Here is a 56724-nt window from a genome sequence, read left to right as displayed (position 1 = left end):
CATTCCTGGCTATCGTCCGACTGCCCTGTAAATGACTTCCATCGAATGGCTAATGAAAGAGACGTTTGTTATGAAAATGAGAAAGCCCCTGCTAGGCCGTATGAAACAGCTATCGGCTGGTAGCCTGCTCGCTTTGTGTGTAGGCGCAGGCCTTGCATTGGCCCCGCTAGCCCTTCAGGCGCAGAACTTCCAGTCCACCCAGCGCCAAGTGCTGGACAGCGTCGTGGCCGTGGTCAATAACGATGTGATTATGCGCAGCGAGTTAGATGATCGCATGACGCAAATCGAGCAGCAGGCGCAGGCCCAGGGTGGTAATCTCCCTCCGCGCTCCCAATTGGAGCGTCAGGTGCTTGAGCGCATGGTAATGGAAGAGATTCAACTGCAGATGGCGAAAGATGCCAACTTGAGCGTCGATGATACCGAGCTCAATGGGCAAGTGCGCTCGATTGCCGAATCCAATGGCATGACGCTTGACCAGTTTGCCGATGCCGTGGAAGCTGATGGTATGACGCTGGCCAGCGTGCGCGAAGATATTCGCCGCGAAATGCTGATGCGCCAGGTGCAGCAGCGCCAAATTAGCAACCGCGTATCGGTCAGCGATCGCGACGTTGAGCGCTTTCTAAACCAGCAGCCCGGCCAGTCCGGCGAGCAGAACTTTATTGAAGAGACCCGTGCCCGCCACGTGCTGATTGCACTGACCCCTAATCGCGATGAAAACCAGGCCCGCGCGCGAGCAGAAGAGGTACGTCAGCGCCTTTCACAAGGCGAGGATTTTGCTTCGGTGGCGCGTGAGATGAGCGACGACAGTGGCACTGCCCTCAACGGCGGCGAGCTGGGCTGGGTTCGCCCAGGGCAAACCGTACCCGCCTTTGAAGAGGCGATGCGCGACCTGGATGTTAACCAGATATCTCAGCCGGTTCGCTCTCAGTTTGGCTACCACGTGATTGAGGTGGAAGAGCGCCGTCGTCAAAACGTTACCCAAGAGAGCCAGCGTGAGCAGGTGCGCCAGGCGATCTTCCAGCGTCGCGCGAACGAAGAGTTAGAGACATGGCAACAAGAGATTCGCTCCCAGGCCTTTGTTGATATTCGACTCTAATGGTAGTGGGAATGGTAGCGGGCACTTTATCTTCCGATAGCGAGCTGCCGGTAGTAGTGACCACCGGCGAGCCGGCGGGCATTGGCCCCGAGCTAATGCTGTTGCTAGCGGCCCAGGGCATCCTCCCCGCGGGTACAGTAGCGATTGGCGACCCGGATATGCTGCGCCAGCGTGCAGCAGCGCTGGGACTAGGTGTCACGGTGATTGAGTGTTCGCCTGGCGAGTACCCAAGTAGCCCCCATGGTTTGCCGGTCTGGCCGGTTGCGCTGAACCAACCGGCCACGCCGGGCGTTCTCAATCCGGCCAACGCTGACTATGTGCTGGCTACCTTGGCGCTGGCGGTGGATGCCTGCCAAAAAGGTCAGGCGGCCGCTATGGTTACGGCGCCACTTCATAAAGGCGTCATCATCGAAGGTGGTCACCCAGCCTTTACCGGCCACACTGAGTGGTTGCGCGATGCCTGCGGCGTCGATGAGGTGGTAATGATGCTCGCCACCGATACGGCGCTGCATGCTGCGTCACCAAGCTGGCAGGGTGGCGGCGATCTGCGTGTGGCGCTGGTGACCACCCATTTGCCGCTGCGCAATGTTGCCGACGCCATCACCTTTGAGCGGGTAACCCGTATTAGCCGACTGCTTGCGGCTGATTTACAGCGCCAGTTTGGGATTGCCCAGCCACGTATTGCGGTATGTGGCTTGAATCCCCACGCCGGTGAAGATGGTCACCTGGGGCGCGAGGAGCTGGATGTTATTATTCCCGCCCTTGATGCACTGCGCGCTGAGGGAATGGATATACTTGGCCCCTTGCCCGCCGACACACTGTTTACCCCCAGGCATTTGGCTGGTGTCGATGCGGTGCTGGCGATGTACCACGACCAGGGTTTAGCGGTGTTAAAATACGCAGGCTTTGGTCAGGCCGCTAACATTACTCTGGGCTTGCCATTGGTACGCACTTCGGTCGACCATGGCACCGCGCTGGATCTGGCAGGCAAAGGCGTGGCAGATCCCGGCAGCCTAAACGTCGCTATCGCCCTTGCGCGCCGTCTAGCTGCAAGGCGGTTGTCTGCTGAGATATAACCTGCTCTGGCACCGATTCGTGCAAACGACCAGTTGCAACAGTGCTGGCTACTACATACTCCCGATTGAATCCGCACCCCAAGGAACACCGTTTGATGTCTACTGTGCCCCAACACCGCGCTCGTAAACGCTTTGGTCAGAATTTTTTACGCGACCTTGGCATTATCTCGCGGATCGTTCGCGCCGTTGGCCCGCGCTCGACGGATCGCCTCGTCGAAATTGGCCCAGGCCAGGGGGCGCTGACCGAGCCGTTGCTGGAAGCCGCGGGGCACTTGGAGGTGATCGAACTCGACCGCGATCTGATTCCCGGTTTGCGGGTACAGTTTTTCAACTATCCCGATTTTGTGATTCATGAAGGCGACGCACTGAAGTTCGATTTTGCTGCGCTGAAAGGCGATGGGCCCGCGCTACGCGTGGTAGGCAACCTACCCTACAACATCTCCACACCACTGATAATACATCTGCTGGCTGCAGGAAGTGCCATACAAGATATGCACTTTATGCTGCAAAAAGAGGTGGTTGAACGCTTAGCCGCAGAACCCGGCGGTGCTGATTGGGGGCGTCTGTCGGTTATGGCTCAGTACTACTGCCAGGTCGAACAGCTGTTTATCGTGCCGCCGGAAGCCTTTGTGCCACGACCCAAAGTCGACTCCGCCATTGTGCGCTTAACCCCCCATGAAACGCTGCCCCATACGGCGGATGACCCAGCGATGCTGTTTGAGCTGGTGAAGCTCGCCTTTGGTCAGCGGCGCAAAACGCTGCGCAATAACTTCAAAGGGCGGGTGAGTGCCGACACCCTGGAAGATCTGGGCATTGACCCCATCCGCCGTCCGCAAACGTTGACCGTGGCGGAGTATGTGGCGATTGCCAACCGTGTCGCCGCCGATGAGCAGGCAAGCGGTGAGCGGGGCAGCCAAACGTGAGTGGCCTAGCAATCAAAGTGAGCGTCGTCCCTAGCTATCGCGCTGATGAGTCTAACGATGGAGAGTCGCGCTATGTGTTTAGCTACACCGTGACTGTCCACAATCAGAGCCCCCATAGCGTTCAGCTGATGGCGCGCTACTGGAAAATCACCCAGGGCAGCGGCGACTGCCAGGAAGTCCGCGGCAAAGGCGTCGTCGGCCAACAGCCGCTAATTGGCCCCGGCCAGAGTTTTCGTTACACCAGTCGCGCCATTCTGCAAACCCCGGTGGGGGTGATGGAGGGTGCCTATACGCTGTTGGATACCTCTACTCAGCGTGTTTTTGAGGTAGCCATTACTCCTTTTAGGTTAGCCGTACCGCTTCAGCTCCATTAGACAGTTTGGGTTAGCCTGCTCTCCAGGTGATCGCAAAGCCGCAGGGCCAGCTGTACTAGCGTTAACGTCGGGTTGGCGTGCCCGGCGCTGGCAAAAACGCTGGAACCCGCCACATAGAAGTTATCCTGGGCAAACAGTCGGCAGTCGGGGTTAACAATGCCTTCCTCGGCATTAAGACTCATACGCGTGCCGCCCATATGGTGACGGCCAGCCAACTCGCCCTCGGTAGGCAGTTGTACCGGCGTATCGGCCAGCCAGTCAGCCATTTGCAGCCTTCCCACCTCGTGGTCGCGCAGATACTCCCCTAACAGCAGCATGCTCTCGCGGATCGTATGGCGATCCAGCTCGGACTGCTGCCACACCAATCGGCTGCGGGGTACGTCCAGATCATCCAGCTCTTCGCTTAACTCTATGCGATTGTCAAAGCGCGGCTCTTGCTCCCAGGCGGCTCTGAGTACCGCGCCGTGTATCACCCGTCCCTGGGCCTGCCAGACACGCAGTCGTCCCGCCAGCGTGGGGGCCTGATCCGCGAGCTCGTCAATCAGTTCCTGGGTGGCTTCAGCGTTCATGCGGTGCAAGCGCAGCCCACAATTCAGTATTTGGCGTGAGCTGATGGATTGAGCGGTGGGGGAGAGGAACACGTTGTAATCCTCGTCCAGCCCCAGTGCCGCTGGCTCAAAAATTAGCGCCTGACCCACCGTGGCGTGGGGGTGCTCCATCCAGTAATGCCCTAGGGTGTCGGCTTGAGGTATAAGCTGGCCATTTAACTGTTGGTTGCACCACAGCAGCAAGCGCGAGTTTTCGATGCCGCCACAGGCCAGCACAAAGTAGCGCGCCTGAACCTTTCGGTAATCGCCTTGGTAGTTTTTGAAGATAGCGCCGGTGACTTTGCCATTCTGGCTTTCCAGCGCCACCAAGTTGGCCGTTAGGCAGCACTCCAACGTGTTCGATTCGCTTAGCGTGGTGGCATATTTCTCCTTCAGACGCGTCGGGTGGCCCAGTGAGAAATAGATGCGCTTGAGCCCAGAATCCGTGATCGGCTGATCAGCAGGCGTAGGCGCCAAGTCGAGCACGCTGGCCGCGGCGCGGTAGTAGGGCGATAACGCATCCCGGCCAATAGGCCAGGCCGTCTCACTGGCAGCACTTTTGGCGGTAAAGTCATAGCGATCGAGTGGTCGGCAGATGCCACCCCAGTGGTTGGTCGACCCGCCCAAATAGCGCAGGCGAGCGCCATAAAGGGGAATATAAGGGTCGCCGACGACTTCGCCCCGGTAGCACTCCTGGGAGCGTTCGCTGTAGTCCGCATCGCCACCTTCGCAGAGCAGTACGCGGTGGCCCCGCTCCGCCAGGGTAACGGCCATGGAAATGCCCGCCGCACCCGCGCCGATAATGCAGACATCCACTGCATGGCTGTGTTCGCTAATGTCCTCAAAAGCGATATACATCAGCGGTCACTGCTGCGCAGGAGCCAACCATTAACCGTCACCGCAGCGGGCGGTGGGTCAAGCTTGGGAGTGGTGGCTCGTGCGGCTGGAAGAAGCGTTGTGCCGGGGAGTATAAGTGCGCCAAGACCTGCCAGCGTTGCCGCTCGCAATAGCCCGCGTCGAGAGTAATCCATTGTCATAAGCGTACCGTTTTCCTTAACAGTTGTTGCGAGGTGGCTACTCGATTGAGTGGTTAAGCTAGCGAGAAGCTCAAGAGCGCCAAAGCGTACTTTTTATAGTGATCCAGGTTTGTACTTTTCACCAGTGCTAATCATCAACATAAGCCACCAGCGACAGGCATAGGATGTCGGTGAAGTGGTAGTATTTAGCCTACTCATTTTATTAAAAAGGCCTCGTGCATGAGCACCTATGCGATCGGCGATCTGCACGGCTGTCACGCCGAATTTGTAGCCCTTCTTGAAAAGCTTAGCTTCAACCCCGCGCGGGATACGCTATGGCTGGTGGGCGATTTGATTAATCGTGGGCCTGGTTCATTGGAGTGTCTGCGAGAAGTGCGCGCACTGGGTAGCTCGGCACGCAGCGTATTGGGCAACCACGATTTTCATTTGCTGGTCGTAGCGCGCGGGGGCGGCAAGCTGAAAAAAAACGATACCTTGAGCGATATTCTTGGCGCGCCTGATCGCGAAGCGCTGCTGGATTGGCTGCAGAGCCAACCGCTTAGCGTGTTTGAAAACAGTACGTTAATGACCCACGCGGGGCTGCTTCCCCAATGGAGCGTAGCCCAGACCGAATCTTTAGGGCGCGAAGTGCAGATGGCGCTAGGCAGTGAGGCATCCGGTGAGTTTTTAACCCAACTGTTTGGTAACCAGCCGGATAGCTGGCACGATGATTTAGACGGCATGGATCGGCTGCGCCTGACTGTCAATGTGCTGACTCGGATGCGCTTTATTGATGCCCAGGGCCGTTTGGACTTTGCGGCCAAAGAGGGATTGGACAGTGCCCCAGAGGGCTTTCTGCCCTGGTTTCAATACCCGCGTGACGATGACACCCGCCTACTCTTCGGCCACTGGGCGGCGCTGGAGGGGAATACGCCCCAGGCGCGGGTACCCGTTGAGGCGTTGGATACGGGCTGCGTGTGGGGCGGACGTCTAACCGCGCTCAATCTGGACAGCGGCGAGCGAACCAGTGTAGCTAGCCTTCAGCAGGAAAAACGACAGTGAAAGAAACAAACAGTGATCCCCGCTTAGCAGGCTTGAACGTGTATCGGGTAGGCGGCGCCGTGCGCGATGAGTTACTCGGCTGGCCGGTATATGACAATGACTGGGTCGTGGTGGGCACTACGCCAGATGCCATGCGCAAGCGCGGATTTAAGCCCGTGGGGCGCGACTTTCCAGTTTTTCTGCATCCCGAAACCGCTGAGGAATACGCCCTGGCCCGCACCGAACGCAAGTCTGGCCACGGCTATGGCGGGTTTGAAGTGCATGCCAGCCCCGATGTCAGCCTGGAAGAGGATCTATTGCGGCGTGATTTAACCATTAATGCCATTGCCCAGAGTACTGAGGGCGAATTAACCGACCCGTTTAATGGTCAAGGCGATATCGAACGGCGCGTGTTGCGGCATATCTCCGCGGCGTTTAGCGAAGACCCGCTGCGAGTGCTGCGTACCGCACGTTTTCTGGCCCGCTATGCGTCACTGGGCTTCACCATTGCCCCTGAAACCCAGGCACTAATGCGTAAGGTGAGCCACAGCGGCGAACTTGAGCACCTGGCCGCCGAGCGGGTGTGGGTCGAAACGGAAAAAGCGCTGGGTGAGCCAAGCCCAGAGGTCTATTTCACCACCCTTGAACGTTGCGACGCGCTCAACGTCTGGTGGCCAGAATTGGCGGGCGAAGCGTTAGTGAAGGGCTTGGCAGCGATGGCTGAGGTACCTGATAGCGATATGTTCCCATTGGCTCATTGGCGCCATGCGCAGTTGGTATCGCCGCTAAGCGCTGAGCAGCGCGATGCCTTGTCGGAACGACTCAAACTGCCCAATGCCGTTGCCCAATTGGCTCGCCATACCGCGCTTACCTATTCTTTAATAAACCATTCGCTAAAAAACCATGCGCTGCCTTCCGACGCATTAGAGGGCCCCAGCGTGCTACGTTGGCTGGAACGTTTGGATGGTTGGCGTAAGCCTGAGCAGGTCGAGGGACAGCTGGCGTTAGTCAAAGTGTTGGCGCCTGAGCAGGTTGGCCCGCTCGAAAACGCCTGGAAAGCTGCTCGGGCGGTAAGCCCCCAGGCACTGATAGCTGAGGGATATCAAGGCGCAGCGCTGGGCGAGGCCTTGCGAGCGCGCCGCGGGCAGGCCGTGGAGGCGGCGCTAACCAAGTAATTTACCGGCGTGCCGCCGCCAGCAGGGGCTGTTCATCCGCTTGGGAGATCCAGCGGCCGCGCCAGCTGAAATCCACCGCCCAAAGGCGCTGGCTGCCTAGCTCGAAGGCGCTCCATAGCGCGGCATAGGACGTGCCGCAGCGGGGGTGGCACTGATTGGGGAGCAGCTCAGCAAGCGGCTGTAGCACGAACGCATTATGGGTAATTTCGCTACGCGGTAAGGCGATTTCGTCAACCGTGCCGCAAAGGCTGCCCACCGTGAGCAAGTCGATATCCAGCGCGCGGGGACTAAATTTGGCAAGACCAGGCAGGCGGCCATGCTCTATTTCCAGTTGCTTCCCCCATGCCTGAAGTTCGCCGGGTGTCCAAGCACTGTGAAACGCCACCACCAGGTTGTAGAAATTGCGGCTGTCGGCGAAACCGACCGGCTCGCTTTCAAACACACGGGAGATCTGCAGGGGGCCGAAGGTATCAGCAAGCGCATCCAGGCAGCAGCGAATATGCCGAGTAGGGTGAATATTGCTGCCTAAGCTGACGGTCACCAGGTTCATGCGCTGATCTCCTGGGTTGCCTCCGGCAGGTTGCCGCGGGTGATTTCCAGGCCGACGCTAACGGCATTGGCAACCGCGCCCGGTTTACGTACCGTCAAGCGCAGCCAAGTGATGGGGAAGTCTGTACGCAGGCATTCAGCGAGCCTTTCGGCAAAGGTCTCTACCAGGGCGAACTGATGGGCATCGGCAAACTGCTGAATGCGCTGGCAGATAGCCGCGTAGTCCAGGGTAAGGCGTAAATCGTCGGTGGCTGCCGCCGAGCGAATGTCGGTCGCCAACACCAAGTCTAAGCTTAGCGACTGTTGAATCGAGCGCTCCCAGTCGTAGACACCAATCACAGTATCGACGCTTAACGCTTCAATCAAAATGCGATCCATCCAGCTTCCCCCTACGGTAACAAGCGGGCGATTGTACGTTAGGATGGGGCTAAACGACAGTATATCGGGCCACAAAGCGAGCATGGCGCCATGGTATGGATAGTGGTGGGTTATTTAAGTGGCAGTTGGCTGGCAGCGCTGAGCGTTTGCCGCCTGGCGGGTGTGGGCGACCCCCGCCAACACGGCTCATTTAATCCCGGCTTTTCCAACGTGCTGCGCCTATATGGCCCCCGCTTAGCGGCAGCTACTCTGCTGTTAGATGCTTTAAAAGCCATGCCTGCTGTTTTGGGTGCAAAGCTGATGGGCTGCCCGGTCTGGCTGCAGGGAGTCGTGGGGTTGGCAGTATTGCTAGGCCACAGCTTCCCACTGTGGCATGGCTTTCGTGGCGGTAAAGCGGTCGCCAGTGCCTTCGGTGTGTTGTTGGTATTAGTGCCTCAGGTGGCGTTACTGAGTGCATCGATATGGGCGCTGCTAGCGTGGCGATTAAAAACAGCTGCGCTGGCGTCGCTAGTGAGTGCTCTCGTGGCGCCGCTGGCCTGCGGCTGGCTGGCGCCGGAGTACGTCATGGTGGTGGGTGGATTCAGCCTGCTGGTGCTGGCACGTCACGGGCTTAATATTCGCCGACTGCGACGCGGTGAGGAGCCACCGTTTCGTGGTTCTTAGGGTGAGACAGGCGGTATCAACTGATCGAGAGGCCAGCGGGGCGTCGCCTGCATCATGCCAGAAGTGTCGCACTCTCCCGCTGCCAGGCGTTGAGCACCCACATAGGCAATCATGGCGCCATTGTCGGTACAGAATCGCCCGCGCGGGTAGTAGGCGCGGGCTTGGCGTTTTTCGCACTCAGTCTGCAGTCGTTCGCGCAGGCGATGGTTGGCGCTGACTCCGCCCGCCACCACTAAGCGCTTCAAGCCGGTTTGATCCAGCGCTCGACGGCACTTAATCACCAGCGTATCGACAACGGCCTCTTCAAAGGCGCGGGCAACGTCGGCGCGGGCCTGGGCGTCGAATTCGTCGGCTGTTTCCAACTGGCGAATGGCCGTCATGGTGTGGGTTTTTAGGCCCGAAAAACTGAAGTCTAGCCCTGGCCGGTCGGTCATGGGGCGCGGGAAGCGAAAGCGCTTGGGGTCACCCTGTTCCGCCAGCTTGGCGACCTGAGGGCCGCCTGGGTAGGCCAGTCCGAGCATCTTGGCAGCTTTATCAAACGCTTCACCAGCCGCGTCATCCACCGATTCGCCGAGCAGTTGATAGCGACCCAGCCCCTGAACTTCGACGAGCTGGGTATGGCCGCCGGAGACCAGCAGCGCCACGAAAGGGAACTCGGGTGGCTCGTCTTCCAGCATCGGTGCCAGTAAATGGCCTTCCATATGGTGTACGCCGAGCACGGGGATGTTCAAGGCCCGAGCCATGCCATGGGCGGTACTGGCACCCACCATTAATGCGCCGACTAAGCCGGGGCCTGCGGTGTAAGTGATGCCATCCAGGTCGCGGCGCGTTAGCTTGGCGTCGCCGAGCACTTGCTCGATCAGCGGCAGCAGTTTGCGGGTGTGATCGCGAGAGGCGAGTTCGGGCACTACGCCGCCAAATTCTGCATGCATGGCGATTTGGCTATACAGCGCATCGGCAAGCAGCCCCTGGCCGCCGGTTAACGAGGTGTCGTAAAGCGCGACACCCGTTTCGTCGCAGGATGTTTCAATGCCCAGAACTCGCATAAAAAGGGACTCTCAAAGGCTATTCAAAAGATGTAAAGGTGAAAACAGAAGGGCGCTAGTCTAGCATTATCGCCGTGGATCAGCGTAAGCATTTGCAAAGATGGTCAACGGCGACTAAACTACTGTGCGCTGTAAAACTGGGTCGTACACCGTGTTCTAAAATGTAATATCGCAGTGTACGTACTATCCGAACTCAAGACTCCTTAAGGTAGGTGAGTGCTTAATGCCTTCTGTAAAAGTACGTGATAACGAGCCGTTTGACGTCGCCCTGCGTCGCTTCAAGCGTTCTTGCGAAAAAGCCGGTGTTCTTTCTGAAGTACGCCGCCGCGAGCACTATGAGAAGCCGACTGCTGAGCGTAAACGCAAAGCGGCAGCTGCCGTAAAACGCCACGCTAAGAAAGTTCAGCGTGAGCAAAAGCGTTTCGAACGGCTCTATTGATCCGTACCCGAGGGGGCCGGAGCAGTTAGCTGGTCGTCTCAAGAGGGATGCCAAGCGGCCGCCACTAGGTGGCCGTTTGTTTTTGACTGTTGTTCTTCAAAGCTGTCGTTGCTAAAGGCCGTCGCTGTTTATGATGATCTGATCTGGCAATGGGTCTGATGACCTTAGGCAGTGTTTTAAAAAACTGGTTTTGAAAACTGGTTTTAAAAAACAGGGCTTTTAAAAAACAGGGCTTTTAAAAACAGTCTCGAAAGTTAGCGCTTTGCGCGAGGATGCCCGTAGTTCATGGCAGGCCAAATTCCACAGCGTTTCATTGATGATCTGTTAGGCCGCGTTGACGTGGTCGAGGTGGTTGGTGAGCGCGTGCAGCTTAAAAAGGCTGGTCGTAACTACTCTGGGCTGTGTCCCTTCCATCAAGAGAAAACCCCATCGTTTACCGTCAGTGCTGATAAGCAGTTTTATCACTGCTTTGGCTGCGGAGCTAATGGTAATGCACTACGCTTCTTGATGGAGTACGACAAACTACCGTTTCCTGAGGCGGTAGAGCAGTTGGCCGGTCGCCTGGGTATTGAAGTGCCGCGTGAAGGCGCTGATGACCCGCGTGCCCAGCAGCGTGAAAAGAAGCGCAAAGAGGGTGTTAACCTGCTCGAACTCGCCGCCAGTTTTTATCGCGAGCGATTAAAGATGCAGGAGGGCCAGCCTGCCCAACGCTATTTGTCGGGTCGTGGGCTCTCGGACGAGGTGATCAAGACCTACGGCATTGGCTATGCCCCGGCGGGTTGGGAGGCGCTAAAACAGCACCTCAGCGAGCGCGGTATTGGTGAGCCAGTGCAGGTGGAGTACGGCCTGCTGATTCACCGTGAGGATACCGGGCGTACCTACGACCGTTTTCGTGATCGGGTAATGTTCCCCATTCGCGATTTGCGCGGTCGTACGATTGCCTTTGGTGGTCGAGTGATGGGCGATGACCAGCCCAAATATCTCAACTCTCCGGAAACACCCGTATTCCATAAAGGTCGTGAGCTTTACGGCTTGTATGAGGCGCGCCAAGCCTCGAACAAGCTTGAGCAGTTGATCATGGTCGAAGGCTATATGGATGTGGTGGCACTGGCGCAATACGGTATTCATAATGCTGTGGCGACGCTGGGTACCGCCACCACAGAAGACCATTTGACCCGCCTGTTTCGACTGGTGAGTCGCGTAGTGTTCTGTTTCGACGGTGATCGTGCCGGGAGGCAGGCGGCTAGCCGGGCGTTGGAAACCGCACTGCCGCAAATGATAGATGGCCGTGAAGCGCGCTTTCTGTTTCTGCCCGAAGGTGATGACCCGGACACCCTGGTGCGCCGTGAAGGCACCCAGGCATTTCAGGATCGCGTGACCTGCGCCATGCCGCTGTCGGAGTTTCTATTCGAACAGGCAGCCCAAGGGCGCGACTTGAATACCGTGGAAGGGTGCGAGCGGTTTGCCAGTCAGGTGCTCGAAGCATTGAACAAAGTGCCTGAAGGCATGCTCAAATCGCTACTGCTGGAGTCATTGGCAAAGCGTAGTGGGCTGGCGCAAGAGCAGTTGAAAGTGCTGCTCGAAAAGCGTTCCCAGGCGTCGCAGCGATCCGTCACCCAAGGTGATGTTTCGCAGGAGCCGGCAGAGCAGTTGGAGTCCGAATCGGCCTCATCCGCCATGAACGGCGCTGTTTTGGCAGCGCCAGCCCGCTCATCGCGCTCACGCTCTCAGGCGCTCTCCCCGGTTGGGCGTATCGTGCAGCTGTTATTGCATGAGCCCAATCTGGTGGTCACGCTCCCTGATCATTTGGAGTGGTTGCCGGAAGATGACGATGCGCCGCTATGCCGCGAGCTGATTGAGCTGCTCAAGGCAGGGCGCTACCGCAGCCCGCAAGTGGTGTTGGCGCATTTTCAAGGCAGCCAGCAGGGGCATGCCTTGGCGGCTTTCGCCAAGCGCGAGCTGTTGATTCCCAAGGCAGATCGGGAAGCAGAGCTGAAGGGATTGGTGGAACACTTGCAGTACGTTCAGCGCCAGCGTTCTCCTCAAGAGGAGTACACGGCGTTGCTGGCGCAGGAGCGCGCCGGGCAAAAGTTGGATAAGGAGCAGCGCCAGCGTTTGGCAAGCTTGGTAATGGAGCTTGCTCAGCGCCAATGAGGCGGTGTCTTGGGCGATGGGGGTTGAATTCCTAGCGTTTCAGCACCAGATATAGGGTCAGCCACCGAGCGTTGGCCTAACCGAACAAACTAACACACCTGAATTACCGCGCAAATACGTCGAGCTGGAAAATTTCTTGCTTTTTACGCTATACTGTACGGCTTGTTGAGTTTAATCGATTCAGCGCTCCAGGTGTTTCATTCTTCTTCGTCGAGATAGGGTTTCTATGGCTGGAAATGCGCAGCAGCAGTCGCGTCTGAAGGAGTTGATCGCTCGAGGCAAGGAACAGGGTTACCTGACCTATGCCGAGGTCAACGACCATCTACCTGAGGATATCGCCGACCCGGATCAAGTGGAAGACATCATTGGCATGATCAACGACATGGGTATAAGTGTCGCTGAAGAAGCGCCAGATGAAGACACTTTGATGATGTCGGATCAATCCACGGACGAGTCCGCTGCGGAAGAGGCCGTAGCGGCCCTTGCCGCCGTGGAAAGCGATGTAGGCCGCACCACTGACCCCGTACGCATGTATATGCGTGAAATGGGCACGGTTGAGCTTTTGACCCGTGAAGGCGAAATCGAAATCGCCAAACGGATCGAAGAGGGTACCCGTGAAGTGATGTCGTCTCTGGCCTATTTGCCGGGTGCCGTCGCGTCTATTTTGGACGCCTATGACGCTACCCAGGATGAAGAAGCGCCGGGGCGTCTTTCGGATCTGTTTTCTGGTTTCATCGATCCCGATGAGGGTATCCCCGGCGTTGCCGAAGCAGAGGTGCCCGAACCGGAGCCTGAAGCCGAGATTGACGACGACGTTGAGAGCGACGGCGACGATGAGGACGAGGATTCTACGGCCAGCGAGGGCGGCCCAGATCCCGAAGAGGCGCGTGCACGTTTCGAGCAGATTCGCGAGCAGAACGCCTTGGTGGAAGAGGCGTTTGCCAAGCATGGCCGCGGCAGTGCTGAGTTAAAGGCCGAGCAAGCCCGCTTGGCGGTGCTTTTCTCGCCTATCAAGCTGGTGCCTAAGCACTTCGAGCGCTTGGTCGGTCAGGTGCGTATCAGTGTTGAGCAAGTGCGTGCCCAAGAGAAAGCGGTCATGCAGCTGTGCGTGAAAAAAGCCAAGGTGCCGCGTAAGACGTTTATCAAGTCGTTTCCTGGTAATGAGTCGAGCAAAACATGGCTGGATGAATTCCAGGCAGCGCAGAGCAAGTACGCAGACCGCCTTGAGCCGTTGCGCGCCGATATTGCTCGTGCTCAGCGCAAGATCGCCTTCGAAGAGGATATGGTGCAGCTCTCGGTTGCCGACCTTAAAGAGGTGAATCGCAAGCTCTCGATTGGTGAGGCGAAAGCTCGCCGTGCCAAGAAAGAGATGGTTGAGGCTAACCTGCGCTTGGTGATTTCGATCGCCAAGAAGTACACCAACCGTGGTTTGCAGTTCTTGGATCTCATCCAGGAAGGCAACATCGGCTTGATGAAAGCGGTCGATAAGTTCGAATACCGCCGTGGTTATAAGTTCTCGACTTACGCCACCTGGTGGATTCGTCAGGCAATTACCCGCTCGATTGCCGACCAGGCACGCACCATCCGTATCCCGGTACATATGATTGAGACGATCAACAAGCTCAATCGCGTCTCGCGCCAGATGTTGCAGGAAATGGGCCGTGAGCCAACGCCGGAAGAACTCGGCGAGCGTTTGGAAATGCCGGAAGATAAAGTACGCAAAGTGCTCAAAATCGCCAAAGAGCCGATCTCCATGGAGACGCCGATTGGTGACGATGATGATTCACACCTGGGTGACTTTATCGAAGACGGTACCATGCTGCTGCCCATTGATATGGCTACCGGTGAAGGTCTTATCGAAGCAACGCGCAACGTGTTAGGTGGCTTGACCGCCCGCGAAGCGAAGGTACTACGCATGCGTTTCGGTATCGATATGAACACCGACCATACGCTGGAAGAGGTGGGCAAACAGTTTGACGTAACCCGTGAGCGAATTCGTCAGATTGAAGCCAAAGCGCTGCGTAAGCTGCGTCACCCCAGCCGCTCTGAGCCGCTGCGTTCGTTCCTCGACGAGTGAATGTCGTAAGTTGTGAGTGGTAAATAGAAAGTAGTAAGTGGTGAATAGAAAGTAGTCGCCGCTAAGACCAAAAAGCCCGCCGTTCTCTGAACGGCGGGCTTTTTTATGGGGACTATTGTTGAAGACGATGTGTGCCGCGCTTAATTGGGTATCTGCCGGGCTTTATAAATGCGGCGAGCCAGTAGTAGCAATTCCAGGGTGGCGATCAGAATTAGGCTATAACCGAGTAGTTCGACGACTTCTTCAGCAACACTCTTAAAGGTTCCTGAATAGCTGTCTTCAAGAACGGCTTGCCAGAACTCTTGTCGCCCATACAGGCGCGAGAATATATAAGTGGTCAGCACGCCTGCCGTAAACAAACCAAAGGCGAAGGTGTTGCTGTAATGAGCGAACTCCGCAAGAAAGCGTTGGCGCTGCTTCACCACCCAAAAAAGCGATGGGAGAATAATCAGTGCAACGAGTACCTTCCAGGTGTTATGAGCCACATAGTTATCTAAAAAGTGATCCTGTTCGCGTACCAAGGAGGCGGCCACAAATGCCAGCAGCAACAGTGTAACGGTGGGCCACACTTTAAGTACATGACGAATGTAAATCAGCATTGCACAGCAGGTGGCCAGCACCAGTGTTTGGGTAAATTCGGTAAAACCCAGCTCAGAAAAGCGTACTGAGGGGAGATAAAGCGCTTCTAAATAGGCGCCTTGGGCAATCGCGCCAATAAAAAATACGTACAGCACCGCACGCACTAAGATGGTTTGAAACCCGATGGGCCAGACAGGGGGGAAAGACATACCAACATCCTCTGTGGGTAAGCAGTTTTGCTGTTCGCATTTTAAAACATGCATGGGTGAATGTTCATTATATCGTCACACTTATGTGTTCGCACGTCGATATTGCAGTTAATCTCTCGATGTTTAGTCGTCGGCGCTACGAAGTGACTAAAGGATCAGCTCTACAACGAAGCAACGCAGACTTAGCTGGAACATCGTTGGCTGATATCCAATTCGTCCTGGTAAATCATTGTTGATACATTCAGTAATCCCAGTACGCTGTGGAATAAGTTGTCATGCGATGCGGGGGTTTCAGCAGTTTCGTTTAGACATTCAATATCTATATTTTCACGTTGAGAAAAATCGTGTGAAAGCCACCACAACATAGGGATATGAGTTTGTTCATCCGGTGCAATGGCATAAGGAATGCCATGTAGATAAAGCCCTTTCTCACCAAGCGATTCTCCGTGATCAGATAGATAGATCATTGAGGCATCATAGTTTGATTGATTGGCTAGCATTTCAATGATCTGACTCAAAATATGATCTGTATAAAGAATAGCGTTATCGTAACTATTAGTAATTTCTTCTTGAGAGCACTGTGATAAATCGGCAGTTTTACAGGTTGGAATGAACCGTTCGAAATTGCTGGGATAGCGCTGAAAATAACTTGGGCCATGATTGCCGAGTTGGTGCAGAATAATAACCGTGTCACGTGGGTCTGGCTGCCTTATCTGGCTACTAAGCTCGTGCACAAGTGCTTCATCTAAGCAGCGTCCTTCTTGACAAAGTTGGGGATACTCTTCAGCCGTTATCTTCACGGTTTCCACTCGGTCACAGACGCCTTTACAGCCTGACTGGTTTTCTACCCAAATGACATTCAGACCAGCACGTTTCAATACGTCAAGTAAAGATTCATGCTGCTGGGCATAGGTTTTATCGTAGTCTCGACGGCCAGGCAGCGAAAACATGCAAGGTAAGGAAACTGCTGTACTCGTACCGCAAGATGTTACCTGTTTAAAATTAATGACAGACGACAGATTGGCCAGTTCAGGTGTTGTCTGGCGTTGATAATCATTAAGCCCCCAGTTTGCGGCACGTACAGTTTCGCCCACAATGATGACGAGAAGTTTGGGTTTTGCTCCCTCATCTGGTTCTATAAAGGCATCCTCTCCAACGGACAAACGTGGTGTATTAGCAGAAGGGGCTTCGCTAGCAAGCACTTTTACCATGGAGACCAAGTAGTTACCTGGTGTTATAAGGTGGCGAAGCTCCTTGTTGTTGCGCATTAGTGATGACATATCTTGATAAGACAGAATTGTCGAGACAAGGAGTACAGCCACTCCGCTCAGCCAATAGGTAAGGCGACGTATCGCTGCTTTAGACCAGGATGTTTTCTTGAGCTTGACTCGCCATAATGCAATCGAAGGCACAATAAAATAGAGCAATAAGTGGAGAAGCAGACCGAATGTCAAAAGTTCCCGAGCCTCACTGGTATCTGTCTGCAAAACATTGTCCAGCATGGTCGTATCAAAATAGACCCCGTAAGAGCCAGTAAAGTAACTTACAACAGAAGCTAAGAGGAGTAAGATTGTCAGTAAAATCTTGGCAGACCAGTAAAAAGAAAATAATAAAAATACAACAAAATGAAGGCTGGTGATAATTAAAAGCATAAGTGTTACTATGCCTGCTGACCGGGGTTCACTTATGTCATACCCAAATAAAGCTTCATGCCAGAAGGCATTGTTATACATAATGGTAAATAGTATTGTGACCAGCAATGTAAGTAGTTCAGAACTTATGCGTGGACGATAAATTATAGCTTTAGAGGTTAGCTTGTAATAAAAAAATATATATCTATTCATGATGGCTGCTACCAATTTTTAATGAAAAAATAGGGGGATTTGTTTTCGGTGTAGTGTGTTATTAAATAACTGGTATCGGCTATGGTTTTATAGCCTTAACCTACTAGCACGAAAAGCCAAACTCCTATCATCAAAGTTATACTTAATAAAACTGCAGCAGAGCCGATATCTTTTGCACGGCCACTAAGAGGGTGGTGCTCAAAACTTATTCGATCTACAGTTGACTCGATTGCAGAATTAATTAATTCAACTATAAGAACTAATGTCAGCGACAGAAATAGGACTGCCTTTTCAACTGGCGTTGTGTCTAAGATAAAGATAAGAGGGTAAAGAAAAAGGCTAGCGACAACTTCCTGTCTAAACGCTGCTTCACTTTTCCAGCAAGCATAGAGTCCATCAATAGCGTTCACGGAAGCACGATATATGCGCTTTATTCCTTTTCCATTAGTTTTAGCTTGGGGAGGGAGATACATGGTAGTGCTCTCATCAGTCCGTTAGGCTATTCACAATAGAACACTAAACTTACCAGCCACTTACCCGAAACTTACCTGAAACTTACTTATGGATAGTACCTATACCTAATTTTATTTGTCTTAGGTGCCTGGTTTTATCAATAGAAGTGATCTACAACAGATTGTTCTATGCCAGGTAAATCTCTGACATCAGCGATAATACGGCCATCATCAACTGCATAGGTTTCAGTGCTACCATGGGTAAAGCCAATGTCTACGAGGCCGATCACCATAACCAAAAAGAAAGATTGGCCTCGAATTTTTCTGGAGCGGAAGGGCAAGCAATTCCATTGGGAGCAATTGGAGAAAAATGACGTGATGCTGCGCGAAGGCAGCATCGTCGATGCCACAATCATTTCTGCGTCCAACTTCACCAAAATCGAGTGCGATATGGAGATGCACCTGACTAAAAAACTGGCTTTTGGCACATTGGCATAAAAATGCACATGAGTGGCGACGACAAGCCTGGCTTAAATGAGGAGTTTTTTTTCAGTAAGTTTCATGTAAGTCAGATGATGAATACTGCCTTTTGGGGAACAGAGAAAAATGCAAAGAGGCTCCTTATGCAGTCATCATTCACAGCAGCGCGTTGTCTCGATACAGCAGCTATCCGTCGTGCAGCTTCTACGCTAACTATTATTGGCCTAGCCCTACCTCTGACGGCGCTCGCTACTGGCAAACAGGCAGATGACGATTCATTCTGGGAGATCGGATTGGGAGTCGTCAGTAGCCAAGAGGCTTATACTGGTATGGATAGTGATATTATGCCATTGCCGATAGTGGCATTTGAAAATAGGTATATTCAGCTTTCAGGGCCTGAACTTGCGCTTAAGCTGCCCAGTTATGAGTTTAGTGATTCAAATGAGTTTAATTTCAGTATTTTCGGAAGGTATGATTTCCTTGGTTACGAAGAAGGAGATGCACACATTCTGGATGGTATGGAAGGTCGTGATGGTGGCTTCTGGGCAGGCTTTAAAACAGAGTGGCAAAATAGCTTTGCTGATATTAGCGCTGAATTTGCCACTGAAGCCGCTGGTGATAGTAAAGGCAGCAGCTTTAATTTAGCTATAGAAAAAACGTGGCTTTTTAAAGAAAATTTTATGTTGACACCTCGTCTAACTGCTAATTGGCTAGATAGTCATTATATCGACTACTACTATGGCGTGCGTAAAAATGAAGTGACAGTTGGTCGTGGCTACTACAATGGTAAAACCGGTTTCAATGTCGAAGTAGGCGTACTTGGAGGCTATGTGTTCGAGCAAAAACATTTTGTGCTTCTTGATGTTGGCATAACAAGCCTAGCCTCAGAAATTAAAGACAGCCCTTTGGTTGATAGTTCAACCGAGAGTTCTATAGCGCTTGGTTATCTCTACCGTTTCTGATGAACCGTATACTTCTGCTTGAAGATCATGAGCGCTTGGCGCGGTTGATATGTAAAGGGCTAGCAATGGCCGGTATCGTCGCTGATGTATTCAGCCGCATTGATCACGCGATTGCTGCTTTACAGCAAGTTCCTTATCAAGCATTGGTGATCGATCGAGGCGTCCCAGACGGTGATGGCTTATCGTTGTTGCAGCATTTGCGCGCGGCAGGCAATGCCATTCCCTGCTTGGTGCTGACAGCACGCACAGAATTACATGACCGAGTGGAGGGCCTAGACGCCGGAGCGGATGATTACCTTGCCAAACCATTTGCAATGGAAGAGCTGGTCGCAAGGGTGCGAGCGCTGCTGCGCCGCCCTGTAGAAACCCGCACACTGGAGCCTCAGTGCGGCGATTTAACGTTACGACCGGCTGATAGCCTTATTTGTTGTGGAGATAAATGCGAAATTTTGGCCCAGGCTGAAATGCAAATAATGTTACTGCTGGTGCATAGGTATAAAGAGTCGGTACGCCACAGTGCACTGGAAGCTGCTGGCTGGGGGTTAAGCGAAGCCGTTACACCCAATGCGCTGGATGTTACTTTGCACCGGATTCGGCGTAAATTGCTAGCCATTGGTTCACAGCAATGGATAGTGAATAGAAGAGGCATCGGCTATGCGCTTCAGGATAGAAAAAAAACTAAATAGTATCAGTTTTAAAACTTTGCTGGCTTTTTTTGTTAGCATGATACTGAGCATTAGTCTCATTGTTTTCGTGCTGGATGCTGTATATTTTTTCAAGAATAGTATCTTTTCAGAAACTGATGTAAATGATTTTGCTAAGAATTTTGCTCAAGAGATCCTATACAATAAAGAGGGTATTCCAGAAAGAATGGGACTTGAGCTGGAATATCCTTGGCTGTTTGAAAGTTTAGTGCAGGAAGCAGCTTACAGAGTCATTGATCAATCTGGAAAAGTGGTATTATATTCTGCTGCAGGAGCTTCATTTTGGTCTTCCGTTGATATTGCCCATCCAATAACTACTGGACCTTTTAAGTTTGAACATGAAGGTGTGTTAATGGATGCTGCCACAGCAAAGGCAGAAAATGGCGGGAAAAGCTGGTTTGTTCAGCTTGCTGTAAGTAGACGGTTTATGTTTTTTTCTCACGATACATTTGGTTTTCGCTTTGTAAGGAGTGGGGTGGTAATATTTTCTTTAGTACTACTTTTAGTCTTTTTTTTCTGTGCCCATTTTATTGTTCGGCATACACTTAAACCGTTACGTGAACTATCCGAATCGGCTGCGTTAATTTCTCCACGATCTTTGCAGGCTCGGCTTGAAAATAACAATTTGCCGACAGAAATTGCTCCTTTAGTAATCAGTTTTAACCATACGCTTGAAAGGCTTGAACATGGCTATCGCACACAACAAGAATTTCTTTCCACAGCAGCTCATGAATTAAAGACACCGCTGGCGCTAATTCGCACACAGCTGGAGTTAATGGAAGAAACAGAAGAGCGTAACTGGTTGCTAAATGACGCTAATTACATGTCTCGCCAGGTTCAGCAATTGCTTTTATTGGCTGAAACGAGTGAGTTTAATAACTATAACTTTATTGTTGTCGATATTGAATATGTAGTCAATGAGGTAGTATGTTATTTGCAGCGGATGGCTGAAGCTGTGAAAGTTAACTTTGTTGTAAAGGATTATAGTAACGGAAGCCAATGGCGCGCCGACAGGGGGGCACTATTTACCTTGTTGAAAAATTTATTAGAAAACTCTATACAACATGCTCCTGCTGGTACGTCTATTCTGATAGCAATTTATTCTAATAAAATTCAGGTGAGAGATTGGGGGAGTGGCATTGATGAAAGCCAGCTACCACTCTTATTTACTCGTTTTTGGCGAGGAGATCACCGGCGGGATATTGGGGCAGGTTTAGGCTTGTCTATATGTCAGGAAATAGCACATGTTCATGATTGGTCAATTTTTGCCCAAAGGATGGAACCTGGCTTACTCTTTCAGTTGGTTGTGAATATCTCTGACGATTAAGTGGGTTCTCTACCTCGTACTAAATTAAGTGGCCTTTTATTACGCTCTATTTCCTGCTTTTTTCCTGGGTGGAGCGACACCGAACCGGTTATCTCCCCGTTTCGAGTGTTGTCCGACCAACCCAGCGGTTGTGGGTAAGATGCAAAGGAGGGGGCGCATTTTGTAAAGAGTGATTTTGGAGGCTAGTGATAGCATACAGTCGGCTGAAATAGCCTAAAATGGGGGCTGCAGAATAAGTCTTTAAGACGTTATAACTTGCTGACATTTTGCTCGACCTGCGAACTGTGAATCCATCACAATCAACATACCGCAGGGAATAACAGCGTTGTGAGGCGTAACAGGCATGGCTATTAGTGTGTTTGATCTTTTCCGAATTGGCATCGGGCCATCGAGTTCCCATACTGTGGGCCCGATGCGCGCGTCGCGAGATTTTGCCTTGGCGCTTGGCGATACCCGCGTTACCCGGCTGGTGGTAAGGCTTCATGGGTCACTTGCCGCCACCGGGGTGGGCCACGGTACCGATCAAGCCGTCATCATGGGGCTGATGGGCGAAGCACCAGAAAGTATCGATCCAGACACGATTACGTCGCGGTTAAAACAACTTGCCGAAGGCGAGCCGCTGTTGTTGGCCAATGGCCAACAGATCGCTTTTGACGCTCATAACGATGTCGAATGGGATGAGGCCTGTTTGCCGTTCCATCCCAATGCCATGGTGCTGAGCGCCTATTGTGATGACGCGCTAGTGGCGACCAATACGTTTTACTCCCTCGGCGGCGGTTTTTATGTCGATCAAGCGAAGGCAGATCAAGGCGAGGTCGGTGAAGATGCTACTGAACTGACTTACCCCTTCAATACGGCGGCCGAACTACTCGCACTATGCCGGCAGCATCAACTGCGTATTAGCCAGCTTATGTTAGAAAACGAGAAAGCCTGGCGTAGCGAATCGGCCATTCGTGAAGAGCTGCTGACCATCTGGCACGCCATGAGCGATAGCATTGAGAATGGCCTACGCGCTACAGGCCATTTGCCCGGTGGATTAAATGTGCGCCGCCGTGCGCAACTGCTCCACCAGCAGTTGCTTCATCCACCGGAAAATCAGCGTCTGATCGTGTCGAGTTTTACCGTAATGGATTGGGTTAACGTGTTTGCGTTGGCAGTAAATGAAGAGAACGCCGCCGGGCGGCGGATGGTCACTGCGCCGACCAACGGCGCAGCAGGCATCGTGCCCGCCGTATTAGCGTACTACTTGAAGTTTGAACCCGACGCTAGCGAAGCTGATGTGGTGGATTTTCTGCTTACCGCCGGGGCCGTAGGCATTTTATGCAAAAAGAACGCCTCCATTTCTGGTGCTGAAGTGGGCTGTCAGGGCGAAGTTGGCTCCGCTTGTGCTATGGCAGCCGCAGGGCTTGCCGAAGTGCTAGGCGGCTCACCTGGGCAGGTGGAAAATGCCGCTGAGATCGGCTTGGAACATAACCTTGGTTTGACCTGCGACCCGGTCGGCGGGCTTGTCCAAGTGCCCTGCATCGAGCGCAATGCGATCGCCTCCGTCAAAGCTATAAACGCTGCAAGAATGGCGCTGCACGGCGATGGAGAACACTTTATATCGCTGGATAAAGTGATCCGCACCATGCGCGATACTGGCCGTGACATGCAGGATAAGTATAAAGAGACATCCAAGGGCGGGCTCGCCGTCAATGCCATTGAGTGCTAGGTCATCAAGTGCTAGGCCAGCGGATTAGGAGGCAGTAAGCTGTCAATATTGGTGACTAGGTAGTCGACCAGCTGGCGGATTTTGGGCGACAGGTGACGGTGGCGAGGGTATACCGCCCAGACAGCGGTATCGTGGTGCTGAAAAGGCTCAAGCACGGCCACCAGCTCACCGCTGGCCAAGTAGGGCGCTACGTAATAGTCGGGCAGTTGTGCAAGGCCGAGCCCTTTAAGTGCAGCATCTAATAAAGCAGGGCCAGAATTACCGCTCCAGCGCCCTTCTACGCGCACCTCGCGTCGTTGACCGTTGACTTCAAACAGCCAGTTGGGCCGTGAGCCAATCAAGCAGCGGTGCTGGCTAAGCTCGCTCAACGTATGCGGGCGTGGCGCTTGGCGAAAGTAGCTGTGTGAGCCGACGATATACTCGCGGCGGTCGCATAACCGTCTGGCGATCAGGCTGGAATCCTTCAACACCCCCATCCGTATGGCAATATCGTAGCCCTCTTCAATTAGCTCCACCGGTCGGTTAGTGAAGTGCATGTGAACATCCAGCTGCGGATGCAAACACTGGAAGTCATTAACCAGCGGTGCGATAAAACGCTCGCCAAAGGTGGTGGCCGAGGTAAGTTTAAGCAGCCCATTGGGGGTAGCCTGAAGTTCGCTAAGCGCCTGCTCGGCATCGCGTAGCCCATCAAATAGATGGCGGCAGTGTTCCACGTAAATAGTGCCCGCATCGGTTAAGCGTATCTGGCGGGTGGTACGATAGAGCAACTGCACGCCCAGCTGGTTTTCGAGCTGGCTGACCAAACGGCTGATATGCGAGGTCGATACCTTCAGGTGGCGGGCCGCAGCAGAGAACGTGCCTAAACGCACCACCTCAACAAAGGCTTCGATACGGCTCCAGTGCTGCATGCTAACTCCCTGGGTTGATAGCGATTGTTGCTGTGTGGCAATAATTTTATGAGTGTATCCCGGTTTATCAAGAGCGCCTAGCTGGCCTACACTGCTAGCATCGCTAGCCTATGACTGGAGTCTTTTGCTTATGTCTATATCTTTATCTCAGTGGTCTCGCGGTGCGCTAGCAGTGGCCGTGAGCGCTGGCTGGGCAGTCAGTGCCCAGGCAGAGCTGCCCGCCCAGCAGCAGGAGCAGGCGCCAGGTTGGTTTCGCATGATGGTTGGGGAGTATGAGGTAACCGCGCTATACGATGGCCATACGGCTATTGATACCTCCTTGCTAAAAGGCATGGAGCAAGAAGAGATTCTCCGCCACTTGGATGCGCTATTTATCGATGCAGAGAGTGGCATGCAAACTGCGGTCAATGCCTTTCTTATTCACACTGGCGAGAACCTTGTGCTGGTCGATGCCGGCTCGGCTGCTTGCTTTGGCCCCTCATTAGGTCAGGTGGAGAGTAACCTACGCGCTTCTGGCTACTCGCCGGAGGATGTCGACACGGTGTTGATGACTCATCTGCATCCTGACCACGTGTGTGGTTTGGCCAATGAGGAGGGCGAAGCGGTTTATCCCAATGCTGAACTGCGTGCCAGCCAAGCGGATGCCGATTTTTGGCTGGATGAGGAGCGTGCGGCTGCGGCGCCTGAAGCCAATCAACCCTTCTTTACCATGGCTCAAGACGCGGTAGCGCCTTATCAGGAAGCTGATCGTTTCAACCCCTTCACGGCTGGTGATGAAGTTCTGATGGGCATTGTTGCCCAAGATACACATGGCCACACCGCCGGACACTCAAGCTTTATGCTCAATAGCGATGATGACGCCATGCTGGTATGGGGGGACGTAGTACACAGCTACGGCGTTCAATTTGCTGATCCCACTGTCGCTATCGAGTTTGACTCAGACCCCGAGCAAGCCATTCGCACTCGAGAAGAAGTGCTCGAAAGCGCGGTTGAAGATAAGCACTGGGTCGCCGGTGCCCACATGCCATTTCCCGGCATTGGTCATATCGTAAAAGATGAAGAAGGCTATCGCTGGCTGCCGATTGAATTTGGCCCAGTGGCTACTGACGAGTAACGCCTTAGTTTTTGTTTTTGAAGTAATGAACATTTAGGAGTCAAAATGAAGTCACGCGCAGCTGTTGCATTGGAAGCGGGTAAGCCGCTTGAACTGGTCGAGATTGATGTCGAAGGCCCGAAGGCGGGGGAAGTGCTGGTTAAAATGGCCGCGACAAGCGTTTGCCATACCGATGCTTACACGCTCTCCGGTGCTGATCCCGAAGGTAACTTCCCTGCCGTGTTGGGCCATGAAGGTGCTGGCGTTGTACAGGAAGTCGGCGAGGGCGTTACCAGCCTTAAGCCAGGCGACCATGTTATTCCGCTTTACACCGCTGAGTGTGGAAAGTGTAAATTCTGTTTGTCGGGCAAAACCAACCTGTGTGGCAGCGTGCGTGCTACCCAAGGTAAAGGGGTCATGCCTGACGGTACCTCGCGTTTTTCACTCGAGGGTAAAATGCTTCATCACTATATGGGCACCTCCACGTTCAGCGAGTACACCGTGTTGCCTGAAGTCTCCCTGGCGGTGGTTTCTAAAGAAGCACCCATGGATAAAATCTGCCTACTGGGCTGCGGCGTGACCACCGGCATCGGTGCGGTGCTCAATACCGCTAAAGTAGAGCCGGGCGCCACGGTGGCGGTGTTTGGTCTCGGGGCTATCGGTTTGGCCGTCATCCAAGGCGCGGTCATGGCCAAGGCGGGGCGTATTATTGCTATCGACGTCAACGCTGATAAATTTGAGCTGGCCAAGCAGTTTGGCGCCACTGATTTTGTGAACCCCAAAGAGTATTCAGATCCAATCCAGCAGGTCATTGTCGATTTGACCGATGGCGGCGTTGACTACTCCTTTGAGTGTATCGGCAACGTCAATGTGATGCGCTCAGCGCTGGAGTGCTGCCACAAAGGCTGGGGTGAATCGATCATCATTGGTGTCGCTGGAGCCGGTGAAGAGATCTCCACACGGCCATTCCAGTTGGTCACCGGGCGGGTCTGGAAAGGCTCCGCCTTTGGTGGCGTAAAAGGACGCAGCGAGCTGCCGGGCTACGTTGATCGTTATATGAACGGCGAAATCAATATCGACGATTTCATTACCCACGATATGCCATTCGAAAAGATCAACGAAGCGTTTGAATTACTGCATGCGGGTAAGAGCATTCGTACCGTGCTGCATTACTAGGCCTAGCATTATTAAGTAGTATAGAAAGCACGTTTGAAACGCTAAAACGCGGTAGGGTAGACCTGCCGCGTTTGCTGTATTTAAAGGAACCTGCCCATGAGCATGAGTGAAACTCTAGAACTGGTGTCTGCCAACCGTAGTTTCGGGGGCTGGCATAAGCGCTACCGCCACTATTCCCGTGCGCTGGACTGCGACATGATCTTCGCCGTTTACTTACCACCCCAGGCGGAAAACGAGCGCGTACCGCTGCTGTGGTGGCTCTCGGGGCTGACCTGTAATGACGAAAATTTCATGCAGAAAGCGGGCGCTCACCGTATTGCCGCTGAGCTGGGCGTGGCGATTGTTTGCCCTGATACCAGCCCACGGGGCACCGACTTGCCCGGCGAGCATGAAAGCTATGATTTAGGCTCTGGGGCTGGGTTTTACGTCAATGCTACCGAGTCACCCTGGAAGCCCCACTATCGCATGTATGACTATGTGATTGAGGAGCTGCCTTCCGTGGTGCGTCAGCACTTCCCGGTCAATGGGCGCGAATCTATTAGCGGACACTCGATGGGTGGGCACGGAGCATTGATCCTGGCGCTGCGTCATCCAGGTCGTTTCCGCTCTGTGTCGGCCTTCTCTCCAGTGGTCAACCCGATGAACTGCCCTTGGGGGCAGCAGGCGTTTAACGCCTACTTGGGGGACGATCAGTCCCGCTGGCGTCAGTACGATGCCTGTGAGCTGGTGGCCAACGGCGCATCACGCCAGCGCCTGTTTATCGACCAGGGCGAAGCGGATCAATTCCTGGAGGAGCAGCTTAAGCCAGAGCGTTTAGAAGCCGTTTGCGAAGAGCATGATCATCCGTTAACGCTGCGCCGCCAGCCGGGCTACGATCACAGTTACTTCTTCATTGCCTCGTTCATTGAGGATCATCTGCGCTATCATGCAGATCACCTCATGAAGCGTTAAGGATAACGGGATGCTCAATCGCTTGCTGCGCCGTTTTATGCGTCTGCTATGGCGGATTGTATGGCGCGGCGTTTTAGCGTTTGTACTGTTGTCGGTCGCGCTGGTCTTGCTGTTTCGAGTCGTTCCACCACCGGGGTCGATGGTGATGGTCGAGCGCAAAATTCAGAGCTGGATCCACAGCGATCCGATTCGTATACAGCGCGAGTGGCGAGGCTGGGACTCGCTCTCGGTGAACGCTAAGCTGGCAGTGATTGCCGCGGAGGATCAGCGCTTTCCACACCACGGCGGGTTTGATCTGGTCGAACTGCGCCGCGCATTGCAGGCTAGTCGGGACGGCGGACGACTGCGCGGTGCCAGTACCTTGAGCCAACAAACGGCTAAAAACGTTTTTCTGTGGACAGGTCGCAGCTGGACGCGGAAGGGGCTAGAAGCGTGGTTTACGCTACTGATCGAGATACTCTGGAGCAAGCAGCGTATTTTAGAGGTCTATCTCAATGTCGCCGAGTGGGATCGCGGTGTGTTTGGCCTAGAAGCCGCTGCTCAGCACTATTTTGGCGTCTCTTCAGCTTCGTTAACTGAGCGCCAGGCAAGTCTTCTCGCGGCTATCTTACCCAGCCCGCTGACGCGCAGCGCCGCACGCCCCGATGCCCAGGTTGAGCGGCGAAGTCAGTGGATTCGCCAGCAGATGCGTAACTTAGGTGGGGCTGATTATTTGCAACATCTATAGCTATTTTTATATAGCTATTTTTAGCCACGCTATTCGTATTTAGCGTCGTCAATTTCCGCGAGTGCTTCCAGATTGGGATAGGAGAAGTAATAGCCCTGCTACATGGGAAGACCCAAGGGCAGCAGGCCGCGTGATTCCTCACGGGTTTCAACACCTTCAGCAATTAGCTGAGTTCCCAAGGTTTTTGCTAGTGCCACCAGGCTATGCAGTATGGCTTGGTAGCACTTGTCGTTATCGCCCCCAATTGATGATCGGTTGAAACACCATCGTGAATGCAAAAGGTACCGGAGAATTGCAACGGTTACAGTGTCCGTTCACCCTGGCACAGTGGTGTTGTGCTGACATGTTTAGCCAAGCCCTGGAATAAAATTATCGACCGATTATAAAAATCGGGTCATCGTCTACTCGCCTTAGGGCCGGGTTTCCGTATCACCATCACTACCCCAGTGATGGCCACCAACATACCCACAAGCCCTAACAAGGGAAGGCGTTCGTCAAAGAGCCACCACGCCTGAAGCGCCGTGACTGGCGGCACAAGATAAAAAAGACTCGCTACACGCGAGGCTTCCCCCTTTTTAATCAAGGCCATGAGTAACAGAATAGCTGCAATTGAGAGAATCAACACCAACCAGCCCAGGGTCAGCACAAAGGTGCTGCTCCATTCCACCTGGCGGGACTCAAAAAGCAGGGCTCCAACGCCCAGCAGAGCGCCCGCTGCTAAGTACTGAATCACCGCCCCTGAAAGCAGCGGCATGCTGGTGCAGTATCTTTTCTGATAGAGCGTACCCAGCGAAATCCCCATTAACGCGGCGGTGACACACAGCAGAGCACTAATCCCGAAGCCGTCAAACAGCGACTCACCCAGCTCAAGCTTACTGCCGAGGACTAAACTGATACCTATCAGGCCCAGCGCTAGCCCTGTCCATTGGCGCCAGGAGAGCTGCTCACCCAGCAGTGGGCCAGCGAAGGCGGCGGTCAGAAGCGGCTGCAGCCCCACCAGTAAGGCCGCTAAACCGGCGGGCATGCCCAGGTAAATGCCATAGAAGACGCCACCTAAGTAAGCACCATGAACTAGAAAGCCTGATATGGCGATATGTGTCCATAGCCTGGGTGATGAGGGCCAAGGTATCCGCATCACGACGACCAGCGGAGTCAGTAGCAGTAGCGTGAGTACAAAGCGAATAAACAGAAACGTAAAAGGTTCTGCGTAAGGCAGGCCGAACTTTGCACCAATAAAGCCAGTGCTCCAAAGCAGAACAAAAAGTGCGGGCATGGCGGCAAGCCCTGCTGAAGGTAAGTCGTTTTTACGTAACTTGCTGAATATGCTAGACATATTATTTCCGAGGTGGCGTGTTTAATTCGTCTTTTAGATACATTTAGTTCTTTTTGTTACTAGCTTTTACATAAAAGATTGAACCTGCTTGAGCATGGCGCGTCACAGAGGGCACATACACAACGCAATATTGAGGTTTCTTCTATGCAACGTATGACTGCTCTGTTCTCCGCTGCTCTGCTCGCGACCGGTTTGATGACGGCCACCGCCCACGCCCAGGAAGAGCAGCAAGGCGCTGCACAAGATCCAATGGCAACCCAGCAAGCTCCTGCCCAGGATTTTTCTGACGACCAGCTCCAGCAGTTTGCCGATGCTTCTCAAGAAATTGCGGTTATTTCTCAGGAATATACCCAGCGTCTGCAGGAAGCGGAAGATGAATCAGCGCAACAGGAAGTGCGCACCGAAGCTAACGACCGCATGATCGAAGTGGTCGAAGACAGCGGCCTAGATGTTGATACCTTCAACGCTATTGGTCAATCCATTCAGCAAGATCCGGAAATGATGCAGCGTGTGCAGGAAATGGCTAACCAGTCATAAGTCATACTGCTAAAAGTGGCTGATGTGTTTTTGCTAATTTGGTCTGGCTAATATAGCAACCTTTATTTAGCAACGTTAATATTAGTATGGTTTCGGCCACCAAAGCCCGGTGCATGACTGCACCGGGCTTTTTTTGTGAGCCGATTGGCCTACGGTTAGTTTTATTATCCTTAGTGGGGTTTACCTAACTTAGCCTTCCCGCCACACTTTAGATTATGCGTTGATTATCCCGCCTATTGACCGGCAACACCAAGGAGTCCGTATGGATGTCGAACTGTTAGAAATACGCCAACATATGGGACGGTTTCCCCCTTTTGATGGGCTGTCGGATGATCTCCTTGATGCCATTGCTGAGCAGGTGGAAGTGAGCTACTTCAAAACAGGTAGCAGCATATTAACGCTTAACGAGATGCTCAATGATCTTTGCTATATCCGCAGTGGCGCTGTGGAGGTTTATCGTAGTCAGGGCGAGCTGTATAACCGCCTGGGCGAAGGCGATATTTTCGGTCACTTCAGCCTCTTGCGTAACCATAAGGTGCGTTTCCCAGCCCAGGCGATCGAAGATACCCTGATCTATTTTATTCCCAAGGCGGTCTTCCTGCGATTGTGCGAGGAGGATGACCATTTTGCGGATTTTGTCGAGTTGGAGCGACCGCGGCTTGAGAGCGCTGCCGAGCAGCAAAAGAAATCCAACGACATGATGGTGACGCGGATACGCAAGCTGCTAACCCGCTATCCAGTAATGGTGGAAACGTCTACCAGCGTTCAGCACGCCGCGCAGCAAATGAGCGAGGCTCAAGCCTCCGCCCTGCTGGTAATAAAAGAGGGGAGCGATAACCCGCGCTACAGTTTTAAAGATAGCGAAGGCCAAACTTGGCAGATGTGCGGTATTTTAACCGATAGTGATTTTCGTACCCGCATTGTGGCCGAGGGGCTATCGCCACAAACCTCCGTCGGTGAAGTGATTTCCTCGCGGCTAATTACTATCCAGTCTGACGCCTCTGTTTATGAAGCGATGCTGACGATGTTGCGCAGTAACGTGCATCACCTGCCTGTGCTCTATCGTCAGCGCCCTGTGGGCGTAGTGCATCTCTCCGACATTATTCGCTACGAGACCCACAGTGGTCTCTATCTGGTCAGCAATATTTTTAATCAGTCCAGCGCCCAGGGGCTGGCACGCTTGGCGCCGGATGTGAGCGCGGCGTTTGTGCGTATGGTGCAAGAGGGCGCTAACTCGCAGATGGTGGGTAGCGCCCTTTCCACGATCGGACGCAGCTTTACTCGACGGTTGCTGGAAATGGCTGAAGCAGAACTTGGCCCCCCGCCGGTGCCTTATTGTTTTATGGTGAATGGCTCAATGGCCCGCAATGAGCAGAGCATCGTCACTGACCAGGATAATGCGCTGATCCTCTCCGACGAGTTTAATCCCGAAGAGCATGACGACTACTTTTACGCCCTGGCAAAAATTGTCAGCGATGGCTTAGATGCCTGCGGTTACACCTACTGCAAAGGTGACGTTATGGCGACCAACGTTCAGTGGCGTCAGCCGCTCAGCGTTTGGAAGGGGTATTTTCAGGATTGGATGGCCAATCCCACGCCTGAACGGCTGCTGCACAGCTCGATTTTCTTTGACCTGGATAGTTGCTATGGCGAAGACCTTTATGTGGAAACGCTGCAAGATTTGATTGCCGAGACAGCGCCAAAATCACCGCTGTTTTTAGCCGCCATGGCGCGCAATGCCTTAAACCGTACGCCACCGCTGGGGTTTTTCCGTACCTTTGTGATGGAGCAAGATGGCAAGCACAACAACTCGATCAACTTGAAGCGCCGGGGAACTGCGCCGATGGTGGATTTGGTGCGTATTCACGCTTTGGCCTGCGGTTCCAAAGCGCAGAACTCCTTTCAGCGCTTGAATGACATCAGTAAGACCCAACTATTGGCGACCGGCATGAGCGACAAGCTAAGTTATGCGTTTGAGTTTTTATGCATGTCGCGGATTCGCCATCAAATGATTGACCTACAAGAGGATCGCCTGCCGGATAACAATATCGAGCCCGAAAACGTGGCGGACAGCGAACGCCACACCCTGAAAGACGCTTTCCAAGTGCTTAGCAACGCGCAAAAATTCCTCAAGTTCCGCTATCCCATGCCTGCACAACGGCAGGGGCGCTAAGATGCGCGGTATACGCCCACGTCAAAAAATCGTCCAGGCCGATTGGAAGGGCTATATGGCCCAACGAGCGCAACAAGCGAAAAATCCTGCCCTTCAGCAATTCTTTGGTACGCCGTTGCCTGATCCTGAAACGCCCATTTCTGAGGTGCCCATGGTGGCGCTGGATATGGAAACCACTGGGCTGGATGAGAGGCGCCATGCGATTGTTAGTATTGGCCTCGTGCCCTTCACGTTAAATCGTATCAAATTGGCTGAGCGGCGCTATTGGGTAGTGAACCCTTCGCGGCCGCTAGCAGAAGCCTCAATTACCTACCACCACATTACCCATTCAGAGATCGCCCAGGCGCCGGACTTAGATGCGATACTGGACGAACTGCTGGCCCAGCTAGCAGGTCGCCTAGTGGTCGTTCATTTTCGCAATATTGAACGGCCTTTTTTGAATGCAGCTGTCAAAGCCCGACGTGGGGAAGGAGTGCTGTTTCCGATGATTGATACCATGTCGCTGGAAGCGCGGATGCACCGCCAAACCCTATGGGCGCGGTTCCGCCGCTGGCTGGGTCGCCCACCGGTTTCCATCCGTATGCATGCGAGTCGTGAGCGCTATGGCTTGCCCCCTTATCAAGGACATCATGCCCTGGTGGATGCATTGGCCACCGCAGAGCTATTGCAGGCGCAAATAGCCACCCATTATCGACCTGAAACGCCATTGAAAGATATTTGGTGTTGATGCTTAGCTGTCGACATACCAACAAAAACGGGCAACCCATTGGGTTGCCCGTTTACTAGCTAAATTTGAACAGTACCAGCAAGCTTTAAACTTATGATTGGTTTAAAACCATGGTCGGTTCAAAGCATCGCTAGACGGCTTTAGGTTCGCTCATCAACCCCTTGATAATGGCATAGCAGGCCACTAGCAGAATGATGGTGAACGGGAAGCCGGTAGAAACAGCCATGGTTTGCAGCGCTGTTAGGCCACCGCCTAGCAGTAGCGCAATGGCAATCGCGCCTTCAATGATCGCCCAGAAAACGCGCTGTGGCGTCGGTGCATCGACCTTACCGCCAGCGGTGATGGAGTCAATCACCAACGAGCCAGAGTCAGACGACGTCACGAAGAACACGATGACTAGCACAATGGCCACGAATGAGGTGATTTGTGATAACGGCAGCTGCTCGAGCATTATGAATAGCTGCAGATCAACGCCTGCATCGCGAACGGCCTCAATGCCTTGGCTGACGTACTGATCAATGGCTGTGCCACCAAACGTGGTCATCCATAGTACTGATACAGTGGACGGCACCAGCATCACCGAGACCAGAAATTCACGCACTGTACGACCGCGGGATACCCGCGCAATAAACATACCGACATACGGAGACCAGGAGATCCACCAGGCCCAGTAGAAGGCTGTCCAGCCCTGGCTGAAGTTGGCATCTTCACGACCAAAAGGATTCGATAACGCAGGTAGATGAACCGCATAGTTCCAAAGGTTTTCAAAGAAGCCCGTGGCAATCATCAGGGTAGGGCCAACAGCAATCACAAAGAAAAGTAGCATTGCCGCAAGAATAATATTGATTTTGGAGAGCAGCTGTACGCCCTTATCAACGCCTGCCACGATTGAGCCGATGGCGATCATCGTAATACCGATGATCAACAGGATCATGGTGATATCACTTTCCGGCGCACCAAACAGGTAAGTGAGGCCTGCTGCTGCTTGGGTTGCCCCTAAACCAAGGGACGTAGCCAAACCAAATAAAGTGGCAAACACTGCCAAAATATCAATCACGTGGCCTGGCCAGCCCCATACGCGCTCACCCAAAATGGGGTAGAACACAGAACGCATGGATAGCGGCAGGCCCTTATTGAACGAAAACAGTGCCAGTGAAAGCGCCACTACAGCGTAAATTGCCCAGGGGTGCAGGCCCCAGTGGAAGATGGTTGCGGCCATAGCTAACGCTTCAGCACCGGCAGCATTGCCTTCCGCACCCGCAAGCGGCGCCCAGCTGCCACCGTCAAATGAAGTGCCAAAGTGCGTCAGCGGTTCGTTAACGCCGAAAAACATCAAGCCAATGCCCATGCCTGCGGCAAATAGCATTGAAAACCAACCCATATAGGTAAAATCAGGCTTGGCATCGGCGCCACCAATGCGGATTTTACCTAAAGGAGAGAAGATCAGACCAATGCACAAAATGACGAATATATTCGCCGCTAGAATAAAGAACCAAGACAGATTTCCGGTCAAGAAATCGAAAATGTTTTGATAAATCGGTGCGACGGTCTCTTGCAGTGCCAGAGTTAACACCACAAATAGCAGCACGATAACGGCCGATATACTGAACACCTTACCGTGCAGGTCAAGATTGAGACCCATAGTATTCGTGGTGATGTTGTCTTGGCCGATAACGTAATCGGTATCGATCAGGTTAGCCGGGCCATCTGGGGCGGGTATACCCTCAGAGACCGGCTCATCAGGCTCATTTTTCGGTGTTTTGTCCATAAGTTTACTCCCTTAATTATTTTAAAAACGAAAGGCGGTTTTATTGAGCCAGACGAATTAAGAAGACAGAGGCGTTTGTGTGGGTTGCTACTTTGCCACCATGCGAAGGCATGACAATATCCAAATGCCGCGGCAGGTGAGTTGCCATCATTACTAAGTCAGCCCCTACTTCGTCAATAGCTTTCTCAAGTAGTGTGTCGATATTCGCCATAGGGTCTGTTGAGCTATATACCTTGCTGCTTACCGGTTGGCCATGAACCTTATGTCGCTCTTGCGCAAAAGCCTCGAGCTTTTGCGCATACTCCTGGGGAGTGCGGGCGACGCTTGTGGGTGTATTGGCCGTGACGCTGACATAGGTGATATGGGCGTCATATTGTTTGGCAAGGTCGGCTACAACGCTTAATGCGGGTTCAAGTGCTTCAAGGTGGGCAAGGTCTACCGGCACCATAATGTTATTAAACATGTCAAGCTCCCGAAATGACCTGTCACACTATCAAACTGCTTATAGTAGTGTGCTCATAACAATAGGTTGTACAAACTTAAGCAGTTGGGCTGGGGCTTACGAAAGCCCCAGCCCAACCATTGCTAACAAATACAACTTACCTAATCAAAATGGCATTAGCTATCGAGCCATTCTGCTACTACATCTTGGTTATCTTCAACCCACTGCTTCGCGTTCTCATAGGGGTCACTGCCATCTTCCTGGTTCATCAGCATGACCTCGCCCATCTGCTCAGGCGTCCACTCGAAAGCGTCGAGAATGGCATAGGCTCCTGGCATGTCGTCTTCCAGGCCTTGGCGAACTGCGGTGTGAATCTGCTCTGCACCGCCATAGACGTTTTCAGGGTCTTCTAGATATTTGAGATCAAAGCGGGCAAACATCCAGTGGGGCGTCCAGCCAGTAACAACGACATCTTCCTCGTTATTAATTGCACTCGACAGTGCCGCCGTCATGGTGGCACCGCTGCCACTACGCAGATTCAGCTCAAGGTCATAGGTATCCACAACCTCTTCGGTGAGGCTCATTAAACCTGCACCAGGGTCAATACCGATGATCTCGCCGTTAAAGCTGTCGGCGTTATCGTTAAGGTCTGCAATCGAGTCGACGTCAGTATACTCTGGAACCACAAGGCCCAGCTTGGTGCCGTCCAGGTTGGGGCCAAGGTCTTCAATACTATCGCCCAGGCGTTCCATGTAATCGGCGTGAGTGGTTGGCAACCAAGCAGCGACGATGGCATCCGCATCGCCAGTGGAGAGCGCCTGGAACATAGCCGCCGCTGAGAGTGAGGTTAGCTCGACGTCATAGCCCGCTTGCTCAAGTACTGCAGCGACCACGTTAGTTGAAGCGACTTCGGAAGACCACTCTACGTAGGCCAGGTTAACCATGCCTTTCTCTTCTTCAGCCTGCGCCGCGCTGCTGACGGTCACACCAGCACCTGCTAACAGTGCCAGCGAAGCAAGACGGATACGGAGGTTCAATGTGCGATGTTTCATTCACTTTCTCCCTTGTGTATTAAAATATAAATGTACTGGTTATTAACGTGCATGATGTTTAACGAGCACGGTTGCTGCAAAACACAGCATGGTAAGCAAAGAGCGACTTAGCAAGCTAATGGCTCAACGCAGCCGCTTCTGCTGTTTTACTCTATCGCGCGTTTTCGCTATTGCCGGGTTTTTCTAAGCGATTGCGTCAGGCGGTCAAGCAGCATGGCCAGGATGACCACCGCGATGCCTGCTTCAAAGCCGTCGCCAGGGCGCAAGCGTTGAATTGCGCGCCATACTTCGCTGCCCAAACCATCTGCACCAATCATGGCGGCGATGACTACCATGGAGAGAGCGAGCATTATCGTTTGGTTGATACCTGCCATTACTGTGGGCAGTGACAGCGGTAGCTGCACTTTGAATAGCTTTTGACCACGGGTAGCGCCGTAGGCATCGGCGGCCTCAATCAGCTCCACCGGTACTTGACGAATACCCAGGGTGGTAAAGCGAATGGCCGGAGGCATCGAGAAGATCACCGTAGCAAAAATCGCCGACACCGAGCCAATACCGAAAAATGGAATAGCCGGGATCAAATAGACGAATGCTGGCATGGTCTGCATAAAGTCGAGAATTGGCATAATGACCCGGTAAAGCCGGTTAGACAGCGCCGCGGCAATACCCACAGGTAACGCGATGACGACTGCCACCATGGTAGCGAACACTACCAGCGTGAGCGTTTCAATCATCGGGTTCCAGAGCCCCAGGTTCCAGATCAGTGCCAAGCCCGCAGCAGCGCCTATGGCTAGGCGAGTGCCCGCCAGCTTCCAGCAGAGCAGGGCGATCAAGCCAAGCAGCGCCCACTCGGGTAACCACATCAAGCCGTCATTTAAAACATCGATACCGGTTTGAGTGAAACGAGAGATGCCGCGGGTAACCAAAGAGTATTCGCTGGTCAACCAAGTCAGGCCGCCTTCAATCCAATCACCTAGCGGGATGCGTGGGATATCCATTATTGCTCTCCTGCTCGTGCCAGTTCGTCGAGTACTGCGCCTTTAACCACCACGCCTAGCAGTTGCTCTTGCTTATCAATAACGGCGATAGGGAAACTCTTTTCACTAAACATGGCAAACAGGTTATGCAGTGGCTCATCCATGGGGACTTTGCGGAAATCCTGGGTTAAGTAGGGAATAATCGAATCGGCACCCTCTTCAATGGCCCGGCTGGCGGCATCGGCCTCGAGTAGCCCGATAAGGCGGCGGTTGCGATCAACCACATAAATAGAGTCGATAGCATGGTCGCGCATGCGGTGTAGCGCCGTGCGTGGGCCATCGCTTTCCCGAGCTGTGGAGCGCAGTGGCCGCATGGCGCTCTCGGCGGTCAAGATACGTGCCCGGTCAACGCCTTCGATAAAGCGACGCACGTAGTCATCCGCAGGCTTGGTCAGAATCTCTTCCGGCGTGCCGATCTGCACCACTTCGCCATCTTTCAGCAACACGATACGGTCGCCAATGTTGAGCGCCTCATCCAGATCGTGGGTGATGAAGACCGTGGTTTTTTGCATTTTGGATTGCAGCTGCAAAAGCTCTTGCTGCATGTCTTTGCGAATTAGCGGGTCAAGTGCTGAGAAAGCTTCATCCATTAACAGTACGGTGGCATCGTTTGCCAGAGCACGGGCGAGGCCAACGCGCTGCTGCATACCGCCGGAAAGTTGATTCGGGTAGGCGTCTTCCCAGCCCTCCAGGCCCACTTGCTTAAGCGCATCATGGGCAATTTTATGGCGCTCTGTTTTCTCTACGCCGCGAATTTCCAAACCGAACTCGGCATTTTGCTGCACAGTGCGGTGGGGGAATAGCGCGAAATTTTGAAATACCATAGAGAAGTGACGGCGGCGGCACTCCAGTAACGCTTTCTCTTTTAGCGTCGGGATGTTTTCGCCGTCGATAATGATCTCACCTTCGGTGGTCTCAATTAGACGGTTAAGACAACGGATCAAGGTCGATTTGCCTGACCCCGAGAGTCCCATGATGACCAGCAGTTCGCCTTCATAGACATCAAACGAAATATTGGATAGCCCCAGCGTCTGGCCGGATTTCTCCAGAATTTCGGGGCGCTTCATTCCTTGATCACGTAGCTCAATGGCTTTTTGTGGGTGCTTACCAAAGACTTTGCTTAATCCGCGCACTTTAATTTTGACGGGTCGTGTCTCGTCCATCGGCGATGCCTTTTTGTTGAGCTGAATGGGCGTGTGTCGTTATTGCGCCATTCATAAAGAAATAAGAGCTTGAGTCGGATAATTTATTAAAAATTATTATACATAGGTGGGGCCTGTGTGTCACAACGGCTCGCTCAACGGGGCAATTAACGCTACATGTGTCATTTTTTACCCACTCGCGCGGGCTGCCTATAAGTACATAATGGCATTGCTAATGTTTTATAAGACATTGATTATTAATTGTTTATATTGGTTTTTTATGTTTTTGGCACGTAAAGTGATTGTAGTTTAAGTAGAGTGTTGTGAATAACTTGTATACGTGTACGGAAAGCTGACTGTCGATTTTTCCAGTGAAATGTTTAGAAACAAGCAGCGTAAGTAATGGAGGTGGGTATTATGGATAAGCAACACGACCACATTGAGAGCAAGCAAATTTCCAATCGCCCACGCTGGTTAACGCTGTGCATGATGGCGACAGCGGCAAGTGTAATTGTGTTAGCTGGTTGCGGTGATAACGAAGAAACAGCGCCACCTGCTGAAGAGCCTTCACCATTAGAGCAGGATGCCACCACTCAGCCGGAACCGGGTATGAGTGAAGAGTCAGCGATGGAGCAGGATCCAGGCTTAAGTGAAGAGCCAGCAGCAGAAAACAGCATGACGCAATCTGAAGAAACGATGTCAGAAGATCCTATGTCAGAAGATCCTATGTCAGAAGAGTCCATGCCGGATGACACCATGGACGAGCCCGCAGAGGGCACTATGAACCCTGACGACGAGCCTGGCTTTGGTGAAGGAACCGAACCTATGCCTGGCGCTGAAGAAGAGGATGAAAATTCGACCAGTAACTAGTCTTTAGCAAGTGTACCGCTCCCTACGATGGTAAATCGCCTCAGCTGTTTGTTCCCTGCGGCTGCTCCACACGATTTGCCATCCTTTCCGCCCCCGCGCCCGCGGGGGTTTTTTTGTCTGTTTTCTAGCTAGCGCATCCCGCCTTATCAGTATCCTGGTAGTTACTCTTCACTGTCTTCCAGGCGACGATAGAGCGTCCGACGAGCAATGCCCAGCACTTCTGCGGTGCGTCGCTTGTTGCCACCCGTTGCTTCTAATACCTTGTTAATATAGCGCTTTTCAACTTCTTCTAGGCTAGGCCAGCGGATTGGCGTTGCCGAGGGCACCTGGCTCCCTGCCAGCACTTCGCCACTGACGGTAGGCACCAGTGGGGTACCGCTTTCCACCGTTGATTGTTCGCGCAGCCGTTCGGGCAGATCTTTATGGCTGAGCGAGCCATCTTCGCTCAGGGTAACTGCCCGCATGATGGCGTTTTCCAGTTCGCGAACGTTACCGGGATAGGCATAGTTGAGCAGGTTGTTGAGCGCTTCTGGCTCGATTTGCTCGATCTGCTTGCCCTGGGCCTCGGAGTGCTTGTCGATAAGGGCAAAAACAAGGTGCTCAATATCGGTACCGCGCTCGCGTAGCGGAGGAATGCGCAGCGAGAACGTTTCCAAACGGTAGAACAAGTCGCTGCGGAAATTCTCCTGCTCGATTTCCTTCTCCAGGTTGCGGTGAGTCGCAGCGATGATGCGGACATCTACTGGCTCTTCGCGCTCGCCGCCCACTGGGCGCACGGTTTTCTCCTGCAAGGCCCGCAGTAGTTTAGCCTGCAGATTGATGGGCATTTCACCAATCTCATCTAAAAACAGGCTGCCGCCCTGAGCGCTTTGAAAGAGCCCTTTGCGCGCCTCATTAGCCCCGGTAAAGGCGCCTTTTACATGACCAAAGAACTCACTCTCCATCAAATCTGCGGGAATGCTCGCACAGTTAACCGGCACAAAGGGTTGGTCATTGCGAGGGCTTTCCTGGTGAATGGCGCGGGCGAGTAACTCTTTGCCGGTACCGCTTTCCCCTAAGATCAAAATGGGGGCATCGCTTTTGGCAAGGCGGGAGGCGTCATGAAACAGTGTCTGCATGACCTGGCTTTTACCCACAATGCCGTGGAAATGGCTGATATCCGTGTCGTGGAAAACCGCCAGGCGTTGGCGTTCCAGCACACGAAATACGGCATCGCGGATGGCATCAAGGTCTAACGGCTTGGTTAAAAAGTCGTCAGCCCCTAGCTTAAGTGCCTCAACCGCCTGATCGATGGTACCGAAAGCGGTAATCACAATAATGCCCAGCTCACTGCCTGCTTGGCGGAGCTGCTGGAGTAGCTGAATGCCGGTCATACCCGGCAGTCGCACGTCGGTAATTACCAGTGAGACGGTGGTGTGGCTTAGTAAGGCGATCGCCTCTTCAGCGCTAGGTACGCCGAGCGTCGTGTAGCCTGCATCCTGCAGTTCTTCTTCTAATAACTCACGTATAGCGGCGTCATCTTCAACCACCAACAAAGGTAAAAGGGGATCCTGTTGGGTCACAAACGTTGTCCTCACGCGGATGCGGTTTCACTAATAGGTAGTGTGATTTCAAATCCAGCGCCGCCAAGGGCGCTGTCAAACACGCCGATCGTACCGCCGTGGTCGTTAATAATGCGATGTACCATAGAGAGTCCCAAACCGCTGCCTTGACCGACCGGTTTGGTGGTGAAAAATGGGTCGAACACTTTGTGATGATGGGCACTGGGTATCCCTGGGCCATCATCTTCCACCCACAGTATTAATTCGTGCTCTTGCTGCTGGGCGCGCACTCGAATTCTGTTCACTTCGGGGGCTTGCGCTGCATTGCGCAGCAAATTGGTCAGCACCTGCACAATTTGTTGGCCGTTGGCGAGTAAGTTGGGTGTCGGCGACGGTAATTCAATGTCTAAACGAATATTGCGTGGCTCCAGCTCGTCTTCAACCAAATCGCTGGCATTCATAATAAGCTGATCAAGCGCCAGTTCGCCTTTCTCTACGTTATGTTGGCGGCCTAATTCCATCAACTGGCGCACAATTTCAACGATGCGCTCGACTTCGCCACGAATACGCCCTAGTCGTGCGCGTTCGTCATCGCCAATCACATCGCGGCGAGCCAAACGCTGGGCCTGGCCATTGATCACCGTTAACGGCGCACCTATCTCATGGGCAACGCCGGCTGCCAATACGCCCAGTTCAGCCAGCTTTTTCGATTTGCGCAGGCGCTTTTCAAGCTCAATTTCGCGCCGTTGGCGATTTTCGATCTCTTGGTCTTTTTCGGCCATCGCATCCAGCATGCCATTCAAACCGGAGGCAAGGTGGCGATATTCGATAGGGCCGTCTTCGGTGGCGCGTTGGCTGCGGTCACCTTTTTCTACCAACTGCATTACGTGCAGCAGCCGGTTAAGCGGGCGCTCGATATGGCGGCGAAACCCCCACCAAATACTAAACACGATTCCGGCGGCGCCAATCACAAACACCAACACGGCCACAATACTGATAAAACCCGTGTAGTTCTCAATACCGGTATTTAGCCGATTAACCTGCAGTACCCCATATACAGTGCCATCTTGTGAGCGCAAGGGTGTCAATGCAGAGTAGTAATTCCACCCATCGTGTTGGCGATAGTTGCTATATAAGTCATCGCGCTCAATGATTTGTTGAATCTCTTCACGGCTGAAAATATCTTTGCCTAGGCCCAGCCCGTAAATATCGCGACCTTGGGTATCGAATACATAGGCACCGTAAATTCGATGGAAGGAGAACGCCGACTGTAACGCTTCTTCAAGCGGCGTATTGCTATCTGGCGTAACCGCGTAGCTGAGCGACGAGCTCAGCGTACGGGTAATAATCTCAACTTCCGTTTGTAGCTTTGAGCGTACGTTATCTTCGAGCGACTTGATTGCCACTAAGCTAAAAACCACCAGGATGACAAACAGCGGCACAATCACAGTCAAAATAATCAAATTGCGTAGTCGCATGGGGCATCCATGGTGGTTTTAATACGTTTTAATATCAGCCAGTGAATGAAGCGCTACTGGTTCGTTGGCGCTAGGCGGTACAAGCCGCCCTGGGGGGCGTCAGTGAGTAAGTAAATGGCATCATCAGGGCCTTGGCGAACATCGCGAATGCGACCCACTTCGCCTTGTAAAATCAGCTCTTCCTCGGTGACACGGCCCTCTTCCAAGCGCAGGCGCAACAGCTTCTCGCTACCTAGCCCACCGGCTAATAAGTTGCCTTGCCACTCACTAAAGGCGTCGCTAGTCACTTCGGCAAGCCCAGCGGGGGCGAAGCGGCCTTCAAATACATACACTGGATCAACCATGCCGGGGAGCGAATCTTCGCCAATCGGCTCGTTGGTTGCATAGTCATTGCCCTGGCTGACCTTTGGCCAGCCGTAATTATTGCCCGCTTCGATATGATTCAGCTCGTCGCCGGTGCGGGGGCCATGCTCTGACGCCCAGGCTTCGCCGTTACTGAGCACGGCCATGCCTTGAATATTGCGATTACCCATGGAGTAAATTTCATCCAGGGTGGTGTCATCACCAACGAAAGGGTTGTCATCGGGAACGCCGCCAGTAGCGGTAAGACGCAGGGTAGAGCCCGCGTGGTCATCGCTTGCCTGGGCGCGGGGCGGTTCACTGCCGCGATCCCCAATACTCATTAGCAGGGTACCGTCGGGCAGCCACGCCAACCGCGAGCCGTAATGGCGGCCCGGCCCAGAGGCGCGATCTTGTTCAAACAAGTGTTCGACCTCTCCTAGCTGGCCATTGTGCCATTTTATTCGCGATAATGCTGAACGGCTGTTATTGCCCTCGGGCTTGCTCCAGGTGAAATAGATCCAGTCGTTATCACCCTCGCCATTTCCGCCTTCAAAATCAGGATGTAACGATACGTCTAGCAAACCGCCCTGGCCCTGAGTACTCACTTCGGGCATGCCTTCCAGCGTACTGGGTTCACCGCTTTCGGGGTCGACAAGTTTCAGCTGCCCGCTGCGCTCGCTCACCAAGTAGCGGCCATCGGGTAAAAACGCCACCGCCCAAGGGTGCTCAAAACCATCGGCGATACGCTCAATGGAAAGGTTTAAATGGTCGGTTTCCAGCGATTCCTGGACGATTTCCGCATTTGCCGTGTTAATAGCGCCCGCCAGCACTAGTCCACTGATCCTTGCCCAAGCCCCAGGGGGCAGTGGGCGTTGGGTATGGTTGTTCATGTGAAGCATAGCGTGCCCTCTGGTGACGTTAATCATTGGCATCCTTGCCAGTAGTCTAGCAGTGACCTTTTAGTCACGTGTGGGTTCCACTATTACATGAGTAGGGCGAGCAGCACGGGTAGGTAAAACAGCGCTAACAACGTTGAGCAGAAGACCAAACTGGCGACATAAACGGGTTCGCGCTGGGCACGCTGAGCAAAGAGATAATTGAATACCGCCACCGGCATACACATTTGCAGCACTAAAATGCTCTGTGCCAGTGGCGGAAGGCCCACCCAGCCAGCGATCAACCAGGCGACCACGGCAGCGAGGGGCACGCGCACCAGACTAAATCCGAGCCCTGAACGCAGGTTCTTCACCTGAATGCTGGCTAGCGATACGCCCAGAGTAATGAGCATGAGCGGTACCGTGAACCCCGACATTAAGTCCACCGTATTCGCCAACCAGGGCGGCAGGGAAGTGTCCGTCAGCAGCAGCGCCATGGAAATCGCAATAGCGTAAACCGTGGGCGTTTTGGCAAGCGTTTTGAGCGGGTTGCCCTGGCTATTAAGCACCGCGCCTAAGGTGAACTGAAACAGCGAGACAGTCACCATCACCGTGATGCCGTAGGCAAACCCGGCACTGCCAAAGGCGTAAAGCACCACCGGTAAGCCCATATTGCCGGTGTTGGGGTACATCATGGGGGCAAGCAGCACTCGCCAGCTGCGGCGCAACAGTTTTGCCACCACAAAAGTAGCGGCCCCCATGGTGATAATCACCAGCGCGGCGGCCAGCATCGTCTGGCCAAAGGTGGTGGCATCGATATCGGCACCCGCCAGGGATGCTAATACCAGTGAGGGTGTGCCAATGTTAAACACTAGCCGGGTAATGAAGTCGACCGGGTAGGGATGGCCTAGGCGTACCCACAGGTAGCCGAGCCCTGCACCAGCCAGCACGGGCGCCATGACGGCAAAAAGTTCGGCAAGCATTGGCTGTCCTTGGCAATCGTTAGCCGCCCATTGTCGTTAATAAGCGGGCTAACTGGCAAGGCAAACACTCGAATTAACCTAGACGGCGGCGGCTGACGTGCGCCACGGGGCGGGCACCTGACTGCGTAAAAACTCTAACAGCGCGTGGGTACGGCGTGATTGATGGCCGTAGGCGTAGAGCAACGTGATGGGGAGAGGCACCGGCTCCCAGCCCGGCAGGCAGTTAATCAGTTCGCCTGGATGATGCTGTTCGCGTTTTGCAGTTAACCAGTGTGAGAGCAACCCGATCCCCTGGCTGCGCGCGATGGCATCAATATGCAGGGCAGTAAGGTCTACTCGCAGCCGGGAACGGGGCGGGTTAAAAGCGTACTGGCCATGCTCTTGATGAGTGAGCAGCAGCCCATCAGAGGCAGAACCCAACAGATCTATCCAGGCGTGCTGGTTCAGTTCGTCGGGGTGTTGAGGCGTGCCAGCCGCCGCTAAATAGTGTGGGCTGGCATAAAGCCCGCGGGTTAAATGCCCCAAGCGCTCCTGGTTTAGCCCGCACTCGTGCGTTGGCCCAAGCCAGACATGAACGCTATTGCTGTGCATTTTAGTGGGTGGTGTTTCCCTGGTGTGTAGCGTTAACTCTACCTTGGGGTGGCGGTTTAAGAAGGCATCAATCGTGCCGGGTAACCAGCTGCGTGCCAGGGCACCGTGTACCTCAAGGGTTATTTCGCCGCTAATCTCCTCACGCAGCTCTGCCAGCGCCTCCTGGCTATGAGCCGCCATTGCCAGAAGCTCGGTGCAGTAGTTGTGAAACAGTAACCCCGCCTCGGTAGGAATCAAGCGGTTGGCCTGACGGCGCAGCAGTGGCTGGTTAAGCCGGGTTTCGAGCTGGCTGATACGGCGGCTAAGGGTCGATTTGGCTAATCCGAGCTTTTGAGCGCTGCGAGTCAAACTGCCCGTGGTCATCACATCGGCAAAGGCGGTAAGTTCGTCAAAGTCATACATGGTCAGGCCCACGGAAAAGGGTGAGCGCTAATTGTGCCATTTTTCGGTGCGAATGAAAATAATAGGCATTTGTGTTCCGGTATGCTGAACGTACCGTCTCACCCCAGTGTGCAAAGAGTGTGTAAAAATATTAATGCTAATAATTCGCATTTAATAGAGCGAATGCTGACCCACATTCCTCACACACATTGCTCACACTATGAAGGACGAAGTTATGTCTCCCTGTTTGCGCCGAACGCTGCTGGCCAGCGCCATCTCTTCCCTTGCCAGTAGCGCATTATGGGCACAAGAAGCACCCCGTTTAGACGATATGGTGGTCACTGCGTCGGGGTTTGAACAGCAGATTACCAATGCGCCTGCCTCTATCAGCGTGGTTTCCCGGGAAGAGTTAGAGCGGGGCCACTATCAAAGTGTCACCGATGCGCTGCGTGACGTGCCCGGTGTGATTATTACTGGCGGGGGCGCTGGGGATAACGGTCAAGATATCTCCATTCGTGGTATGCCTTCCCAGTACACGCTTATCTTGGTGGACGGACGCCCGCAGAATTCCCGCGAGTCCCGACCCAATGGTAGCGCCGGGTTTGAGCAAGACTGGCTGCCACCGCTACAGGCTATCGAGCGCATTGAAGTAGTGCGTGGGCCAATGTCGACGCTCTACGGCTCCGATGCCATCGGCGGGGTAATTAACGTGATTACCCGCAAGGTTGCGCAGGAGTGGCACGGTAATGTTCAACTCGACACCGTGCTTCAGGAAGACAGCGACTCCGGCGATAGCCGCCAAGCTAATTTTTATCTGAGTGGCCCGCTGGTAGGGGAGCGTTTAGGGCTTCAGCTCTATGGTCGCGCCTCTCAGCGCGATGAAGACAATATCCTCAACGGCTATGAAGATAAAAGCCTACAAAGCCTTACCGCACGATTTAGCCTTGCCGCATCAAAAAAACACGACTTCACGTTTGAGGCCGGTATCACGGAGCAGGAGCGCGAATCGCTGATGGGCAACTCGGCGCCATCAGAGGGCTGTCGCGGTGGTTGTGAGGATAGCTTCAATGACTATACCCATCAGCACGTTGCGCTAACCCACAGTGGCCGCTTCGATTGGGGTACCAGCGAAACCTACCTGCAGCGTGAGCGCAGCGAAAATAAATCGCGGGATATTGAAATCACCAACACCACCGCCAAAACCAGCGCGGTCATTCCGCTAGGCATGCATATGGTGACGGTAGGCGCTAACTACGAGGAAGAGTCGCTTGACGATAGTACGACGAATCAATTGCCTGGTTCTGATCGCAGTGAGATTGAGAATAGCCAATGGGCACTCTTTGTTGAAGATGAGTGGATGCTTACCGATTCCTGGGCATTGACCGGCGGTTTACGTGTTGATGATGACGACAATTACGGTAGTCATTTAAGCCCGCGTCTTTACAGCGTGTGGAATATGACGCCTGATTGGACGTTGAAAGGCGGCGTTTCAACCGGTTATCGAGCGCCTAACCTGCGCGAGATTACTCCCGACTGGGGACAGGTCAGCCGTGGTGGCAATATTTACGGTAATCCTGACCTTGAGCCAGAGACCTCGCTCAATAAAGAGCTGGCCCTGCTTTATGCCAACGATAGTGGCTTGAGCGGCGGTGTCACGCTATTCCATAACGACTTTGACGATAAAATTACCCGCATTGCTTGCCCCATCGATATCTGTACGGATGGCGCTAACGATTATGGTAGCGACCCGACTTACCGCGTCAACGTGGATGAAGCGGTGACTCAGGGCGTAGAGGCGAGTGTGGCTGCGCCGTTAACCGATACCGTTGAGCTAACGGCCAGCTACACCTATACCGATAGCGAGCAAAAAAGCGGTGAGTATGCAGGCGAGCCGTTAACACAGCTGCCTAAGCACCAGGTATCCGCCTCGTTAGATTGGCAAGTCTCTGCCAAGTTGAGTCAATGGACAAAAGTCACTTACCGCGGCGAAGAGAGCCAACCGACTACTGGCCCTTCGAGCAGTGCCATTGTGGCTCCTTCCTACACCTTTGTAGATGCAGGTATTGGCTACCAGCTAAATGAATCGACTCAACTGAACGCGGGTATCTACAACCTGTTCGACGAAGCGATTGACTACGATGAGTACGGCTATGTGGAAGATGGCCGCCGGGTTTGGTTAGGTCTCAACGTCGCCTTCTAAACGCTAGGTTCCCGTTATAAACGCAGTACAGCAGCGGCTATCCAGCGATAGCCGCTTTTTTGGCTGCTAGGCAAGGAGAGGAGAGTCAGCAAAAAAGCCCCAGCGCATGGCCGGGGCAGAAATCAGCATTGAAACAGTAGCGAGCTGAGATCGATTAGAACTCGTAGCGGGCGGATAGCCACAGACGGCGACCCTCTTCGCTATTGGCGTAAACGTTGCCAAAGCTGGAGCCATCGCCGTAAGCGCGGTAGTCGACAAAATCTTTATCAAACAGGTTATAGATGGTTGCGCTCAGATTAAGCTGATTGGTGACTGCATAGTTACCGCCTAAGTGAAACAGTGAATAGGCTTTAAAGTCGCCCAGGTCATCAAACGAGGGGGCACCGCGGACGCTTTCGCGGTTACGGTAGCGTTCGCTGCGGTATTCTGCTGATAGCCAGGTATCCAGCTTTGCCGTTGCCTGCCAGCGTAGGGTGGCGTTAATGGCGTGTTCCGGGGTATCTGTCAGCGGCTCGCCCTTGTTATCGCCACTCTTCTGTTCGCTATCGGTGTAGGTGTAATTGGCGTTGACGCGCCAATCGGGAGCGAACTGGTAGCCAGTAGAGAGCTCAACCCCTTGGGTGATCGCTTCATCGATATTGATATCCTGGCTATACAGGCCGTCAGGAATCAGCGGGTCGTTTTCCACCAGGATATCGCTGCCACTGGCAATCTTATCGTCAAACTGGTTGTGGAACAGCGTGGCGCTGGCGGTAAAGCCTTGCTGGTTGTCGTAATGGGCGCCGATCTCGCTGCTGGTGCTGGTTTCAGGCTCAAGATCCGGGTTACCAATAGTTAGTACGGTGCCTTGGCCGGTAACGCCATTGATGCCATCGTGAAGATCATTAAGCGTGGGCGTTTTATAACCGCGGCTCACGCCACCTTTTAATGTCCAGTTGGGCGCCGTGTTCCACACCAAGTAGCCGCGCGGGCTGAACTGGCTGCCAAAGGCATCGTGGTGATCGTAACGGCCACCTAGGGTCAGGGCCAAATCGTCCCGTAGTAGCCACTCATCTTCCGCAAATAGCGACCAGGTGGTTTGGGCAAAGATCTCACCGGCCAAGCCGTCGTCAAGCTCGGCATCCCACCACTGCATACCCACGGTGGCCATATGGTTGTCTAGCGGCATGATGAATTTGCTGTCGAGCACGGTATTGGTGGTTTCCAGCTCCCGCGGCGCACCGCCGACAATGCTGGGAAAGCCTTCGTAAGCGACGCCCACATCACCAGGAATCGTGCGTCCTTTGGTTTCGGTGGTATTGCGCATCAGGCTGGATTCCAACGTACCCGAGGCAAAACGTCCGGTGTGGCCAATGGCGATTTGCTCGCGCTCAAAACGGAGTTCATCCGCATAGCCGGTGGCGCTGCCAGGGTCGGGCGCGCAGCTGCGGGTGCGTCCATCCAGGGTGCCTAGCTGGCACTCGTCGTTGTTATAGCGTTGACGATTGACTTCACCATCTAGCCACAGGTCATGGCTATCAGAGGGTGTCCAGGTTAGCTTGCCGCCGATGTTGTAGGTATCGCCTTCCACCGGGCTGGGGCCGCGCTGGCTAACCTCGATAGGATTGCCGTCACCGTCGGTGTAGGTGAGTTCAGAAGCATCGCGCTCATAAACCCGGCCACGCAGTTGAAGGCCAAGGGTATCTTCCACCAAAGGGCCGCTGGTATACAGGTTGATCTCGCGGCGATCACCGAAGTCGCGATTCTCGTTAAAGGTATTTTCGACCCCGATAGAGCCAGTCCACTCGCGGCCAACCCGGCGGGTAATAATGTTGATTACCCCACCCATGGCATCAGAGCCATATAGTGTCGACATGGGGCCGCGGATAACTTCAATGCGTTCAATGCTGGAAACCGGCGGAAAGAAGCTGGTGGAAGTTTCGCCAAACCCATTGGGCGTCACGCTGCCAGCGGTATTCTGGCGGCGGCCGTCAATCAGAATCAGTGTGTAGTCGCTGGGCATACCACGGATACTAATATTGCTACCACCGGTTTTGCCCACTGAGCCGCCGACATCCACTCCCTCAACGTTACGCAGGGCATCGGCAATACTGGTAACCCGTTGACGCGAGAGCTCCTCGCGGGAGATCACCGAAATGCTGGCGGGGGCATCGACCATCGCCTGTTCAAACCCGCTGGCCGAGACAACGATATTGTCCAGCTGTTGATCTTCTTGAGCGGTGGCTGTGCCTGCAGAAACAGCAAGCGTGACGGCGCTAGCCAGAACAGAGCGAGTAAAGCGTGGCATGTCATTCCCTCTTGGTTACGATAATTATTAGCTAATGATATTGGTTATCAAATAAAGGCGGGAGTCTAAAAAGAAAAGTTCCCAAACGCGAGGGGATGAACGAGGAACGTTACGTTGCGTGAACTGAAACAGCGGGGTGGTGGATAGGTTGCAAGAAATGGAACACGCTATTCCCAGGAATAGTAGTGCAAGTGCTTTTGAGAATCGTTATTATCCTTACCAAAGTACCGTATTGAGAGAAACTTATGCTGGTTAAAACGACATCAATGGCCGCCACCCTCGCTAAGAGCGGGCGTTTAGGTATGGTCGGCATATTGCTAAGTATTTTTGTGGCAGGCACTGCGCAAGCGCGCACGCTGGAAACCGCCTTTGGCGACGTAGACATTGAGGGAACCCCAAAGCGCGTCGTAACACTCTACGAAGGCGCTTTGGACGCTGCGGTAGCGGCAGGCGTGGACCCGCTAGGCGCTGTGACGACGCGTGGTGGCGACAACGTGGCAAGCTACATTGAAGCGCATCTTGGTGAAAACCCGCCCGCGATTATGGGTGTGGTGCGCGAGATCAATATCGAGGCCGTGCTGGCGCAGCAGCCGGATCTAATTTTGGCACCCGCCCAGCTTTCTGATGAGCAGTATCAACTGCTGTCACGTATTGCGCCCACGGTGGTTCCTCCGACCCAGCCACTGGCGCCGGATAACTGGAAAGCTGAAGCCCGCCTTTACGGCGAAGCGCTTAATCGCCAGGCCGCCATTGCAGAAGCAATTGAGGCCGTTGAGCACCGCGCCGCCGAGGTCGCCGAGGCAGTGGAAGAGGCCGGTGTGGGGGGGAGCGCCTTCTTGGTGCGCTGGATGCCCGGCGGCCCCATGGTGATGTCGGAAAACCTTTTCTCTGCAGGCTTGTTAGCCCAAGCGGGTCTGGATGTTCAGGATGCTGGTTTGGTCGGCGAGCGCGGCGTGCATAGTGATGTGCTGAGCCTTGAAAATCTTTCCCAAGTGGACGGCGACTGGCTGTTCCTGGCAACGCTCAACGAGGATGGCCAAGCGGCGGTGGACGCAGCCAAGCAGAGCAGCGCCTTTACGCGCCTAAACGTGGTGCAGCAAGACCACGTAGTGCCGGTGGATGGTCAACTATGGACAAGTGCCAATGGCCCGCTGGCCGCCCAGGCGATTCTTGACGATATAGAGGCAGCGCTGTTGCCGTGACAGTTCCACGTTTTGCAACGCCTAACGTTAGGCGTGCTACTCCCCGAATGCTAATGCTGCTACTACTCACCGCCCTTGTGGCGGTGAGTCTCGTTAGTCTATTAATCGGCGCGGGTAGCGTTGGCCCCGGCAGGGCCCTGGCGCTACTTGGCGGTGCTCAGGACAGCGAAGCGCAGTTTATCGTGTGGGAGCTGCGCGCACCGCGCACCTTAATTGGCATTACGGTGGGCATGGCATTAGGCGTCGCTGGCGCCCTGTTACAAGCGGTGGCACGCAATCCGTTGGCTGAACCCGGATTGTTAGGGGTTAGCGCGGGGGCGGCGTTTGCCGTGGCGCTGGCATTAGTGCTGGGTGCCAGCGCCGCCACGTTACGCATTTCAGTCGCGCAGTTAGGCGCGCTGGTAGGCTGCGTGTGCGTATTGAGCGTGGCGCGCTTTCGCGGCGTGGGTAACGACCCTATCCGGCTCGTGCTTGCCGGGGCAGCGTTCTCTGGCCTGCTCGCTTCATTAACTTCATTGATACTGCTTTACGACCAGCGTGCCGCTGATGAAATTCGTTTCTGGGTGGTTGGCAGCTTGGCAGGCCGTCGCTTGGACGACCTGCTTGCGGTGCTGCCCAGTATGTTGGTCGCGGCAGTGCTGGTTGCACTGATTGCTCGGCCATTAGCCGCCCTGGCCCTGGGCGAGCGAGTGGCCTCGGGTTTGGGCCACCACCCCAACCTCATTCGTTGGTTGGTTATCGCCTGCGTGGCGCTATTGGTGGGTGCTGCCACCGCCATCGCCGGGCCCATCGCCTTTGTTGGATTGGTGGTGCCGTTTGTCGCACGGGCCTTTGCCGGGCCTGATATTCGTCGCACGCTATGGTTTTGTCTGCCCATCGGGCCGCTGATCGTCCTCGCGGCCGATATCATCTCACGTGTAGTGGTCGCTCCTTCGGAACTACCGTTGGGCGTACTCACCGCGCTATGTGGCGCCCCCGTACTAATAGCGGTCGTACGTGCACGCCGCCTACCGATGCTATGAATTCGCTAATGAAAACCACGCCGATAAAAAGCTCGTCTATGCCTTTCTCTTCGCAAGAACCGTTCCGCGCAGACGGCAATAACAGCGTAACGCCACCGAAAGGTTACTGGCGATTCGCTTGGCGAAGCGGGGAGGTTACGAACAGTCTGTTGTTTGAGCAGCGTGCGGTGGCCGTTAACCTGGGCCTGTTTGGCGCGCTTATGCTCGCCAGCGTTATTTACCTAAGCCTAGGCAGCGTTAAGGTCGCCCCTATGGCGGTGCTGCAGGCGCTGTTTGGTAAAGCCGATATGATGGCGAGCTTTGTGGTGCAGGAGCTACGCTTGCCGCGTTTAGCCGCCGCCGCTAGTACCGGGGCGGCCTTCGCGTTAGCGGGTATTCTGATGCAAACCCTGGCCCGCAATCGCTTGGCAACGCCGGGTATTATCGGCATTGATAATGGCGCGACGGCGTTTGCAGTGGCCTCCATCGTAGGCCTTGGCGTTTCCATCGCGCCGCCTGCCATGGCGTTAGCAGGGGCCACCACCGCAGCGGTACTCACCTTCGGGCTCGCCGCGGGCAACGGCACCCAGGGGTATCGCTTTATCGTGGCGGGGATTGGCGTAGGCGCGGTGTTTGGCGCGATAACGCAATTGATGCTGGCACGAGTCGCCATTGATACCGCCAATGCCGCCTACCCATGGACGGTGGGTTCGCTCAATGCCCGCCCTAGCGGCGCACTGCAATTACTCATGCTCGGCTTGGCGTTAGGGCTGGCAACTGCTTTGGCGTTAGCCCGTTCGCTAACGCTACTGCGTTTCAAGGATGCTACCGCTAGCGGGCTAGGCGTCAACGTCAATCGACGCCGGTTGGAAGTGCTGCTGCTATCTGTCGCCTTGACGGGGTTGGCGGTCGCCGTTGCCGGGCCGGTGGGCATGGTGGGGTTGATTGGCCCGGAGATTGCCCGGTCGCTGTCCAGTTCACGCAGCGTGCCTGTTTTGGCGGCAACGCTAGCGGGGGCGCTGGTAATGGTGCTCGCCGACTTGGCCGGACGTACGCTGCTGGCGCCTATCGAGATTCCGGTGGGTATCGTTACCGCCGTGGTCGGTGGGCCCTGGTTACTTTGGATATTAATGCGTCCGCAACGGAGCTCCACATGAGTCAATCTCCAACATCTACCATGCCCTCTCTTGCCACGCAGTCGCTCGGGATGAGTTATGGCACCCGGCAGGTGATCGATGGCTTGGATATCAGCCTGCCCAGCGGCCAAGTCACTGCCATTGTGGGCCCCAACGGCTGCGGAAAATCAACGCTGCTGGCCGGGCTTGCTCGTTTACATAAACCCGATAGCGGTGCCGTATTGCTGGATGGCGCCGATATTCAGCGCCTGCCCACTCGTCAACTGGCCACACAACTGGCGCTACTGCCTCAGGAGGCCGTCGCGCCGGAAGGGCTCACCGTGACCGAGTTAATCCGCTTTGGTCGCCAGCCCCACCAAGGCTGGTTACGCCAGTGGTCAGCAGAAGACCAGCGCGTGGTGCAGCATGCGCTAGCGGCGGCAGGGCTTGAACAACTCGCTGACAGGCCAATTGACGCGCTTTCCGGCGGCCAGCGCCAACGCGCCTGGATCGCCATGAGCATCGCCCAACAAACGCCGCTGTTGTTGCTGGATGAACCCACCTCCGCGTTGGATCTGGGCCACCAGATTGAAGTGTTCGAGCTGGTGAAGCATCTTGCCCACCATGGCCGTACCGTGGTGATGGTGCTGCACGATCTTGCCAGCGCCTGCCGCTACGCAGACCATCTAATCGCCATGCGCGAAGGTCAGATTATCGCAGAAGGCCAGCCTGCCCAAGTGGTCACCCCAGACTTGGTACGAACGCTTTATCAGGTAGAATGCTCGCTATTAACCGACCCCGCTACCGGCTGCCCGTTACTGACCAATGTGCGGCGCACCCCGGCGAGCGCCTAGTCAAACCGACAAAAAATCTCAGTAAGGAATGCTCGTGTCCTCTCCTGCACACAGTTTTCAAGCGTTGCTGCGGCTACTGCGCTACGCCAAAGGCTACCGGCGCCGTATCATTGCCGCCACCACCTGCTCGATTATCAATAAGCTGTTTGATATTGCCCCAGAAATTCTGATTGGGGTCGCCATTGATGTGGTGGTCAACCAAGAGCAGAGCTTTGTGGCCAGCCTCGGGTTCGAGACGCCCCAACAGCAGATCACCATGCTGGCGGTGCTAACCTTTGTTATCTGGGCGGGGGAGTCGCTGTTTGAGTACCTGTTTCAAATCCTATGGCGCAACTTAGCCCAACGTTTACAGGCGGATATGCGCCAGGATACCTACGAGCACGCTCAACGGCTGGATATGGCGTTCTTTGAGTCGAAAAGCTCCGGCCAGCTTGTGGCCACCATGAACGATGACGTCAATCAGCTCGAGCGCTTTTTAGACGGCGGGGCTAATTCGCTTATTCAGGTGGTGGTCACCGTGGTGGCAGTGGGGGCGGTATTCTTCGTGCTTTCGCCGCTGATTGCGCTGCTGGCGTTTACACCTATTCCGCTGATCATTTGGGGGGCGTTCTTCTTCCAGCGCAAAGCCGGGCCGCTCTACAGCGACGTGCGTGAAAAGGTCGGTGATTTAGCCAGCCGTTTATCCAACAACCTAAGCGGCATCGCGACGATTAAAAGCTTTACCAGTGAAGACCGCGAAGCTGAACGTCTACGCGAGGCCAGCGAAGCCTACGTAGAAGCCAACAGAAGGGCGATCAAGGTCAGCTCGGCGTTTATTCCCGTGATCCGTATGGCGATTTTGGCAGGCTTTCTGGCCACCTTCACTGTGGGCGGCATGATGGCGCTCAACGGTTCGCTAAATGTGGGCGCTTATGGCGTGCTGGTCTTCCTGACGCAGCGGCTGCTCTGGCCGCTCACCGGCCTGGCCCAGGTGATCGACCTGTTCGAGCGCGCCATGGCCAGCACGCGGCGGATTCTCGATCTGCTTGAAGTGCCGATTACGGTTAAAGACGACAGCACCACTCCGCTCACTCAGCCGGTGCGCGGCGAAGTGACCATTGATAATGTCAGCTTTCACTACGCTACCAGTGGCGTTGGCGTGGAAAACATTCACTTACACGCACCGGCAGGCAACACTCTGGCTTTAGTAGGCGCGACCGGCTCGGGAAAATCGACTCTAATTAAACTGCTGCTGCGCTTTTACGACCCGGAAAACGGGCGGGTACTCATCGACGGCCAGCCGATTACCGAGGTCAGCATGAACTCGCTACGCCAGTCGATTGGTCTGGTCAGCCAGGACGTTTATCTATTTGAAGGCAGCATCCGCGACAATATCGCCTACGGCAAACCTGACGCGGACGAAGCGGAGATTATCGACGCCGCCAAAACCGCCGAGGCGTGGAGCTTTATCGAAACGCTGCCCCAAGGGTTGGATACGCCGGTAGGGGAGCGGGGCGTGCGGCTTTCCGGTGGTCAGCGCCAGCGACTTTCCTTGGCGCGGGCGCTGCTTAAAGACCCACCTATTTTGGTGCTGGATGAAGCCACCAGCGCAGTGGACAATGAAACCGAAGCGGCCATTCAGCGCTCGCTCAAGCGTATTGCCCATGGCCGCACGGTGATTATGATTGCTCACCGGCTTTCTACCATCGTGCATGCCGATGAGATCGTAGTGATCGAGAAAGGCCAGGTGGCCGAGCGGGGTACTCATTCAAGCCTATTGGCAGCTGACGGCCACTACGCCGCCCAGTGGCGGGTACAAACCGGCGAAGCCCAGGCGGGGGATGTGGAAGCAGTTAGTAGCCTTTAACGACTACCGATTAACTATTACCTATTAACCAGGAGCGCATTGAGGGTGACGGGCACATGCTCGTCAATCTCCTGGTAGCCTAGTAATGACATCACGGTGCGCACCGTGCTGTTGGCCATCAGCGCTCGGCCATCCATCGCCATGGGCTCCGCGTGGGTTACGCGTATCTCGTTCAAGCCTTCACGAGTAAACCGCAGCGGCACGGATTCCTGTTGGTTTACCATGTCTGATTGAACGCTAAAGGTCAGCGTCTCAACCAGGGATTCGCCAATATCCAAACCGTCCAACCGCTCTGGCGGCATTTGCGCCTCTAGCGTCACCAAGGTGGTGTTCGCCAGCAAACCTATCCAAGGTGGCAGCTCGCCAAAGCGTTCCAGCACATCCGTTTGGCTGAGCTTTAACGGCAAGCGCAGGGTGCCATCGCTGGAGATATCACCCTGCAGATCGCGCACTTGGTGGTGATGAGTTTGCGGTGTTTCGCCGTTCAACTGAGTAATTGACGCCTGCACCCGCGACTGGCCAGGATCAAGCTGCCAATCAGCGTGCACGGGCAGCGCCAACAATAAGGGGAATAGAGCAATCAATGCTTTCACAGCGCGCCTCCGCATAAAGAACTACTCACCAGACTGCCCAATCCCCATAAAGTGCCGTAATGACATCAAGATAGCGCAAAGGGGCTAGCCTCACCCGGCCACATTCGCTATGATATGCACGCTTTTCGGGCCTATAGCTCAGTTGGTTAGAGCAGGGGACTCATAATCCCTTGGTCGTAGGTTCAAGTCCTACTGGGCCCACCATTCTTGCTTGTTCAAGCAAGGGATTATGAGTCCCTTGGTTCTCAGTGGTACTAAGTTGCTCGATATTCCCCTTCCTCCGTGTTTACGTCTCGCATGCTTGCGCTTGATGGCTTATCGCCCGTTGATGGGCGTGTATGATATTGGTCTTTAATTGTTTATTGATAGCGTTGGTAAGCAAGCCACTTTGAAGCCGCAAGTGTAGCGGTCAATACCAGCTCAAGCTATGTCTCCTGTACGCACCAGTACGACGTTGAATTACCTTATTCTCATGCTAATAAAATAAGTGTTAGTGCGAAGCAAGCTCATTCCTGATTCCGTGAAGCCAGCGCCGACACTTCCCCTATCACCGCCAGCGAGCATTTTCTGACCGCCGATTCCGTCTCAACCGCTGAACGCATACCGGGGAGGACCAACCATGGCGACGCTGACCGAC

General features: G+C 54.1%; 52 protein-coding genes and 1 tRNA gene (1 of these 53 only partly in view). 31 read left to right on the top strand and 22 right to left on the bottom strand.

What is annotated here, in order from left to right:
• From ACW17M_RS15545 to apaG, 5 genes are all read left to right on the top strand, one after another.
• A protein-coding gene (locus ACW17M_RS15545; RefSeq protein WP_278371487.1) for an LPS-assembly protein LptD crosses the window boundary here: on the top strand, positions 1-31 show its final stretch. It extends 2420 nt beyond the left edge of the window; the window shows 31 of its 2451 coding nt (coding positions 2421-2451); the start codon falls outside the window, past its left edge; its stop codon occupies positions 29-31.
• 39 nt (positions 32-70) lie between these two features.
• Positions 71-1096, top strand: coding sequence for a peptidylprolyl isomerase (locus tag ACW17M_RS15540; RefSeq protein WP_027958025.1), 1026 nt, complete (start codon positions 71-73; stop codon positions 1094-1096).
• 11 nt (positions 1097-1107) lie between these two features.
• Entirely contained in the window at positions 1108-2172 is a 1065-nt protein-coding gene (gene pdxA, locus ACW17M_RS15535) for a 4-hydroxythreonine-4-phosphate dehydrogenase PdxA (protein WP_159177240.1), read from the top strand.
• Positions 2173-2267: 95 nt separating this feature from the next.
• Entirely contained in the window at positions 2268-3095 is an 828-nt protein-coding gene (gene rsmA / locus ACW17M_RS15530; protein WP_027958023.1) for a 16S rRNA (adenine(1518)-N(6)/adenine(1519)-N(6))-dimethyltransferase RsmA, read from the top strand.
• Positions 3092-3469, top strand: a complete 378-nt coding sequence (apaG, locus tag ACW17M_RS15525; protein ID WP_022522372.1) for a Co2+/Mg2+ efflux protein ApaG — start codon at positions 3092-3094, stop codon at positions 3467-3469. The genes rsmA and apaG overlap by 4 nt, the downstream gene beginning before the upstream one ends.
• Here apaG and ACW17M_RS15520 read toward each other — a convergent pair.
• The gene (locus ACW17M_RS15520; protein ID WP_027958022.1) at positions 3466-4914 is read right to left on the bottom strand and encodes an FAD-dependent oxidoreductase; all 1449 of its coding nucleotides are present in this window, start codon (positions 4912-4914) and stop codon (positions 3466-3468) included. The two genes, apaG and ACW17M_RS15520, sit on opposite strands and share 4 nt — an antisense overlap.
• Positions 4914-5093, bottom strand: a complete 180-nt coding sequence (locus ACW17M_RS15515) for a hypothetical protein (RefSeq protein WP_081742558.1) — start codon at positions 5091-5093, stop codon at positions 4914-4916. The genes ACW17M_RS15520 and ACW17M_RS15515 overlap by 1 nt, the downstream gene beginning before the upstream one ends.
• Before the next feature lie 219 nt (positions 5094-5312).
• Here ACW17M_RS15515 and ACW17M_RS15510 point away from each other — a divergent pair, with 219 nt between their 5' ends.
• Both ACW17M_RS15510 and ACW17M_RS15505 read left to right on the top strand, forming a co-directional pair.
• Complete coding sequence (locus ACW17M_RS15510) at positions 5313-6134, top strand: symmetrical bis(5'-nucleosyl)-tetraphosphatase (RefSeq protein ID WP_159177238.1); 822 nt, start codon at positions 5313-5315, stop codon at positions 6132-6134.
• Positions 6131-7288 carry a polynucleotide adenylyltransferase gene (locus tag ACW17M_RS15505; protein WP_457547742.1) on the top strand — a complete coding sequence of 386 codons (1158 nt, stop codon included), beginning with the start codon at positions 6131-6133 and terminating at the stop codon, positions 7286-7288. Before ACW17M_RS15510 ends, ACW17M_RS15505 begins: the two co-directional genes overlap by 4 nt.
• Before the next feature lies 1 nt (position 7289).
• Here ACW17M_RS15505 and folK read toward each other — a convergent pair whose 3' ends face one another.
• A complete protein-coding gene (gene folK, locus ACW17M_RS15500; protein WP_009287322.1) occupies positions 7290-7838 on the bottom strand; it encodes a 2-amino-4-hydroxy-6-hydroxymethyldihydropteridine diphosphokinase in 549 nt (182 codons plus the stop codon).
• The gene (gene folB / locus ACW17M_RS15495; RefSeq protein ID WP_022522378.1) at positions 7835-8215 is read right to left on the bottom strand and encodes a dihydroneopterin aldolase; all 381 of its coding nucleotides are present in this window, start codon (positions 8213-8215) and stop codon (positions 7835-7837) included. The genes folK and folB overlap by 4 nt, the downstream gene beginning before the upstream one ends.
• A gap of 90 nt (positions 8216-8305) precedes the next feature.
• On the opposite strand from folB, the gene plsY reads away from it, so the two are divergent.
• A complete protein-coding gene (plsY, locus tag ACW17M_RS15490) occupies positions 8306-8878 on the top strand; it encodes a glycerol-3-phosphate 1-O-acyltransferase PlsY (RefSeq protein WP_427769901.1) in 573 nt (190 codons plus the stop codon).
• Here the strand turns inward: plsY and tsaD are convergent.
• Positions 8875-9924, bottom strand: coding sequence for a tRNA (adenosine(37)-N6)-threonylcarbamoyltransferase complex transferase subunit TsaD (gene tsaD, locus ACW17M_RS15485; RefSeq protein ID WP_022522380.1), 1050 nt, complete (start codon positions 9922-9924; stop codon positions 8875-8877). The two genes, plsY and tsaD, sit on opposite strands and share 4 nt — an antisense overlap.
• A 223-nt stretch (positions 9925-10147) precedes the next feature.
• Here tsaD and rpsU point away from each other — a divergent pair, with 223 nt between their 5' ends.
• The 3 genes from rpsU (at position 10148) to rpoD (ending at position 14594) form a co-directional block, all read left to right on the top strand.
• The gene (rpsU, locus tag ACW17M_RS15480; RefSeq protein WP_008956349.1) at positions 10148-10363 is read left to right on the top strand and encodes a 30S ribosomal protein S21; all 216 of its coding nucleotides are present in this window, start codon (positions 10148-10150) and stop codon (positions 10361-10363) included.
• A gap of 285 nt (positions 10364-10648) precedes the next feature.
• A complete protein-coding gene (gene dnaG, locus ACW17M_RS15475; RefSeq protein WP_427769900.1) occupies positions 10649-12517 on the top strand; it encodes a DNA primase in 1869 nt (622 codons plus the stop codon).
• Between the two features lie 226 nt (positions 12518-12743).
• Entirely contained in the window at positions 12744-14594 is a 1851-nt protein-coding gene (gene rpoD, locus ACW17M_RS15470; RefSeq protein ID WP_027958016.1) for an RNA polymerase sigma factor RpoD, read from the top strand.
• Positions 14595-14734: 140 nt separating this feature from the next.
• On the opposite strand, the gene ACW17M_RS15465 is transcribed toward rpoD, so the two are convergent.
• The 3 genes from ACW17M_RS15465 to ACW17M_RS15455 form a co-directional block, all read right to left on the bottom strand.
• Complete coding sequence (locus ACW17M_RS15465; RefSeq protein ID WP_041158824.1) at positions 14735-15382, bottom strand: hypothetical protein; 648 nt, start codon at positions 15380-15382, stop codon at positions 14735-14737.
• Positions 15383-15564: 182 nt separating this feature from the next.
• The gene (locus ACW17M_RS15460; RefSeq protein ID WP_400672315.1) at positions 15565-17226 is read right to left on the bottom strand and encodes a phosphoethanolamine transferase; all 1662 of its coding nucleotides are present in this window, start codon (positions 17224-17226) and stop codon (positions 15565-15567) included.
• Between the two features lie 95 nt (positions 17227-17321).
• The gene (locus tag ACW17M_RS15455) at positions 17322-17699 is read right to left on the bottom strand and encodes a diacylglycerol kinase (protein ID WP_041158822.1); all 378 of its coding nucleotides are present in this window, start codon (positions 17697-17699) and stop codon (positions 17322-17324) included.
• 249 nt (positions 17700-17948) lie between these two features.
• Between ACW17M_RS15455 and ACW17M_RS15450 the strand changes: the two genes are divergently transcribed.
• The 5 genes from ACW17M_RS15450 to ACW17M_RS15430 all read left to right on the top strand — a co-directional run bounded on the left by ACW17M_RS15450 (position 17949) and on the right by ACW17M_RS15430 (position 22862).
• On the top strand, positions 17949-18176 hold the full coding sequence (locus tag ACW17M_RS15450) for a hypothetical protein (RefSeq protein WP_190374760.1): 228 nt from the start codon (positions 17949-17951) through the stop codon (positions 18174-18176).
• An 8-nt stretch (positions 18177-18184) separates the two neighbouring features.
• Positions 18185-19120, top strand: a complete 936-nt coding sequence (locus ACW17M_RS15445; RefSeq protein WP_190374761.1) for a MipA/OmpV family protein — start codon at positions 18185-18187, stop codon at positions 19118-19120.
• Positions 19120-19806, top strand: coding sequence for a response regulator transcription factor (locus ACW17M_RS15440; protein WP_457547741.1), 687 nt, complete (start codon positions 19120-19122; stop codon positions 19804-19806). The genes ACW17M_RS15445 and ACW17M_RS15440 overlap by 1 nt, the downstream gene beginning before the upstream one ends.
• Complete coding sequence (locus tag ACW17M_RS15435; RefSeq protein ID WP_190374763.1) at positions 19775-21151, top strand: ATP-binding protein; 1377 nt, start codon at positions 19775-19777, stop codon at positions 21149-21151. The genes ACW17M_RS15440 and ACW17M_RS15435 overlap by 32 nt, the downstream gene beginning before the upstream one ends.
• 343 nt (positions 21152-21494) lie before the next feature.
• Positions 21495-22862: an L-serine ammonia-lyase gene (locus ACW17M_RS15430; protein WP_159177236.1), complete on the top strand. Its 1368-nt coding sequence runs from the start codon at positions 21495-21497 to the stop codon at positions 22860-22862.
• An 11-nt stretch (positions 22863-22873) separates the two neighbouring features.
• On the opposite strand, the gene ACW17M_RS15425 is transcribed toward ACW17M_RS15430, so the two are convergent.
• Positions 22874-23770, bottom strand: a complete 897-nt coding sequence (locus tag ACW17M_RS15425; RefSeq protein WP_041158816.1) for a LysR family transcriptional regulator — start codon at positions 23768-23770, stop codon at positions 22874-22876.
• A gap of 130 nt (positions 23771-23900) precedes the next feature.
• On the opposite strand from ACW17M_RS15425, the gene ACW17M_RS15420 reads away from it, so the two are divergent.
• From ACW17M_RS15420 to mtgA, 4 genes are all read left to right on the top strand, one after another.
• The gene (locus tag ACW17M_RS15420) at positions 23901-24884 is read left to right on the top strand and encodes an MBL fold metallo-hydrolase (RefSeq protein ID WP_342584388.1); all 984 of its coding nucleotides are present in this window, start codon (positions 23901-23903) and stop codon (positions 24882-24884) included.
• A gap of 45 nt (positions 24885-24929) precedes the next feature.
• On the top strand, positions 24930-26039 hold the full coding sequence (locus tag ACW17M_RS15415; protein WP_027958011.1) for an S-(hydroxymethyl)glutathione dehydrogenase/class III alcohol dehydrogenase: 1110 nt from the start codon (positions 24930-24932) through the stop codon (positions 26037-26039).
• 96 nt (positions 26040-26135) lie between these two features.
• Positions 26136-26990, top strand: coding sequence for an S-formylglutathione hydrolase (gene fghA, locus ACW17M_RS15410; RefSeq protein ID WP_027958010.1), 855 nt, complete (start codon positions 26136-26138; stop codon positions 26988-26990).
• A gap of 10 nt (positions 26991-27000) precedes the next feature.
• Entirely contained in the window at positions 27001-27717 is a 717-nt protein-coding gene (mtgA, locus tag ACW17M_RS15405) for a monofunctional biosynthetic peptidoglycan transglycosylase (RefSeq protein ID WP_009288686.1), read from the top strand.
• A gap of 394 nt (positions 27718-28111) precedes the next feature.
• On the opposite strand, the gene ACW17M_RS15400 is transcribed toward mtgA, so the two are convergent.
• Positions 28112-29050 carry a DMT family transporter gene (locus ACW17M_RS15400; RefSeq protein WP_400672329.1) on the bottom strand — a complete coding sequence of 313 codons (939 nt, stop codon included), beginning with the start codon at positions 29048-29050 and terminating at the stop codon, positions 28112-28114.
• A gap of 144 nt (positions 29051-29194) precedes the next feature.
• Here ACW17M_RS15400 and ACW17M_RS15395 point away from each other — a divergent pair, with 144 nt between their 5' ends.
• The 3 genes from ACW17M_RS15395 (at position 29195) to ACW17M_RS15385 (ending at position 32487) form a co-directional block, all read left to right on the top strand.
• Positions 29195-29587, top strand: a complete 393-nt coding sequence (locus tag ACW17M_RS15395; protein WP_022522390.1) for a DUF4168 domain-containing protein — start codon at positions 29195-29197, stop codon at positions 29585-29587.
• Between the two features lie 262 nt (positions 29588-29849).
• Positions 29850-31760: a DUF294 nucleotidyltransferase-like domain-containing protein gene (locus tag ACW17M_RS15390; RefSeq protein ID WP_027958007.1), complete on the top strand. Its 1911-nt coding sequence runs from the start codon at positions 29850-29852 to the stop codon at positions 31758-31760.
• Position 31761: 1 nt separating this feature from the next.
• Positions 31762-32487, top strand: a complete 726-nt coding sequence (locus ACW17M_RS15385) for a 3'-5' exonuclease (protein ID WP_022522392.1) — start codon at positions 31762-31764, stop codon at positions 32485-32487.
• A 130-nt stretch (positions 32488-32617) separates the two neighbouring features.
• On the opposite strand, the gene ACW17M_RS15380 is transcribed toward ACW17M_RS15385, so the two are convergent.
• The 5 genes from ACW17M_RS15380 to ACW17M_RS15360 form a co-directional block, all read right to left on the bottom strand.
• Entirely contained in the window at positions 32618-34255 is a 1638-nt protein-coding gene (locus tag ACW17M_RS15380) for a BCCT family transporter (protein WP_009288362.1), read from the bottom strand.
• 40 nt (positions 34256-34295) lie between these two features.
• Positions 34296-34718: a universal stress protein gene (locus ACW17M_RS15375; protein WP_027958618.1), complete on the bottom strand. Its 423-nt coding sequence runs from the start codon at positions 34716-34718 to the stop codon at positions 34296-34298.
• Positions 34719-34873: 155 nt separating this feature from the next.
• Complete coding sequence (locus ACW17M_RS15370) at positions 34874-35749, bottom strand: glycine betaine ABC transporter substrate-binding protein (protein ID WP_009288361.1); 876 nt, start codon at positions 35747-35749, stop codon at positions 34874-34876.
• Between the two features lie 167 nt (positions 35750-35916).
• Entirely contained in the window at positions 35917-36747 is an 831-nt protein-coding gene (locus ACW17M_RS15365) for an ABC transporter permease (protein ID WP_009288360.1), read from the bottom strand.
• A complete protein-coding gene (locus tag ACW17M_RS15360; RefSeq protein ID WP_009288359.1) occupies positions 36747-37949 on the bottom strand; it encodes a quaternary amine ABC transporter ATP-binding protein in 1203 nt (400 codons plus the stop codon). The genes ACW17M_RS15365 and ACW17M_RS15360 overlap by 1 nt, the downstream gene beginning before the upstream one ends.
• A gap of 396 nt (positions 37950-38345) precedes the next feature.
• Between ACW17M_RS15360 and ACW17M_RS15355 the strand changes: the two genes are divergently transcribed.
• On the top strand, positions 38346-38798 hold the full coding sequence (locus ACW17M_RS15355; RefSeq protein ID WP_414127484.1) for a hypothetical protein: 453 nt from the start codon (positions 38346-38348) through the stop codon (positions 38796-38798).
• Positions 38799-38959: 161 nt separating this feature from the next.
• Here the strand turns inward: ACW17M_RS15355 and ACW17M_RS15350 are convergent, their stop codons facing one another.
• The 5 genes from ACW17M_RS15350 to ACW17M_RS15330 all read right to left on the bottom strand — a co-directional run bounded on the left by ACW17M_RS15350 (position 38960) and on the right by ACW17M_RS15330 (position 45010).
• Entirely contained in the window at positions 38960-40360 is a 1401-nt protein-coding gene (locus ACW17M_RS15350; protein ID WP_027958616.1) for a sigma-54-dependent transcriptional regulator, read from the bottom strand.
• Between the two features lie 11 nt (positions 40361-40371).
• Positions 40372-41817, bottom strand: coding sequence for an ATP-binding protein (locus tag ACW17M_RS15345; RefSeq protein ID WP_022522398.1), 1446 nt, complete (start codon positions 41815-41817; stop codon positions 40372-40374).
• A 53-nt stretch (positions 41818-41870) separates the two neighbouring features.
• Positions 41871-43085, bottom strand: a complete 1215-nt coding sequence (locus tag ACW17M_RS15340) for a PQQ-dependent sugar dehydrogenase (protein WP_457547740.1) — start codon at positions 43083-43085, stop codon at positions 41871-41873.
• Positions 43086-43141: 56 nt separating this feature from the next.
• Positions 43142-44017, bottom strand: coding sequence for an AEC family transporter (locus ACW17M_RS15335; protein WP_009288356.1), 876 nt, complete (start codon positions 44015-44017; stop codon positions 43142-43144).
• Between the two features lie 78 nt (positions 44018-44095).
• The gene (locus tag ACW17M_RS15330) at positions 44096-45010 is read right to left on the bottom strand and encodes a LysR family transcriptional regulator (protein ID WP_400672342.1); all 915 of its coding nucleotides are present in this window, start codon (positions 45008-45010) and stop codon (positions 44096-44098) included.
• Between the two features lie 214 nt (positions 45011-45224).
• On the opposite strand from ACW17M_RS15330, the gene ACW17M_RS15325 reads away from it, so the two are divergent.
• On the top strand, positions 45225-47189 hold the full coding sequence (locus ACW17M_RS15325) for a ligand-gated channel protein (RefSeq protein WP_141440755.1): 1965 nt from the start codon (positions 45225-45227) through the stop codon (positions 47187-47189).
• Positions 47190-47343: 154 nt separating this feature from the next.
• Here ACW17M_RS15325 and ACW17M_RS15320 read toward each other — a convergent pair whose 3' ends face one another.
• Positions 47344-49476: a TonB-dependent receptor domain-containing protein gene (locus tag ACW17M_RS15320; protein ID WP_457547739.1), complete on the bottom strand. Its 2133-nt coding sequence runs from the start codon at positions 49474-49476 to the stop codon at positions 47344-47346.
• Positions 49477-49721: 245 nt separating this feature from the next.
• On the opposite strand from ACW17M_RS15320, the gene ACW17M_RS15315 reads away from it, so the two are divergent.
• From ACW17M_RS15315 to ACW17M_RS15295, 5 genes are read left to right on the top strand one after another with little or no spacing between them, the layout of a single operon-like run.
• The gene (locus ACW17M_RS15315) at positions 49722-50678 is read left to right on the top strand and encodes an ABC transporter substrate-binding protein (protein ID WP_457547738.1); all 957 of its coding nucleotides are present in this window, start codon (positions 49722-49724) and stop codon (positions 50676-50678) included.
• 53 nt (positions 50679-50731) lie between these two features.
• Positions 50732-51700, top strand: a complete 969-nt coding sequence (locus tag ACW17M_RS15310) for a FecCD family ABC transporter permease (RefSeq protein WP_457547772.1) — start codon at positions 50732-50734, stop codon at positions 51698-51700.
• Positions 51701-51738: 38 nt separating this feature from the next.
• Positions 51739-52836, top strand: a complete 1098-nt coding sequence (locus ACW17M_RS15305; RefSeq protein ID WP_457547771.1) for a FecCD family ABC transporter permease — start codon at positions 51739-51741, stop codon at positions 52834-52836.
• A complete protein-coding gene (locus ACW17M_RS15300; protein ID WP_457547737.1) occupies positions 52833-53648 on the top strand; it encodes an ABC transporter ATP-binding protein in 816 nt (271 codons plus the stop codon). The genes ACW17M_RS15305 and ACW17M_RS15300 overlap by 4 nt, the downstream gene beginning before the upstream one ends.
• Before the next feature lie 28 nt (positions 53649-53676).
• The gene (locus ACW17M_RS15295; RefSeq protein ID WP_457547736.1) at positions 53677-55494 is read left to right on the top strand and encodes an ABC transporter ATP-binding protein; all 1818 of its coding nucleotides are present in this window, start codon (positions 53677-53679) and stop codon (positions 55492-55494) included.
• A gap of 17 nt (positions 55495-55511) precedes the next feature.
• On the opposite strand, the gene ACW17M_RS15290 is transcribed toward ACW17M_RS15295, so the two are convergent.
• Positions 55512-56102, bottom strand: coding sequence for a hypothetical protein (locus ACW17M_RS15290; protein ID WP_009288351.1), 591 nt, complete (start codon positions 56100-56102; stop codon positions 55512-55514).
• A 112-nt stretch (positions 56103-56214) separates the two neighbouring features.
• Between ACW17M_RS15290 and ACW17M_RS15285 the strand changes: the two genes are divergently transcribed.
• Positions 56215-56291: transfer RNA gene (locus tag ACW17M_RS15285), tRNA-Ile, on the top strand.
• Positions 56292-56724: the final 433 nt, after the last annotated feature.

Source organism: Vreelandella sp. 2A-K22, from assembly GCF_054065485.1.
The sequence above is the reverse complement of the archived record's forward strand: the minus strand, read 5'-3'. Positions and strand labels throughout refer to the sequence as shown.

What these genes read in the sequence shown, in the direction of transcription:
- ACW17M_RS15540 (WP_027958025.1), top strand. Translation starts at nt 71, where the DNA reads ATGAAAATGAGAAAGCCCCTGCTAGGCCGTATGAAACAGCTATCGGCT.
- pdxA (WP_159177240.1), top strand. Translation starts at nt 1,108, where the DNA reads ATGGTAGCGGGCACTTTATCTTCCGATAGCGAGCTGCCGGTAGTAGTG.
- rsmA (WP_027958023.1), top strand. Translation starts at nt 2,268, where the DNA reads ATGTCTACTGTGCCCCAACACCGCGCTCGTAAACGCTTTGGTCAGAAT.
- ACW17M_RS15520 (WP_027958022.1), bottom strand. Translation starts at nt 4,914, where the DNA reads ATGTATATCGCTTTTGAGGACATTAGCGAACACAGCCATGCAGTGGAT.
- ACW17M_RS15515 (WP_081742558.1), bottom strand. Translation starts at nt 5,093, where the DNA reads ATGACAATGGATTACTCTCGACGCGGGCTATTGCGAGCGGCAACGCTG.
- ACW17M_RS15510 (WP_159177238.1), top strand. Translation starts at nt 5,313, where the DNA reads ATGAGCACCTATGCGATCGGCGATCTGCACGGCTGTCACGCCGAATTT.
- folK (WP_009287322.1), bottom strand. Translation starts at nt 7,838, where the DNA reads ATGAACCTGGTGACCGTCAGCTTAGGCAGCAATATTCACCCTACTCGG.
- folB (WP_022522378.1), bottom strand. Translation starts at nt 8,215, where the DNA reads ATGGATCGCATTTTGATTGAAGCGTTAAGCGTCGATACTGTGATTGGT.
- plsY (WP_427769901.1), top strand. Translation starts at nt 8,306, where the DNA reads ATGGTATGGATAGTGGTGGGTTATTTAAGTGGCAGTTGGCTGGCAGCG.
- tsaD (WP_022522380.1), bottom strand. Translation starts at nt 9,924, where the DNA reads ATGCGAGTTCTGGGCATTGAAACATCCTGCGACGAAACGGGTGTCGCG.
- rpsU (WP_008956349.1), top strand. Translation starts at nt 10,148, where the DNA reads ATGCCTTCTGTAAAAGTACGTGATAACGAGCCGTTTGACGTCGCCCTG.
- dnaG (WP_427769900.1), top strand. Translation starts at nt 10,649, where the DNA reads ATGGCAGGCCAAATTCCACAGCGTTTCATTGATGATCTGTTAGGCCGC.
- rpoD (WP_027958016.1), top strand. Translation starts at nt 12,744, where the DNA reads ATGGCTGGAAATGCGCAGCAGCAGTCGCGTCTGAAGGAGTTGATCGCT.
- ACW17M_RS15465 (WP_041158824.1), bottom strand. Translation starts at nt 15,382, where the DNA reads ATGTCTTTCCCCCCTGTCTGGCCCATCGGGTTTCAAACCATCTTAGTG.
- ACW17M_RS15460 (WP_400672315.1), bottom strand. Translation starts at nt 17,226, where the DNA reads ATGAATAGATATATATTTTTTTATTACAAGCTAACCTCTAAAGCTATA.
- ACW17M_RS15455 (WP_041158822.1), bottom strand. Translation starts at nt 17,699, where the DNA reads ATGTATCTCCCTCCCCAAGCTAAAACTAATGGAAAAGGAATAAAGCGC.
- ACW17M_RS15450 (WP_190374760.1), top strand. Translation starts at nt 17,949, where the DNA reads ATGTCTACGAGGCCGATCACCATAACCAAAAAGAAAGATTGGCCTCGA.
- ACW17M_RS15445 (WP_190374761.1), top strand. Translation starts at nt 18,185, where the DNA reads ATGAGTGGCGACGACAAGCCTGGCTTAAATGAGGAGTTTTTTTTCAGT.
- ACW17M_RS15440 (WP_457547741.1), top strand. Translation starts at nt 19,120, where the DNA reads ATGAACCGTATACTTCTGCTTGAAGATCATGAGCGCTTGGCGCGGTTG.
- ACW17M_RS15435 (WP_190374763.1), top strand. Translation starts at nt 19,775, where the DNA reads ATGCGCTTCAGGATAGAAAAAAAACTAAATAGTATCAGTTTTAAAACT.
- ACW17M_RS15430 (WP_159177236.1), top strand. Translation starts at nt 21,495, where the DNA reads ATGGCTATTAGTGTGTTTGATCTTTTCCGAATTGGCATCGGGCCATCG.
- ACW17M_RS15425 (WP_041158816.1), bottom strand. Translation starts at nt 23,770, where the DNA reads ATGCAGCACTGGAGCCGTATCGAAGCCTTTGTTGAGGTGGTGCGTTTA.
- ACW17M_RS15420 (WP_342584388.1), top strand. Translation starts at nt 23,901, where the DNA reads ATGTCTATATCTTTATCTCAGTGGTCTCGCGGTGCGCTAGCAGTGGCC.
- ACW17M_RS15415 (WP_027958011.1), top strand. Translation starts at nt 24,930, where the DNA reads ATGAAGTCACGCGCAGCTGTTGCATTGGAAGCGGGTAAGCCGCTTGAA.
- fghA (WP_027958010.1), top strand. Translation starts at nt 26,136, where the DNA reads ATGAGCATGAGTGAAACTCTAGAACTGGTGTCTGCCAACCGTAGTTTC.
- mtgA (WP_009288686.1), top strand. Translation starts at nt 27,001, where the DNA reads ATGCTCAATCGCTTGCTGCGCCGTTTTATGCGTCTGCTATGGCGGATT.
- ACW17M_RS15400 (WP_400672329.1), bottom strand. Translation starts at nt 29,050, where the DNA reads ATGTCTAGCATATTCAGCAAGTTACGTAAAAACGACTTACCTTCAGCA.
- ACW17M_RS15395 (WP_022522390.1), top strand. Translation starts at nt 29,195, where the DNA reads ATGCAACGTATGACTGCTCTGTTCTCCGCTGCTCTGCTCGCGACCGGT.
- ACW17M_RS15390 (WP_027958007.1), top strand. Translation starts at nt 29,850, where the DNA reads ATGGATGTCGAACTGTTAGAAATACGCCAACATATGGGACGGTTTCCC.
- ACW17M_RS15385 (WP_022522392.1), top strand. Translation starts at nt 31,762, where the DNA reads ATGCGCGGTATACGCCCACGTCAAAAAATCGTCCAGGCCGATTGGAAG.
- ACW17M_RS15380 (WP_009288362.1), bottom strand. Translation starts at nt 34,255, where the DNA reads ATGGACAAAACACCGAAAAATGAGCCTGATGAGCCGGTCTCTGAGGGT.
- ACW17M_RS15375 (WP_027958618.1), bottom strand. Translation starts at nt 34,718, where the DNA reads ATGTTTAATAACATTATGGTGCCGGTAGACCTTGCCCACCTTGAAGCA.
- ACW17M_RS15370 (WP_009288361.1), bottom strand. Translation starts at nt 35,749, where the DNA reads ATGAAACATCGCACATTGAACCTCCGTATCCGTCTTGCTTCGCTGGCA.
- ACW17M_RS15365 (WP_009288360.1), bottom strand. Translation starts at nt 36,747, where the DNA reads ATGGATATCCCACGCATCCCGCTAGGTGATTGGATTGAAGGCGGCCTG.
- ACW17M_RS15360 (WP_009288359.1), bottom strand. Translation starts at nt 37,949, where the DNA reads ATGGACGAGACACGACCCGTCAAAATTAAAGTGCGCGGATTAAGCAAA.
- ACW17M_RS15355 (WP_414127484.1), top strand. Translation starts at nt 38,346, where the DNA reads ATGGATAAGCAACACGACCACATTGAGAGCAAGCAAATTTCCAATCGC.
- ACW17M_RS15345 (WP_022522398.1), bottom strand. Translation starts at nt 41,817, where the DNA reads ATGCGACTACGCAATTTGATTATTTTGACTGTGATTGTGCCGCTGTTT.
- ACW17M_RS15340 (WP_457547740.1), bottom strand. Translation starts at nt 43,085, where the DNA reads ATGATTAACGTCACCAGAGGGCACGCTATGCTTCACATGAACAACCAT.
- ACW17M_RS15335 (WP_009288356.1), bottom strand. Translation starts at nt 44,017, where the DNA reads ATGCTTGCCGAACTTTTTGCCGTCATGGCGCCCGTGCTGGCTGGTGCA.
- ACW17M_RS15330 (WP_400672342.1), bottom strand. Translation starts at nt 45,010, where the DNA reads ATGTATGACTTTGACGAACTTACCGCCTTTGCCGATGTGATGACCACG.
- ACW17M_RS15325 (WP_141440755.1), top strand. Translation starts at nt 45,225, where the DNA reads ATGTCTCCCTGTTTGCGCCGAACGCTGCTGGCCAGCGCCATCTCTTCC.
- ACW17M_RS15320 (WP_457547739.1), bottom strand. Translation starts at nt 49,476, where the DNA reads ATGCCACGCTTTACTCGCTCTGTTCTGGCTAGCGCCGTCACGCTTGCT.
- ACW17M_RS15315 (WP_457547738.1), top strand. Translation starts at nt 49,722, where the DNA reads ATGCTGGTTAAAACGACATCAATGGCCGCCACCCTCGCTAAGAGCGGG.
- ACW17M_RS15310 (WP_457547772.1), top strand. Translation starts at nt 50,732, where the DNA reads ATGCTGCTACTACTCACCGCCCTTGTGGCGGTGAGTCTCGTTAGTCTA.
- ACW17M_RS15305 (WP_457547771.1), top strand. Translation starts at nt 51,739, where the DNA reads ATGCCTTTCTCTTCGCAAGAACCGTTCCGCGCAGACGGCAATAACAGC.
- ACW17M_RS15300 (WP_457547737.1), top strand. Translation starts at nt 52,833, where the DNA reads ATGAGTCAATCTCCAACATCTACCATGCCCTCTCTTGCCACGCAGTCG.
- ACW17M_RS15295 (WP_457547736.1), top strand. Translation starts at nt 53,677, where the DNA reads ATGCTCGTGTCCTCTCCTGCACACAGTTTTCAAGCGTTGCTGCGGCTA.
- ACW17M_RS15290 (WP_009288351.1), bottom strand. Translation starts at nt 56,102, where the DNA reads ATGCGGAGGCGCGCTGTGAAAGCATTGATTGCTCTATTCCCCTTATTG.